Below are 55070 nucleotides of genomic sequence, written 5' to 3'. Positions count from 1 at the left end.
CTTTTTAAAAAGAGGCCGGAACTTTTGTCCCAGCTTCTTTTTTTCTGTCCTAAATTGGGGACTTGTGTATAAAGATGTGGGAAAGTTATACACAGACCTGTGTATAAACAGGTCAAAAACAGTGGAAAACCCTCCATTATGGGGATATACTTGTGAATTGTATTGTGTAGAAAAAATGAAAATATAACAGCTAAAGAGGCTAGGATGATTCAGAATGGGGAGAAATTAGGCTTTTGCCTTGTGGAATTGTTGATAAGCTTGTTGATAAGTTGGTCTGCTCCAAGGAACTGTTATAATAAAAACAAAAACACCTGCAGGAACTGCTTAAGCAGAGACTGCAGGTGTAGAGGATAGTCAAGAAAAGTTTTTAAAGCTTCTCTAAGTAGTCGATTTGTTCGAAGCGGTCGCGATTGACGACAGCGACGACTAAGTCATCGGGACCGAAGTGGTAATCAGGATCGAACTTGGTATTCAGGGTTTCTTTGACCTGTTTACGCAAACCGATGATATTGATATCATAGTGGCGGCGGGGGTCGAGCTCATCGACCGTATGTCCCAACCACTTTTGTGGGACTCGGAATTCAACAATGGCTGTTTCGCTGTCGAGCTTGACCATGTCTTCTAGGGAATTGCGGCTCAAGACATCGGCGATATGCTCGCCGGATTCAATCTCAGGAAGGACCACCCGGTTGACCTTCAGGGCATCGAGGACCTTAGCGGCGGATTGGTTTTTGGCCTTACAGATGATGGTTTCAATGCCGAGTTCACGGGCGTTGATCACACCGAGAACACAGGATTCTAAATCGCTCCCTGTGGCAATGACAATCACATCGCAATTGCCAAAGCCGCTTTCGCGCATAAAGTCTAAGTCGGTAAAGTCGCCAATTGAAGCGATGGCCAGGTCATTTTCCAGGGCATTAACAATTTTTTCATCTCGGTCACAGGCAATAATATCAATGCCATTGTGGGAGAGAGACTTGGCAAGGGCTGAGCCGAAAAGACCCAGGCCTAGGATGCCGACAACACGATTTTTTTTACTCATTCTATTCACCTATCCTATAATAATATTGGTTTTTGCGTACTGAATATCTATTTTCTGACGTTTGCGTCCTAGTAAGACTAAGAAGAGGGTCATCGGGCCAATTCGTCCGATATACATTAAGAGCATGAGGGTGCCCTGGCTGGCCATGGACAGACTGGGGGTCAGGTTACAGGAGACCCCGACTGTCGCTAGGGCCGAAATGGCTTCAAAAAGCAGGTGGAGATAGGGCACTTGGGGGTCAAAAGTTAAGAGTAAGGCGCTTCCTGTAAAGAGGAGGGCCGCATACATTAAGGCAATGGCAAAGGCCTTGCGCACAGTCGAATCTGGAATGGTATGGTGGTCGAAGCTAGCATACTTAGACTGGCGAATTTCTTTCAAAGCGAGCATGAGGGTTAAGGCGAAGGTAGTGACCTTCAAACCACCAGCTGTCCCGCCAGCACCACCCCCGATAAACATGGTCAGGACAAAGATAAGCAAGCTGACCGGATGGGTTTGGCTGTAGTCTACGCTAGCGAAGCCCGCCGTCCGCATGGTTACCGTTTGAAAGCAGGAAACTAAGAGCTTGTCCAAGGGATTTAAGGGGCCCAGGGTATTAGGATTGGACCACTCAACCAGAAGGAAGAGGAGGGTGCCAAGGACGATCAGGAGGACAGTCAGGCCCAGCACTAATTTCGTGTGGGGACGGAGGTGCTTGATGAAGTAGGAGAACTTAATGCGCTTCTTCTCATGGTAGAAGCGTCGGAACTGTTGGCTGATATCGAACCAGACGCTAAAGCCGATGCCACCTAGGATGATTAGAGCCATAATGGTCAGATTCAAGATGGGGGCGGTTTGATAGTCGAGCAGGCTGTTATTCCCCATCAGGTCGAAGCCAGCATTACAGAAGGCCGAAACAGCTGTGAAGAGACTGTGGAAGAGCCCCCTAGCTAGGCCAAAGCGGGGAACGAAGAAGGTCGTGAGCAAAAGAGCTCCGATGCCTTCGATGACGAGGCTGTACTTGAGAATCCGACTCAGGAAGGTGGAAAGATCATCCAGTTCCGAGTGGTTGAGGGCATCACCCGTCGCCATCTGGTTGCGGATGTCTAAGCGTTGGCCGAGGCGGTGGTAGACGATACTGATGAGGGTCATGAGCCCCAGTCCCCCTGTTTGAATGAGACCCATCATGACGATTTGTCCGAGTAGATTGTAGGAATCATGGATGGATTGGGTCCAGAGTCCCGTTACACAAACGGCTGAAACCGAAATAAAGAGGTTGTCCCAATAAGTCGCTTGGGAACTCGCTGTTTGGCAGATCGGCAGGCTCAACAAGACCGAACCAATAAGGATCACCACTAAGAAGCTCAAAGCAATTTTTTGCGAACTGCCGAGCTTATTTAAGAATTGAAGCATAAGATATGTTACTCCTTTTAAGCATTGAGAATAGCCAAAAGCTTGGCGGAAATGATATTATATTAGCGGCTTTAGACAGAAAAATAAAGTAAAGTTTAGCTAAAAGATAAAAATGACCTATTCACTGACTGATTTTGCATAGAATGGATGGATTAGCATGCAAGTAAAATTGATTGTTGTTGGTAAATTAAAGGAAAAATACCTCAAGCAGGGGATTGCGGAATATGCCAAACGTCTCCAAGCTTATTGTAAGTTCGAAGTGATCGAAGTTAAGGATGAAGCGACTCCGGAAGAAGGCTCGGAGGCAGAGCTCGACCTAGTCCGCGATAAGGAAGGAGAGCGCATCCTAGCTAAGATCAAAGCCGATGACTATGTGGTCCACCTGGCTCTCGACGGCGACTTATTGGATTCAGAAGGCTTGGCAAAGAAATTACAGAATGCCATGACCCATGGCAAGAGCAGCTTTGTCTATGTGATTGGAGGCTCAGTTGGGACTAGCCAAGCCGTCCGTCGTCGGGCCGATTTAAACCTCAGCTTCGGCCGTTTAACCCTCCCCCACCAACTCATGCGCTTGGTCTTGGTGGAACAAATTTACCGCAGCTTCCGCATCCAAAACCACCAGCCTTACCATAAATAAAGCTCATTACAAGAAAAGCTCGCCTCTCAAAAAGAGAAACGAGCTTTTAGTGTTTGATTAATTTTGTTGGTCAGCACTTGCTGGGGCTTCTTCCGAATTAGAGAAGAAGCTCTTAACAAAGGCAACAATCTGGTCCCAGATACTTTGAGCATCCTGGGCTAATTGTTCCTTATCCGCATTATCCCAAGCAGACTTGGCATTTTGGATAATTTGGTCCCCGTTCTTCAAGAGGTCCTGGCCAAATTGATTAATGGCATCCTTTTGTTCCTGGGTCAGTTCAATCTGGCTAAATTGTTGCATCAGGTTAATGATGGACTGCTTATTCTCTTCCGAAATGACCTCATTCAAATTATAGTTGTTGATAATGTTGTTGACGATCACTTGGATTTGTTGGCTGTCAATTTGGCCATTGTTTTCATCTTTAGCCTTTTGGATCTCGGTTTTGATTTCGGCAATGGCAGCATTCATAGCCTCGTCAGAGAAGCCTTCCTTGCCTTGGTTTTCTTCGTTGATCTTGGAAGTGGTGGTTAACTCATCTTGGGCGACGCTGACAGCTTGGTCGTTTAATTGGTAACCAGCGTCCTGGAAGGCCTTGTAAACACCAGCTAGGGCACCTGAACCATCAACGGGAACAGCAGAAGCGACCTTAATGTCCACATCAACGGCTCCGGCTGTTAGGGCCGCATTCTCATACTGGAGTGGAGTAATGGCCGTAATGGTTTTTGGGGTGACAATTTCGACGGTAACATCCCCATTGTTCTTGGCTGGAGTGATATAAGCCGAAGAGTAAACCTGGCGATAAGGGTAGTTGTCTTGTAGGAGACCGTTCAATTCATTAATATTCACTTGAATTTCTTTAGCCCCATCTTGGACACCCAGGGCCTGCTTAGTTTCTTGGTATTGGCTCTGGTTTAAGCTCTCTCCATAGGTAAACATGGGATTGATTTGGATCTTATCAGCAAGTACAGTGGGCACCAAGTTCAAGCTAAGCACAGCCAGGCTGGCGCCGAGGGCCACTTTCTTCAATAATGCTTTCATTTGTATAACCTACTTTCACAATTTTGACTACATTATAGCACGTTTAGCGGTGGGGGCTTTTAGCTTTTGCTTAAATTCTTCCTAAAAAAGTCTAAAGGCCTAAGTCCTTCATCTCTTCTGGACGGGCAATCTCATTAGGGTCAACGATTTGATAGCCTTGGTCCTTCAAACCCTGAATGATAGCAGGCAGGGCTTCAGCTGTCCATTGGGTATCGTGCATGAGGATATTAGCGCCCGGCTGTAAGAATTCTGATTCTAAGGTTTGCTTGGTGAGGGCCTCAGCGTCCTGGTAGTCGGCCACCCAGTCATAGCCAAAGGACCAGTTCATCGCTAGCATGCCGAATTCTTCCATAAGGCCGTCTAAAGCTGCGTTAGTGGATCCAAAAGGTGGACGGAAGAAGTAAACTTTGTCCCCGGTGACCCCTTCAACAGCCTCGTTGGTCGCTTGGATCTCTTCACGGGTCTGTTCTGCCGTCAGGTCGTTGAGGTTAGCATGGGTTTGGGTATGGTTACCGATCACATGGCCCTTGTCAGCAATCGCTTTAATTGCGTCCCGGCCTTCCTGATCTTCCAGGTACATGCCGTTAGCGAAGAAGAGACCTTTGACGCCGGCATCTTCCAAGTGCTTAGCAATGGTCGGTGCATTACTGGTCGGAAGGGGGCGGGGCACATCGTCAAAGGTCAAGAGGACGACATTAGGATTAGCATCACCGATCGGCCGCACGCTATAAGTGGCGGGGTCGATATAGTATTTAGGGGCTTGCCTTTCCGTTTGGGCCTCGTTCTTAGCATAGGGTTGGTCCGTTTCCGCTTCGCTTTCCTGCTTGCAGCCAAAGAGGCAGAGGGCTAGGAGAGCCAGCAGGGCCAAAAAGTTTCGTTTTTTCATAAATTTTCTCCTCCAGAGCATATTCCAACTTGATTCGAGTAAAAGCCGGATCAAAGTGTGGTAAAATGTAGGTATCCAATAAGAGATGGCCCAAATGACCATCCAAATTGTAAGTCTATCATACCATAAAGGAGGAAGTCTGCACATGGATCACAAGAAGCAATACCGTCTTCTTCGTTACATTGAAGACGATGCCCATATTTCTCATAAGGCACTCGCCAATGCGTTGGAAGAAGATGTGGAAACTGTATCAGCTACCATTGCGGAATTAGAAGAGTTAGGTATTATTTCTGGCTATAAGACCATGATTAACTGGGATGCCACAGAAAGTGACTATGTTTCAGCGATGATTGAAGTTTCGGTTAATTTACACAAGGGAGCCTCTTATGAAGAAGTGGCGGAAATGATGTACCGCTTCAAGGAAGTGGAAGCCCTCTACTTAACCAGCGGGGCCTACGATTATATGCTCTTAACCAAGCGGGCACCTATGCAACAAATTTCACGCTTTGTTAATAAGTTGGCCTCAATCGATGAGGTTTCCGGTACGGCGACCCATATCGTGATGAACCGCTACAAGGACCATGGCACCATCTTTGAGAGTAAGTTAAAAGATGGGGAACGGTTGGTGATCTCTCAATGACAAAAAGCCTCAACCAAACCGTCCTTGATATGGCACCTTCTGGTATTCGTCGCTTCTTCAATGTCGCGAATGAAGTGCCAGGGGTCATTTCACTAGGTGTTGGGGAGCCAGACTTCGATACGCCTTGGACGGTCCGCCAAGCGGCCATTAAGAGCCTGCGCCAAGGTCGGACCTTCTATACGGCTAATGCAGGTCTGATCGAACTGCGCAAAGAAATTGCCAAATACATTGACCGCCACTACGGCCTCCACTATGATCCAGAAGAGGAACAGATCGTCACGATTGGTGGGAGTGAAGCCATTGACTTGGCCTGCCGGGTTCTGATTAATCCAGGTGACGAGGTTATCGTCATGGATCCTAGCTATGTCTCCTATCTGCCTTCTGTCCAACTGGCTGGTGGGGTGCCTGTGCCTGTTCGCTTGAAGGCAGAGGACAAGTTCGTTATGCAAGCCGAGCAACTTGAAGCAGCCATTACGGATAAGACCAAGGCCATTATCTTAAACTATCCGAACAACCCAACTGGGGCGGTCTGCTTAAGAGAGGACATTGAAGCCCTGGCTCAAGTGATTAAGGATCACGATCTCTATTGCATTACTGATGAAATCTATTCTGAGATTTGGTATGCCGATGAGCCTTATACCTCGATCGCCTCGATTCCGGGTATGAAGGAGCGGACTGTTTATATCAATGGCTTTGCTAAGGCCTTCTCTATGACGGGTTGGCGCTTGGGCTATGTCTGCGCTCCTAAAGAAATCACGGAACAGATGCTCAAGGTCCACCAATACACCATCATGGCAGCACCAACCACTTCGCAATATGCGGGGATTACCGCTCTCAAGGAGTGCGATGATGAGGTTGCCGATATGCGGGATGATTACTTGGAACGGCGTAACTTCCTTATGAGTCGCTATCGTGAAATAGGCCTACCTTGCTTCGTACCAGAAGGGGCCTTCTACACCTTCCCAGACATTCGCGAATTCGGCATGACCAGTGAAGAATTTGCCCTAGAACTCTTGGATCGAGAGAAAGTCGCAGTGGTTCCTGGTTCTGCCTTCGGTGAATCAGGCGACGGCTTCTTACGGATTTCCTATGCTTATTCCATTAAAGAGCTCGAACGGGCGATGGATAAGATTGAAAACTTTGTTAAAGAATTGCGCGCTGAAAAAGCATAATACAACTAGTTTTTTACCACATTGTGCTGACGAGCATCCGTTTCGCTTTTGAATTTGATCGTTAAAGAGCCATGGCACCGGTTCGAGCCAAGGTCTCTCACCTAGCGAGCTTCAAAGGGCTAGTAACGGCTTACGCCGACTATCCCTAATTCACATCGCTTGCTGTTTCATGGCTAACGATCAAATTCAAAGCTCCACTCCTGCTCACAAGTAACTAGTATAAAAAGTGTTTACTAATTACTAGTCACCAACAAAAAAGCATAGAGCCAATAAAAATAATTACCATGCCAAGTGAGGCAAATCCATATCTAGTCGAGATCTGGAGCCTTGTCTTGGCATGTTTTTTTTTAGTTCAGAGGCAAGGGTTAAAGAAAAATTTTAGTTTTGATGGTATCTGAGTGTGAGCGCCTCGTGTCTTGCCCGGCCCGTGCTATAATAGAGCCAAGCTTTAAGGAGGTGTCTGAATGCGTTTAGTGGATTATATTGCGGCCTATAGTGACCAGACTTTCGATGACATGCCCCTCAATGAAGTTGATATTGCAGCTCTAACGGAATTGTCTAACTTAGAGATGGATGACTTGGTGCCAGCTGATCTGACGGGCGAAAGCTGGGTGACCCTAGCCCAGGTTCAAGTTTGGGTCGCTAAGACCTACCAGGCGAATGTGCGAGATATCTGGAGCTATATTAGTCAGGGGCGCCATGACGTCCTCGACGCCTTGGTGGAGACCGAACGCTTTCGCCAAGTCCGCCTCTATGGCTTTCGAAGTCTCTTAGACCAAGAAAAGGGCGTGCAGTTTGCGGCTCTAATGGTTGAGCTTCCGGGCTATAAGAAATTAGTCATCTTTCGTGGGACGGATAATCATATCGTCGGCTGGCAGGAGAATTTCATGCTGGCTTACCGCAAGACCATGCCCTCCCAAAAGGCAGCTGGCCGCTATTTGGCGGAAGTTCTGGACCAGGATGATCAAGATCAGGTCATCATCGCCGGACATTCCAAAGGTGGCAACCTAGCCTTGGCGGCGGCTATCCAACAATCAGCTACAGACCAGGAATTGATTGAAGGAATCTATGTCCTAGACTCGCCTGGTTTCTACGAGGAAACTTTTGAGCAAGTAGGCTTTAGACGGATTCAGTCTAAGGTCTATGAGTACCTGCCGGAAGATTCCTTGATTGGGATTATTCTCCACACAGCGACTGCACCAATGATTATTAAGAGTGGTGGAATCTCTCTCCTCCAACATTTTATCCAACTGTGGGAGATCGAAGGCAAACAGTTTAAACGGGTAGAATCGACCACTGTGACCAGTCAGCTGAGCCAAGAAACCCTTAATATTTGGATGAAATGGCACGGGCCAGAGGAAATTGAATTATTGCTGACGCTTTTATTCGATGCACTCTATAATACGGGGGTCCTCCGCCTCACCGATATTTCGGAACACTTCCGCACCTTTATCAACCGCCTCTATTCAGAGGCTCGAAAGTTAGAGCCCGAGGAACGCCGCTTTATGGTGAAGGCTATCAATGATTTGTTACTCATTTGGGAGGACCTCCACCAGGACCGGCTCTACCAAGTCCAAAGCCGCCACAAACCCCTGTCGCTTTCAGCTGAGGTCTACTTACGGCTCAACCGACTCAATAGGGACCAGTCTTTGGCTAGTGTTTTGATTGGCTGTGTTTTAATAATGATGGGCGTCTTTCTCTTTTTAGAACCGGATAAGGACCTGCATATCTTTGCTGTAGCCTTTCTCTTAGGAACGGCCCTATCAGGCATTTGGGACCTTCGCCATTTCTATCAGGCAGGCCGCAAGCACCTCCACTACGGCAACCTACTGACAGGCTGTTTTTCTATCTTGACCTGTATCTGGGGGATCTATGACTATAGCCAGGGCAGCCAGCAAATCTTTCCCTATGTCCTAGGGGGCTGGATGCTCGGGATGGGCTTGGTTCGTGCCTATCAATTCTTCCGCCTCCGCTACGAAGATTCGCCGGTTCCAATCTGGGGGAGCCTTTTATCTCTGGCGGGAATTCTTTTGGGCGTACTCCTCGTCGGCCACCCTGATTTTAGCCTTTATCTTCCTGACCTCCTCGCTTTGGCCTTTATCGTTCAGGGCATCCAGATGATTGTCAGCTACTTAATCTATCGTAAGGAGAGTGACCTCTACCGCTTCATTGACCAAGCCAAGCATGAGCATATGGATTGAGTCGACCTGGGATTCATGATAGCTTAGAGCTAAAATGATGGGAGGGCTTATGATGTGTACAGGGATTCAGATGACTTATGACCAAGGGGTGGTGGTCGGCCGGACTATGGATGTGGAAGGGCCAGTGCCTTGGAATATTATCTACCAGCCAGCTGACTATCCTGCCGCCGATGACCTCTACCAGGGAGGGACTTACTGTGGTCCTTACCGTCGTTTGGGGATTGGCTTTAGGGACTTGGACCCTCTCAAAGAAGGCGTCAATGACCAGGGGCTCATCGGTATCACCAATGAATTTGTCGGCCCCAAGGCGCGCTTCGCTAAAGCTCCCCAGCCGGGCAAGAAGAACCTGTCGAGCTATCACTTCTTGACTTATGCCCTGGCCAACTATGCCTCCCTTGCGGAAATCCTTGATGACCTGGATCAGCTCTGCCTAGCCAACCATGATCGTGAGGGACAGGCGGTCATCTGCCCCGACTTCCATTATATGTTCACAGATGCCAGCCAGGCTTGCCTGGTCCTAGAGCCTGACCGCGGCCGTTTAATTGCCACTCTCAATCCTTACGGGGTGATGACCAACTCACCCGATATTGATAAGCATTTTAAGTCCTTAGAAAAGACTCTAGCAGGGGATGACTTGCGAGCTTTCAATGCTGCCAAGAACCTACCAGGGGGCTATGATCCCAAGTCACGTTTTATTAAGGCCTATTATCTGAAGGCAATGACGCCTCCAATCCAGGAAGAGGGCCAGGCACAAGCAGCTGCCTTTGACGTCCTGTCTGCCTTGACCCTTCCCCGTGGTTTTATCCGACCGGGTGCTCGGAGCGAGGGAACCTTTACCCGCTATAGTTCTGTCTATGCCAGCCAGAGCCAGACCCTAACCGTTCGTTCCGGGACCAATCCCTTGCCTTACCAGCTGAGTCTCAAGGAGCTCGCCCAAGCAAGCGACCGCCGCGCCTTCTTCCTCCCCGACCACTTCCAGGCTTCTTCTTTAGAAATCTAGAAACTAAAAAAGCCAACTCCTATTTTACGGAGAGTTGGCTTTCGTTTTCTTCAAGCTGTTCAAGGGAAGGATCGGCCAGGCGGTTGAGTTCGTCTTGGAGGGCCTGGGCCATCAATTCCCGCTCCTTGCGAAATTTCATCCGACCAGTGAAGCGTAGGGGGCGGCCAATTTCAAATTCTTGTTTGTGCTTATTGGCGACTAGAGGGATGAATTGGATACGCTGACCATACTTTTTAAAGTAGAGCTGGTCGATGGTTAGGAAACCCTCATAGAGTTCCCCGATGCTTTGGTCGCTATTTTGATAGTCGATGTCGGGGAAGATCGCGATGGGCTGGCCAGCTTGGAGACTGGCCACGGATTCTCTGAAAGTCAGGCGGATCTTCTTACTTTGGCGGTAGACAGGGATGGACCGGGCGCTCTTGAGGAAGAAGACACTGATCCAGGCGGCTGGCCAGGCCACGCATTTGGCTAGGACTTGGGGCAGGCCAAAACGTTTGTAGAAGGTGTAGGAGCTGAAGTGCTTGTAACAGCTTTTGAATTGGGTCAGTTTGGCGAAGACCCAAGGCCGCATGAAAACGGGCGTCCAGATCATCAGACGCAAGGGGCCCTTGAGGTTCTCGTGGTGGGAAACGAAGATGGTCGGCTGATCAAGGTTCGGTAAATCTTCGCCATTAAACTGATACTTAGGCAGGAAGAGGCGGACGACACGCCTCAAAATGCGGAGGCTCCAACCAAAATGTGCTGCCATGAAATCAACTCCTTAACCTAGCTATTGGTCAACTACCAGGAAATCTGGCTATCTCTTAAATAATCGTTAAGACTATTCTATCATAAGCATAGCCTAGAACCACGTATAAGCCCTTATAAGCTGGCGAAAAATCTTGCACCCAGGCTTTTAATATGCTTAACTGGAAGAAAATATGGGTTATTTATTTCAAAATTTTGCTGAGCATACGTTTCGCTTTTTGAATTTGATTCTTAAAAAGCCATGGCACCGGCTCGAGCCAAGGGCTCTCGCCTAGCGAGCTTCAAAGGGCTAGTAAGGCTAAAGCCAACTATCCCTAATTCACATCGCTTGCTTAATCATGGCTAAGAATCAACTTCAAAGCTCCACTCCTGCTCAAGTATACTGATTTTTATAATAAGCCATCCAATTATTTATAAAAAATAAACTATAAATTTAAAATCGCAAAGAAGGTGGTTGTTGATGACTAAGAAAAATTATCCGACTGAACAACTGGAAGTGGAAGTCAAAGCCCTTGATGACAAGGGAATGGGGCTGGCGACTTATCGCTTTCCCGATACAGACCAGGGTAAGGGACGGAAGTTGAAGCTCCGCATCCCTAAGGCCTTACCTGGGGACCGGCTCTTGATTACAGTTCCCAATGCTCGGGGACGGCGCCGGGCTTGCTTAACTTATGACCGGATCCTGGAAGCTGCGCCGAGCCGGATCGGCGGCTATGAACTCGACCAGGCCCAAGTGGGTGGAGCACCGCTCGAATTTATGGCCTATGAGGACCAACTAGCCTTTAAGCAGGCCATGGCCCAGACCTATCTAGCGGACCAAGGCTTTGACCCAGACCTCGTGGGGGAAGTCTGGGGGATGGAGGATCCCTACCATTACCGCAATAAGATTGAACTCAGCTTCTCCAAGGAGGGGGCTTTGGGCTTCTTTGCCCAGGGCGACCAGTATCAGATTGTGGACTGGCAGGACAACCTCCTAGCTCCTGAGATCTTCATGAAGCTTAAAGAAGAAATCCAAGCCTGGCAAGAGCACTGGGGTCTGGCTGGCTATGATAAGAAAACCAAGCAAGGCCTCCTGCGTCAATTGCTCCTCCGTCAAGGCCAGAAGACTGGGGAAGTGATGCTGGCCTTATTCGCCAAGGAAGACAGCAGCCAGTTCCCCGAAGCCGTTGCGGACCTAATCTGGCGGATGGGCGCCTATACCGAGGTGAAGAGCTTGATGTGGATTAAGAACACGGAGATTGCTGATAAGATGGGTGCGGACCAAGTAACCGTCTTAGCGGGCCGTGACTATATCCGCGATGAACTGGCTGGCTTCCACTACCGCCTCTACTTCGATACCTTCTTCCAGCCTAACCCTAGCCAGGCCCAGCGAATGATTGACCTCGTCCTGGACTGGGCGGACCTGACTGACCAGAGCCTGGTCATCGACCTCTTCTGTGGGGTCGGCACCTTCAGCCTGCCCCTAGCCCAGCAGGCCAAGGCCCTTGCTGGGATCGAAATCGTCGACCAGTCCATTGAATCCGCCAAGCGTAACGCCCGGGAGAACGGGCTCGACAATACTCACTTTATGGCCCGTGATGCCCGACGCGGCTTGACTGAGATTGAAGACGACTGGGGTCAAGCAGACCTCTTGCTCCTCGATCCACCCCGCAATGGAGCAGGGGGCAAGGTCATGCGCCGGATCGGACGCTTGGGCACCAATAAGATCATCTATGTCTCCTGCAATCCCAAGACCCTGGCCACTGACATGGCTTGGCTCAGAGACTACGGCTACCAGCTCAGCAAAATCCAACTCGTCGATCAGTTTCCCCATACCCAGCATGTGGAGGCCGTGGCTTTGTTGGAGAAAGAAAGGCTATAAATAAGATAACAGCGAGTTCCCCTGGAGTTGCGGCTTCTAGGGGAGCTCGCTTTTTGGTTATTAGAGGAGAAATGAGCTGGACTCTGCTAGAATGAGGGTAGGCGTATTGGGAAACTGGTCGACGATTTTGGGAAGAATGTACAAACTAGGTTTCAATAAATTTCCACTTTTTTCGTAAGTTGAAAGTGATAATTAACCTAGATTTAAAGCAGGGGAGTAATGACTATGAGAAAAAAGAAGATTGCAATTGTGTCTAATCTTTTATTGCTTATATGGTTTTCACTGGATATGTTTGGGGTGAAAGTCGGTGATAAGTATTTAGTTGAGGGAGCTTTGAAGGAAGATGGCATGTTTATGCTCATTTCTATCATTGTATTCTTTGTATTTTTGTTTACTGATAAGATAGGTAAATATATTCAATTAGGTTGGTTAGCTGGCTGGTTTATATTACAATTCCTTGCCCACGAATGGTATACGATTTTCGGAAAAGGCTTGATGGGTAGTGTTGAAGGTAAAATTGCTTATTTTGAAGATTGTATCCAACTCATAAGCATACCGGGAAGATATGTACCTGACTTATGGCACATTGTTCTGCATGTTTTAATTATTATCGCATTCATCGCTACACTCAGAGTGCCTAATGAAAACGAAAAAATCAATTTGCGAAGGTCATCAGAAAACGAAAAAAGATAGTTTTGCCAATTTAATGGCTAGCGATGATGAGAGGAGCTCCTGAGATGTTTTTTTCTATTAGAGAGGGAAGCAGCATGGTAAAGCTGTAACTATAAAAATATAACAATAAAGTATCATATTCCCTTTACCTTCCAGCTGTTATACAATGGATTTATCCACCTCATCGCTGCAGAGAATTGTGTGGTAAATCTTAAATTGAAAAAGGACTGATGGCATGTTTATTGTTCGAGCATTGATCGAAGGCTTTCTAGTCGCTGTGATTTTTATTGCCTTACTAGGGATCTTGGCTGGGATCGTTTATAAGAAGCTGAAGGCTAAGTCTCCGACTAAAGAAGTGATGACCAAGGAAGTTAGACAAGTGGTAATTGATACACATGATTTGAAAGAAGACCAAGCAAGCTCCCTGATATCCGGGGACGCAGGCGACTTATATTATACTTTCCTAGCTAAATTAGAAGACTTAGTGGATGATCCACAGATCGAGCGGGTATACCTAGACGTTGATCAGATGGATTTAACTTTAGCTCAAATTGAAGAGCTTCTTCCTCTGTTCGAAAAGATGGCGAAGCATAAGGAAGTCATTGCTTATGGCACAGATTTCAACCAACAGAATTATCGTATGGCCTTACTAGCATCCAAGATTTATATGCTAGATACCAATAATGCTAGCTTATGCTTGCGAGGTTATGCTTATTACGATCTCTACCTCAAAGATTTCTTGGCTAAGTTTGGTGTGAAGATGCATGTCTTATCAATTGGAGACTATAAGGTAGCAGGTGAAGCTTACCACCATAATCAGATGAGCCCTGCTAGGCGAGAATCCCTGCAAGTAATGGGGGATGAGGCCTTGGCGTATTTCACCAATTTAGTGAAGCAAAAGCGTGGAGTAGATATTGAGGGGGCAGTCCTGTCAGGAGAACTTGTTTTAGCTGATCGCCAGCAAGCCTTAGACTTAGGCTTGATTGATGGCTGCTTAGGCTATAAGGAATTAGCTATTCATGACTTAGAGCGCACGGTTTCCTTTGATACTTATAAGTGTTTATCGGATAAGGGAGATTCATTTGGCCTAAAGTCGATGAAAAATCCTTTTAGTCGATCAAGCGACCAAGATGAGATCGCACTGGTCTGTCTTTCAGGGACGATTCAATCCAAACCTGGCCAAAAAACGCATATTTCTTATGAGAATGTCAAGAATAAGGTCGAACAGCTCAAGCAGATGGACCATGTGCGTGGTCTAGTTATTCGAATTGATAGCCCGGGTGGGGAAGCCTTTGAAGCAGAGAAGATCTATCAACTATTCAAGCATTTAGACTTACCGATCTATATTTCGATGGGAGATTATTGTGCCAGTGGAGGCTATTATATTGCCTGTGCAGGGGACCGGCTATTCGCTAATCGAAACAGCTTAACGGGATCGATTGGAGTGGTTGCCATGGTTCCAGAATTTACTGGTGCTGTGGAGAAGCTAGATCTCCATCTAGAGAGCGTCAGCAAGGGAGAAGCCACAGATTTCTTGAACCCATTCGAGCCCCTGTCTGATGAATCGAAGGACCGTCTCACCCGTAATATGGAGGCCGTCTACGCTGAGTTTAAGGATCGGGTATCGCTCGCGAGAAAGATAGCGGAAGACGACTTAGAGCCCTTAGCTGGTGGCCGGGTTTATCTGGGGCAAGCTGCCCTCCAAAAAGGTCTAGTCGATAATATCGGGTCTCTGAATGATTGCGTGGAAGCTTTAGCTGATCATCTAGAACTTGAAGATCCAGCCCTTGTCTATATCCAAGAGAAAGTCGATAGCCGTGACTTGCTCAAACAAGTAGGCGGGCCTCTGACTTTAAACACAGTAGAAGACCTCTTGAAGGGACACTTGCTTGAAAAGAATCCCCTTCAGTTCTATGAGGCGGTTCGTCGGAGAATTTAGCAGAGATTGAAAATAGCTAAAACTTTGAACTGTTCTTGTTAAGCTGATAGTTAAATAAATCTTTTACCATGTGTGATTTTGTCATGCATGGTTTTTATTTGGACTTCCAAGGAGCATTTCCTCACAATCTTTCAAGGGATTAAGGATGATTTTTTTGAATTCTGATATTTTCCTGAATATTTCTTTCTATAATCTAATTGTTCTCAAGTTCAAATATTTGAAATCTAAAGAGAATAAAGCATAAGACGAGGTGAATTAGATGCATACTATAGAAATTAGACAAGTGACAAAGACCATTCATAAAACAGCAATTCTTGAAAATATTAGTTTTACAGCTGAAGAAGGTAAAATTACTGCCTTTTTAGGTCCAAATGGCGCCGGTAAGAGCTCAACCTTACGTATTTTGCTAGGATTAGACCAAGCTGATTCAGGAACAGCTCTGATTGGCGGAAAAAGATATAAGAATATACTTTATCCACTTTTAACAGTAGGTGCTTCATTTGATGGTGTAGGCGCTCCCGATAGTAGGACTGTGACTCAACACCTCAAAATTGCTGCAGCTAGCAATGGAATACCTTTTTCTCGCATTGATGAGGTTTTGTCATTGACAGATATTACTGCAAAAGCAAATGCTAAAATTGCTAGTCTATCCTTAGGAGAAGGGCAGCGCTTAGGCATTGCAACAGCTTTGTTAGGGGACCCACAGTACTTAATTCTTGATGAACCTACTAACGGACTTGATCCGAGTGGTATTCGTTGGTTTAGAGAATTTATTCGACAACAGGCGAATAGAGGAAGAACGGTCCTCTTATCTTCTCATATATTATCTGAAGTTGAAGCGGTTACTGATTATGTTGTATTCATTAATAAGGGGCATGTTATAGCTAAGAGCTCTTTACCACTAATTATGAAAGATTGTAGTAGTTTAGAAGATGTCTTCTTCAATCTGATCGGAGACAATCATGAAAAATAGATCATTAATTAACGCAATTCAAGCAGAATTTCTGAAAATTATTTACAGTAAAAGTACTCAGCTAGCGTTAATCACTACGTGTGTATTTCAGCCACTCTTAGCCTATTTTAGCTCTAGACAAATATTGACTGTTGGCCTTGATGGAACACCTGATAGTAATCCAGAATTACTTGAAGCGATTCCACCGATTGAATACATGGGTTTTGATGCTGTTTTATTAGGAATATTAGCTATGATTATCCTAGCAAGTGTTCTAGGCAGTCTAGAATACAAGAATAATAGCCTTCGCACCAGTCTGCTATTGTACCCTAATAAGATTACATTTTTTCATATAAAAATATTAACTCACCTTTGTTTCTTTTTATTAATCTCAACGCTTTCAATCTACCTATCCATTGCAGCGAGTCAGCTTGCTCTAGGCTCTAGTGGACTTAATCCCATCTTTCTTAATGAACGAACTTGGCAATTGATTATGTTTGCTGTGATTTCATGGACTTTGCTAGCTGAATTGTCATATATCCTTGCTTTCTATGCTAAATCAGCCATACCTGTATTACTATTTTTAATCCCCCAGCTCTATAATTTAGGAAGTTTTCTAGCTGAACGATTCTTAATCGCTAGATTGCTCCCCGTTAGCTTAGCGACGAATCTCATTGCTAGCTCTCCGATTCAGCTAGCCCATACCCCAGTAATTACTGTTTTTTTCCTAACTTGTTGGGTATTGGTTATGGGATTACTAACTTATCATCAGTTCGTTAACTCAGATCTTAAGGAGATGAAATAAATGTTGAATAGTTTGCGAAGCGAATATTTGAAATTCTTCTATAATCCTTGGTTAAGTGGCACAGCCGTGACAACTATCTTACTAGTTCCAATGATGATCCTTTACTTGCACGAGAGTCCTAAAATTGTTAACGAGTCCTACGTGTGGGAGCAGTTAGCTGAGAGTTTCTATTTAGGACAAGCAGGCATTATAGTGATAAGTATTTTATATATTGGCCAGGAATATTTAAATGCTAGTCTGAGAAACTCCCTACTGGCAGTACCAAGGAGAATGAATATTCTATATAGTAAAGTTTTTGTTCTATTGTCAATTACATTTGGAATTTGGTTAATGACTGTAGCCCTGTCATTGCTTCTCGTTAGAATATATTACCAACAAGCGTTATCAAGTTCCTTATTGTCTCTCGTATGTTGCAGTGGTTTGCTCTTAGTTAGCCTTATTTTTATCTGCATTAGTTTAGTCATTATATCTAGGTCAATGTTGGTATCAACAGCTCTGCTGCTTTCTCTTTTACTAGGCTTGGGTCAGATTCTACTACAATTTAGCCCTTTCGTTAGTTATTGTCCTCTTATTGCTACTCTAAATTTATTCTTTGCCCAAGAAAATCCCTTATTTCTTCCTGTTTTTGAAGGGGTTATCGTTCAGTTTCTATGGTCTATTTTATTAATAAACGTCGCTGGTTGGATATTTTGTAATCGATCTGTTCAATAAAATACATACTAGCTAGAGAACTTTTGTGATATCATTTTACTATGAAAAATATAAAAAAATATAAAATCCTAGTTGTCGATGATGATGACCGTATTTTACGACTTATCAAAAATACTCTTGAACGTTCGGGGTATAAGGTCGTTACGAAAGCAGACCTTAAGGATATTGAGCTTTCATCTTTTATCGGATATGACCTGATCTTACTTGATATTATGATGCCAATTAACGGTCTTGAAATCTGTCGACGTATTCGAAAACAGATTAAGGTACCAATTATATTTGTTACAGCTAAGCAATTAGATAGCGATTTGCTTGCTGGCATTAATGCTGGAGCAGATGATTATATAAAAAAACCTTTTAGCATTAAAGAATTAGAGGCTCGTGTGCAAATGCACCTTCGACGCGAAGAACGAAGCCAATTTCATCAAATTCAACATGGGGATTTACTTCTTGATATTGACCAACAAGTCCTCTTTGTCAAAAATCAACCATTATCATTGACGAAACGTGAATTTACCTTGGTACACATACTTGCCAGCCAACCCAGAAAAATATTCACTGTTGAAGAGCTATTCGAGAGGCTCTATCCTGCTGAATCTGATACACAGTTTCGGTCAATTGCGGAATATATTTATCAAATTCGAAGTAAATTGAAGGTATATTCAATCAATCCCATTAGGACACAGTGGGGGGGGAGGCTATCAATGGAACGAAAACTCAACTTCCAAGGACATATAGAAAAAACAGTTTGGAGAATTATCTGGCAGTTTGGACTTTCTATTATCCTAGCTTATCTAGTTCCTCTAGTTTTTTTGAGTATAGAAATTCATAGCAATAGCTATTCTTTCAACCGAGAAGTATTGAATATTTTCTTCAATGTTTTTTCATGGATGTATGCTTGTACTATGCTTGTTATAATCATTTCGATTAACCTTACTAAACTATTAAAAATAGTCAAACAAGATATGGATATTGTCTATCATCAAAGTTTATGGTTAAATCATAACCCTCGTTCCTGGGATATTCAGATTGCTGAATTCAGCCAAACAAATCGACATATTGAAGCGATGCAAGAAAGAATTGAGCGTATGGTTCAAGCGGAAAAGAAACAAAAAAAGGATGTTCTATTTAAAGTTTCCGCAATGGCTCACGATCTTAAAACCCCGCTAACAGTGATTCAGGGTAATGCAGAATTGCTGCAGTTTAGCATACAATCAAATCAAAACTATCAATGCCTTAAAGATATCGAAAAAGCCAGCCAACAATTAGATGATTATTTCAATCAATTAATTAGCTATGCTAAAATGTCTTATACAAAGCCTATTTACTTTTCTGACTATTCAGTCGAAAATTTGGCTAAAGTTATAAAAGATGAATGTGCCTATCTTATAGGAAAGACAATTACTTATCATCTTTCAGAAGACTTGAAGGAAGGGTATACAGTTCATGTTGATATGGATTTAATTATTCGTTCGGTGGATAATATTATTAACAATGCAATAAGTTATGGGTCCAAGCCTAACCAAGAAATTAGATTGTACATTGTTGCAGATGCTAGACACTTACGAATTATAATATGGAATCGCGGTGCCGGCTTTTCAGAAGAAGTTTTAGAAAATTTTGGTAGTTTATTTTATAAAGCGGATAGCTCAAGATCTCATAAAAACCAGCATTTTGGAATTGGTCTCGCTTTCGTTAAACAAGTAATGGTACTGCACGCTGGTTATATCCAGCTCCAGAATATCAATCAGGGGGCTCGGGTTGAACTAGCTATACCTGTTTATGAAAAAGGATAGTGTTTATCAAACGCTAAGAATAGATTGTTGCTTTCCATGGCACTTGCTTTATCATAGATTTAGCAGAATCCTAGGAGGTTTAAAATGTCCAAGCAAGTCCAAGCCTGTCAAAAACTTTGGGCGCAAAATAAATATTTGGTACTGAGTAAGTCGCAGAAGCTCTACTTAGAAATTCGGGAGTATTTGAAAACAGAGGAGCCAGAATTAGATGTGGTAGAAGCCTATATCGATCAAGCCAAGGCCATGCCCGAAGACCGCGGCCAGGTTGTCAATGCCTACCAGCATGTCTGGGGCTACTTTAAAAAATTAGCGACCGACCGAGAAAAAGCTGATTTTATGGCCCTCCTGTCGGCATACCGGGAGGGCGAGGCTAATAAAGACAACTTGGCTCAGGCCGTAAGAGATTTATTGGTTCTTTATCCCAATGCTTATTTGGAGCAGTCTACTTTGTTATATGAAGTGTAGAGATGGATATTTAAATAGTTATTAGCTGATAGAAGCTCCTGAGAAGGGGCTTTTTTCTTTACTGAACTATAGGAATGAGCTTATAAGTGATTAATCGTTCTTTTAGAAAAATAAATCAAAGCAATGAAATAAAGTTCATATTATAATTTAATATTTTTTGTAAAGTGAACTATAATTCATTTATGAAACTTTAATGGGAGAGCACAATGGCTAAAGATAATAAAGAAAAGTTAATTAAAGCGACTGATCACTTGCTTAGAGATAGAAGTATTAGCTCGATTACGACTAAGGAGATTACAAAGGAGGCTGGAGTGTCTGTTGGTGTTTTTTACAACTATTTCACTAGCAAAGAAGATGTCTTTACCGAATTGATCAAGAGCTTCTTCAATTATTCACTAGCAGAAATGGAAAAACTTAAGGCAGAAATTACTGGTAACAATCTCCGGTCGGAATTAAAATTTAAAGAATTTTTGGTCAAGGGGATGGATAAGAACTGGGAAAACCGGTTCTTAAATAGTGATATCCTGATGCTGTCACGAAAGGACCAGGCCTTTAAAGAGCTGATGGTGGATTTTAATGAACAGATGGTTGCTATCATTGTTGCTATTTTAACCATTATTCAAGATGGCGGTCAGGATAAAGATCAAGTCACCAAAGCCAAATTAATCATGAACTTGATTCAAAACTCTTACCCTGTCTTTTCTAGTTTTGAAGATGACCAAGAACAAGAAGCTTATATGGAGAAAGTTGTCAAAATAATTTTTGATCTGAGCTTTAATGAATAGAGGACGAGACTATGGAGAATATTTTAACCGTCAAAGACCTATCGAAAACCTATAAAAATGGACGGAAAGCCTTAGATCGCCTGAATTTTCAGGTGGAAAAGGGTGAAATCCTGGGATTCTTAGGCCCCAATGGTGCTGGGAAAAGTACCACCATTAATATTTTATCTACGCTTTTAAAGGCGGATGAAGGCAAGCTGACCTACTTTGGTGATGAAGGACTGTCCTTGAAGAGAATCAAACAAAGCCTCGGTATTGTACCGCAAGAACTCGCTATTTATGAAGAAATTTCGGCCTACCAGAATGTTAAATTCTTTGCCTCCCTCTATGGCGTCAAGAAAGCTGAAATGAAGGACAAGGTTGACAATGCGCTTAGAAAGGTGGGACTAGAAGAGCGAAAACATGATAAAGCTGCCACTTTTTCAGGTGGGATGAAGCGGCGCTTAAACATCGCCTGTGCCATAGCCCATGATCCCCAATTAATTATTTTTGATGAGCCCACGGTGGGAATTGACCCTCAATCTCGAAACCACATCCTCGACTCCATCAAGTCTTTGCGAGCTGAAGGGGCCACGATTATCTACACTACCCATTACATGGAGGAAGTCCAGCAAATTTGTGACCGAGTTATCATCATGGACGGGGGAGTGGTTTTGTTAAATGATCGCTTGGATAATATTTTGGATGATTACAGTGATGCCAGCTATCAAATTAGCCTCAACCAGCCCATGTCCAAAGATTTATTGGACAAGATCCGTCAGCTCCCTCATGTGTTGACGGCTGATCAAGACAGCGATTTGCATTTGAATCTCACTATGAAGAAAACAGGCACTTCCCTAAATGCAGTCTTGTCGCTTTTGTTGCAATCTCATATTGCTATTAGTGGTATCCAAACCAAGAAGAAGAACCTAGAAGATGTCTTCTTAAGCTTAACTGGGAAGAGATTAAGAGACTAAGGGGGATGCTTATGTTAACCATCATGAAACAAGATCTGGTGAATCTCTTTAAAAATAAACCGATTATGACCTATCTTTTACTCTATCCGCTGCTCTTAATTAGAGTGACAGGCTTTGTTTTTTCTCCGCTTTTTAGTGATGATTTACTTACGGCCTATGACTATTATGGCGTCACCATGATGATCTATTTATCCATGGCCACGGTGATTATCTTGCCCGAGCTCTTGTTTGGTCACCAGGTCAAGTATGCCAATTATCGGATTGTCTATTCGCCCATAGCCAGGTATAAGGTTTACCTTTCTAAATTAATCGTGGCTATTGCAGTCTCCTATGTCATCCTCGCCAGCTATATCTTGATTTTTAATACGAGCGGATGGGTTAACTATGGGGGACGGCATGTGTTTGATATCTTATTACTTGATTTAAGTTTGGTGACTTTCTCAGTCACCTATGGGGGAGCCTTTTGCCTCTTACTAAAAAGTGAAGATCTAGCCACAAAAATTCTAAACTTAGTGATTAACCTTTTTGCGATGCTGTCGGGGTTATTCTTTCCCATGTCTATCTTTGGCAAGCGGATTAGTCAAATAGCCAATCTGTCACCGATCGGACAGGTGATGGAGAGCTTTTTTGAAATCATTTATGATAACAATAATCATTCTCTTTCAACGACCATGATGATCTTATTATTAGCGTCACTAATTTTTTTATTCATTATTCATTTAAAGTATCACCCTGAAGATTTTGGAGAGTAAAAATGAAATTTATTATTCTAAATAATAATTTAAAGCGACTATTTCAAGTTCAATCTTATCTCTGGTTGTCAATTTTGATTGTTTTTGTAACGGTTGCCGCTAGTGCCTTTGTCATTACTATGGATCTTCCTAAGCCTATAATAGGAGTCGATTCAAGTGCCAGTGACTTGTTAGCCTTGGATAATGATGCTTTAACTGTTGAAGCACTGTCAGGAGACAAGCAGGACTTTACTCCGTTAATCACTGGTCAATATGACGCCTACATCAGTAAGGGTGAAGGTAAATACCATGTGACCACGGTAAGAAATTCAGCTTTAGGGGGAGGCTTAAGTCAATGGCTCAATGAGGGGAAAATTCCCAGTCAACCGGCATCAAGCGAGGATCATTTCAAAGTGCTGCTCAGTGTTTTAGCCATGACTTCGATGATCCTCTCCTTAATCCTCTATCGTTTTTATTTTGATGACCGACAAGGGATTGTTAAGCGGATTTATTCTAGTGGGCTTTCGACTTTTTCTTATCTTTCCCAGCAAGTACTTTTCACTTTCTTACTTTTATTTATTATTAATGCTTTAGCTTGCGCTACCTTATTGCCTATGTTTGACCTGGCTCTATCTGGACACCTTTTCTTATACCTATTCTTAATCGAATTATTTGCGGCCAATTTTGGTATGTTCTTATCAACCCTAACCAAGAAAAACCAAGGGGCACTCCTAGTCGGTACTATGCTATCTGTTTTGACCATGCTTCTTTCGGGGGCTTTGTTACCTGTAAAAGGAGACACTCTACAAGAGCTTATCCAGCCATTTTTCCCGCAATACTATATCTCAAAATTCGGAGATGATTTGGACGGGCAATCGCTGGCATTAGGTCAATCGTTAGGGCCTATTCTAATATATATTTTAGCCTTTTTCTTGCTAGGATACCTCATTCAAAAGCGAAGAATTGAAGATTGATGGCGTCAAGAACTAATCAGGAAATGAGTGATGCCACAGCTCGTAAGCTATTAAGAGCTGTGGTTGATAAAGAAGTTCTTTGTTGGCACGGAAATTCAAAGCGAGATCCAGACAATATTACACTTTAATAAATGAATAAAAATATTGAAGAGTAGTTCGGAGTAGTTCGGAGCGACTTACAGTAAATTTCAACACTTTCAGCTAATTAGAGTACTTTTTATAGGTTTAGAGTAAGTTGAAAGGGTTCAGAGTAGCATGACTTTATTGAGAGTAGTTTCTTAGTAATAACTCTACTATGTAGCGTTTTTTATCATTTTCTTCCCCATCTATTCACCCATAATTAGGGTGTTATGTATTTCAATGCAAAAGATAATAGCGGTTTTCTGACAAGTTTTAATTGTTTAAGAATTCCGCTTTTTTGTTTTTTTATAAATCGAGAGATTATCTGATAGAATGGGAGTGAAAGAATAAAATGATATGGAAGGATGGCTATCATTTAAGGAGGAGATGAACGATGAATTCACTACTTCTAGTTGAAGATGACCCCGTGATTGGCCAAGAGATTGTCGACTTTTTGACCAAGCATGGCTTTGATGTAGAGCTGGCGAAAAATTTTGCTGAAGGGCAAGCGGCGTCGAACCAAGCTTATGATCTGGCTATTCTGGATTTAAATTTGCCGGATGGGAATGGTTTTGATCTTTTGGCACTCTTTTTAGAGAATCATATCAAAGTGATCATTACTACTGTGGTGGCTGATGTGGATTTTATTGCGGAAGCTCTCGATGCGGGAGCGTCGGACTATCTCACCAAACCCTTTAACCTGAATATCCTGCGGGCTCGGATTGCGGCTTGCTTGAGAGACTTTGGGCCTATGGAAGTGGACAGCGATCTAGTCCTTAAAGAAGACCAGGGAATAATTTGTTACCAGGGGCAGGTGGTTGCTTTGACGGCTTTGGAATATCGTCTTTTGGCCCACTTTATCAGACACCGGGGCCAGCTTCTGACTCGGGACCAATTGCTGGATCGCTTCTGGGATGCTCGGCAGGCCTATGTGAATGACAATACTCTGACCGCCACGATTAAGCGGATCCGCGACAAGACCTCCAAGGATCTGATTGAAACCGTCCGCGGTATCGGCTACCGGTTGAAGCTATGATTTATATATTGTGGCTTCTAAGCATACTTGGTGTATTTTGCTGGTTGAAGTTCCGCCAGCGCCGGCGGATTCAAGAGCTGACAGATCTGATTGACCAACTCTACCAGAAAGATTATCAGATTCCCATGAAGCAGGATGATTTCTCCCAGTTGGAAGACCAGATCTATAAGTTATTTATTGAGCTCGTTGAAGAAAAGGAAAAGGTTCAGCAACTTTCCCAAGATCAGAGTCAGAATATCGAAGACATTGCCCACCAGATTAAGACGCCGATTACGGGCATGCTCTTTGCCTTGGAAAATGATAAGACGGATCCGGCGACTCTCTCCCAGCAATTAAACCGGCTCAACGACTTGTCCAATGCGCTCTTGAAGTTGGCCAGTCTGGATAATAATCTTGAGAGTTTCAAATTGTCGCCAGTTCACTTGAGGGAAGTGGTAGACTATGCTCTGGATATCTTAAGTGACGAGATTGAGGACCATGGAATTGTCGTTGATATTAATATAGGGGAGGCGGTTATGCTCGGGCACTTTAACTGGTTGAGCGAGGCTGTCATTAATATCCTAAAGAATGCCATTAACCAGGAAGGCACACGTCGAATCTGGCTAAGGGCTCGGGAGAACCCCATTTATTTGGAATTGTCTATCCAAGATGATGGGGGAGGAATTGCTGAAGGCAAGCAAAAGAAGATTTTCCAGCGTTTCTATAAAGATCCTGATTCTAAGGGCTTTGGGATTGGCCTCGCTATGGCCAAGCGCATTGTTGAAAAACACCAGGGGCAAATTAGCTGCCGAAATACCGACCAAGGGGCAGAATTTATCCTGCAATTTTATAAGTGAGAGGGAAGATGTTATAAAAATCGATTAGACATAAATCGGCTAAAGTCGTTCTTATTCTTATTTGCTCCAATCATCCAAGCCTAAGCGCCAAGTCTCACGCCCTTAGTCGGGTTCAGTCTGGCAGCTTTCGTGTCACTTCACAAGTCTCCGCCGCAGTCTATGAGACTGCTCTGGCGACTTGCTCCAGTGAACGAAAGCTAACCGCCAGCCTTCACACCCTGTGTAGTCGGGTTCGCAAGAGCAGCTTTGGAGTGCTTTCGCAAGTCGGAAATGTGCAAGCCTAGCTTGCCCTTATCCCGACTTACTCCAAGCATCCAAAGCTAACCGCTCTTACTCACACCCTTTATTTTGTCACCTTCTTGTCACCTTCGTCCGCTATAGTCAAACTAGGAGGAGATCTTATGGAAATACTTCGCGTTGACAATTTGACTAAGATTTATGGCGAGGGAGAAAAGCAAGTCCGGGCTGTCGATGGAGTGAATCTGTCCGTCAACCGGGGAGAGCTTATCGCCATTGTCGGACCGAGTGGGTCGGGGAAGTCTACTCTACTCCATATGCTTGGTGGGGTGGACCGGCCTAATGAGGGGAAGATACTCATTGAAGGGTCCGATATTGCCAGCTATTCGTCTAAGGAAATGGCCTTGTTCCGGCGGCGCAAGGTGGGGCTGATCTACCAGTTCTACAATCTCATCCCCAATCTGACCGTGGCACATAATATTAAACTGCCCTTGAAGTTAGACGGCCGCCAGGTGGATGACGCCTTCTTTAATGACTTGGTGACTAAGCTGGGCTTATCCGATAAGTTGCAGGCCTTTCCGAGTGAGCTATCGGGAGGCCAGGAGCAGCGCGTGGCCGTGGCCCGCAGCCTGATCTACCGGCCTTCGATCATCTTAGCGGATGAACCGACCGGGAACTTGGACAGGAAGAACTCTCAGGAGATCATTGACCTCTTGAAGTACTTCAACCAGACCCTCAAGCAGACGATCCTGATCATCACCCACGATGAAAACCTGGCCCTTCAGACCCAGCGGATTATCACCATGGTCGACGGGGCTATCGTAGGAGATGAGCCCAATGAATAAGAAGAATTTACCGATTTTCATTTCACTTCTGATTGTTAGCCTCTTTTTCACGGTGATTTTTTACTATGGCTATACCAATATTTCGTCAAGTAACCGCCAGCTGAAGGCAACGAATTTCTACGATGCCCACTTGTCAGAAGACCTGTCCCAGGAGGAGATCGCTAAACTCAACCAAGTGGAAGCCATTGAGCTAGCGGGCGGGACTTCTGCCAGAGCCCACAGTGCTAAATACAAGGACCAACTCATTTCTATGGTGGGACAGGATGTTCAGGTTAAGCAGATGCGAGAAGAGTCTTATTTGTTGGCTGGACGCTTTCCTGAGTCGGCGGATGAAATTGTCCTGAATGAATCTCTAGTTAAGCAGGAAGGCCTCTCCCTAGGCGATGAGCTAGCCATCGAGCTTGGGGACCGTCAGGTGGACGGGAAGACGATCGATGCCCGGTCGACCTATACCGCTGAAGAAAGCTTTGAGACCACAGAAAGCCGCCACTATACCCTGGTTGGTGTCTACAAAGATTTCTATAATGAGAACTTAAAAATCAATTACGGCATGCCTCTGGTGGATGATGACGAAGCATTGATCCCTTTGATCAATTTTCATGACTTCAAGACAGCCTATGCCCAGAGCGAGGCTATCCAAGACGAGATTCAAGATCTACTAGGAAAAGAAGTGGAATTGGACTTTAATGACTCCCTGGTCCGCTACTACGGTCTGGATGTCAGTCAGAGTAAAAATTTGATGACTAAGCTGGTTAATGCCCTTTCCCTCCTCTTATGTATGGGAATCTTTGTCTTCTTTATCAAAAATATTTTCTGGGTTTGGGGTCTGCAGAAGATTCGCGAGCTCTCCATGTATAAATCCATCGGGTCGACGGACTTTCAAATTTATCTCTTGCTGGTGAAAGGGGCACTCACAATCTCCGTCCTGCCTGTTTTAATCGGTCATGCCCTGGGCTTCTTCCTTATTCGTTATCTCTTTGAAGTCGCCAATAGTGGCAAAGCCGAAGTGGTCTTCTTTAACCAGGTTCATTTTAACTGGATCTTGTCTCTGGTCATTATCCTGGTGGCCCTAGCGGTTGTCCTAGTCGCGGTCATCTATCCGGCGCGCAAGATCGCGAAGATCGATATTATTGAAGGACTCAAGGGGAATTTTAGCCTGTCTAAGAAGAAGGGCAAGAAGCGGAGTCCCAAGCTTTGGAAAGAACTTCGACTGAACAATATGGCCAGTATCAAGTCCCAACGCTACATCTCAGCTATTGGCATTCTGATTGTGGCCATCTTCTGTATCGTTTATGCCATTGCCGACTACAACCGGGACTTCTATGCCTTTGATGATGGCTATGATCTCACGGTCCACTACTACAATGACACCGGTGAATTACCCCCTATTCTGCCCGAAATTCTTGCTGACTATGAGGGGGAGGGCTATATTTCTAAGGAAAAGAACCTAGCTATTGAACCTAACCTGGAGCTATCCCAAACCGCCCAATCACTGGGCCTGGATGAGCAATTGGAGCAAATGATAGCTGACACCAAGCCCCAATACATCAGGGGAATTCTGGTCGCCCTCGAAAATGACGACCTCCAAAAACTGGGCGGCAGGCCAGGGAAATTTACCCTCTACAACCAGGTCCAAGCAGATCCCAACGAGCCCCTTGCCCAAGCTGAGAAAGTGCCCTACTTTGATCATCCTGATCAATTAGACCTTAGTATTAATGAGAAGCAGCGCAGCCTTCCCATTGCGCAGACCATTGATGATCTTGGCCCCTACCAGACTCGGATCCTGCCCTTTAATGTTATGGTCTATACGGATTTTGAGACTTATCAAGAGCTGATGGAAGAGGTGCAAGACGATAAAAATTACAATTATCCTTTTGAATTGAAGCTGAAACTTCCCGAAGGACAAGCTGGCCGGACCAAGGAGGAAATCACTAGCCGCATCGAAAATACCATAACTTATAATGAAAGTTTCAAGGTCTTCACAGATGAGGAGATCCAGGCCGAACAGTTTACAGATATTCAAAGCTTCAAGCTGATCATCTATGGGATTGCGGCCATCATCTTCCTGATGAATATCACCAACGGCTATTCCTCCATCAACCTCAGCCTGATGAACCGGCGCAAAGAAATCGGGACCCTCTATTCGATTGGTATGGATATCCAGTCCTTGAGAAGCCACTTCAGTCGCGAATTTCTCTTCGAACAAGGGAAGTCCTTCCTCTTGTCTGTCTTGATTACTTTAGGGATTATGCTAGGGATAGCTGGTCTATTCAAGAGTGTTGATATGAAGTCCCTAATCTTATACTTCCCTTATCTGGTCTTCCTAGGATTTGCGGTTCTAGTCTATGGCTTGAACTTGCTCATTTACTGGACAGGTCTCAGTGCTATTCTAAACCATGAGCCGATTGACCTAATCCGAGGCGTATAGAAGTTAAATTGATGGATAAAAACACTTTAAGCGGTCAAAAGTACTCTTACTTTGCCCGCTTATTTTTTCGTGCTATATTAAATATAAATAAGAAAGATTTTGTATCTAGCAGAGGAGATGATCAAGGATGAAGACACTAGAAGAAGTGAAGGAAGCGCGTCAAGCAGCCCAAGAAGTTTTGTCGGGCTTGGATAAAGCCATTAAATCCCTGCAAGATGCCTCTAGCTGGGGTGTAATGGACTTATTAGGTGGGGGATTCGTCTCGTCAATGATGAAACGCGATCATATGAAAAGGTCTAATCAAGAGCTTGAAGACCTCAAACGCGGCCTAGATAAATTAGATCATGAATTGGCTGATCTCGGTCTATCTCTCCCAGATGAACTTAGTGATAGCTGGGGCGATAATTTCGTGGATGTCTGGCTAGATAATATCTTCATTGACGCCAAGGTCCAATACGAAATCAAAGACCAGCTCAAGGCCCTCCAGAAGCTCCGCCAGTCGATTGTTGAACTGGAGGAGGACTTGGCTGAGAAGATGGATCAATTGAAGTAGAATGATCCAATTTTTCTCTTGGGATAAAACTTGCTTAAAGATGGCCTGGCCATTATAATTAGATAATAAATATCTAATAAGGAAAAACCTAGACAAGCAAGTCAAAGCGAGGGCGTGTGAGTGAGAGACGCTTACTTGTACTAGGGGCTGGGCCTTAGGGTGTTTTTTAACACCGGATAGTAGTTCATTTGTTTGAGCTGCCGCGTCAGACGCGTTATCATGGATGGCAAGTTTTTTGAAGGCTTGTTAAAGAGAGTCAGCAGGAAGCTGGCTAATAGAGGTGGCACCGCAGGTTAAGCACTTGTCCTTTATTCACATTGTGGAATAAAGGACAAGTGCTTATTTATTATGGGAGGTAGAGAAATGGTAGATGATTTGTTTACTTTATACACATTAAAAGTTGAGGTTCTGGCAACTGACCGACCCTTTGTCTGTAGTCACCAGGAGGGAGATTATTTTATTGTGGAAGGTGAAAATTTAATTTTTCCACAGTCGCAATCTTTCTCTATGTACGCTTTGGCTGCGCTGCTTCCCTTGTTACCAGCCAAACAAAGACTTTTACAAGAGAATGATTGGATGCGGTCTGATGCTATCATTGCATGTCCAGACCCTAATTGTGGGGCTGTTTTTAAGATAACGAGACAGCAAAAGAAACAGTTTAGCCATGCTGAAACAACTGTAGTTCCGATTAGTCAAGGAGATGATGATCCATGTTAGAGAGAATTGAATTAAGCCCTGGTTACAGTATAGCTCGTGTTCTTAATGGTTTGTGGCAGTTATCGCCGGGCCATACCTTAAGAGGGCAGCTTGATTTAGAAGAAATTAATCAAAGTTTTCATCAATTAGGAGAACTAGGATTTACAACTTTTGATCTGGCTGATATTTATACGGGAGCAGAAGAGGCTTTAGGACGATATCTGAAAGAATTAGGCCATCACTCTCATTTAACTGCCCATGATATCCAAATTCACGAGAAATATGTGCCCGACATTGATGTCTTGGAGACTGTGAGCTTTAAAGATACGGAGGCGATTATTGATCGGTCTTTGAAAAAATTAGGACGTGACTATATCGACCTCATGCAATTCCACTGGTGGGATTATAGTATCGATCGTTACATTGAAGTAGCTGAACACTTGGTTAAGCTACAGAAGAAAGGTAAGATTCGCTATATTGGGGTAACAAATTTCGACACGGCTCATCTTAAAGAATTAGTTGATGCGGGTATTCCTATCATTTCTTGTCAGTCCCAATATTCGCTCTTTGATCGTCGACCAGAGAAGGAGCTGTTAGCATATTCGATTGACCATGGCATCCAACAATTATGTTTTGGAACCTTATCAGGGGGCTTGTTATCGGATAAATATCTCGAGCAGACAAATATTAAATTAGAGACGCGGTCCCAGGTTAAATACCAACAAGTCATTGACCAAAGTCTGGGTCAGATTGGTTACCAGGAACTCTTGCATTTATTGGATGAGATTGCCCATAAACACCAGGTATCTATTTCTAACGTGGCGACTCGCTATATTCTTCAACAAGAAGGGGTAGCAGGAAGTATTATTGGGATTCGAAATCGTCGACATATCCAAGATAACTTAGCTATCTTTGATTTTACTTTGGATCAGGAAGATCTTGACTCTATCCGATCCTTCTTAGATCAATATCCACGTTTACCTGGAGATTGTTATGAACTGGAGAGAGATCCTAACTCAATCTTTTCATCAATTATCCGGCGGCACGAGAATGCGAATGGTTAAGGAGGTTAAGTCAATGAAAGCTAAACAAACGCTAACTTTCAGAGGGGGCTATTTAATGGCCTACCTGCCCTTGGTAATTTTCTTGGTCTTCTGTATTCTTTTCTTTGTGATTTTAAAAGCCTTTGAAATGCATGCCTTAGCCATGGGAGCTATTTTAGGCTTACTGGCTGGCTCAATCTTTGTTAAACCCAAACAGGCATCAGACTATTGGGAGGCTGTCTATGAAGGGGCTAGGGAAGCTGTACCAGTAGTTATTTTACTGATGACGATTGGCATTTTTTCACAGATGATTAAGACAGCGAATCTGTCAGCTGGTTTTGTCTATCTCGCCCAAGTCATGGGAATTAAGGGAGGTCTCTATACAGCAATGACCTTTCTCTTCGTTTCAATCATTGCCACAGCAACAGGCTCTTCGATCGGCTCCTTCTTTACCTGCTTTCCTATTTTTTATCCAGCAGGAATCTTACTAGGGGCTCATCCGGCTGCCTTGGCTGGGGCTATTCTTTCTGGTGGTGTCTTTGGTGATAACTTAGCACCTATTTCAGATACAACTATTATTTCTGCAGGGACCCAGCACTATCGGTATTCCAAGCAGACTTGTGATGTTGGGGGTGTGGTTCGGACTCGCTTACCTTACGCTTTAATTGCGGGTGGACTATCTTTCATTCTTTTCTTCTTATTTGGTGGTGGGGGTCCTGTACAGGCTGGATCAGCAGGTCTGGGTTCGGAAAACCTGAATCCACTATTTATGCTGATTCCAGTATTTTTGATGATAATCATTTCAATTCGCAAACGTAATCTTTATTTAGCTATTTTAGTAGGTTTGCTTTCTGGTTGTGTAGTGGGCTTACTAACGGGAGTACTCCAACTTTCTGATATCCTGTCAAGTGAGGATGGTGGCTTGACTGGTTTTCTAACCGAAGGCATTGAAGGGATGATGGGAACCTGTCTTTTAGTTTTATCTGTTTACGGTATTATGGGTGTCTTAAATGCTTCAGGTGCCTTGCAGCGTTTGACGGATCAGATTAGTCAATCTAAACTCTGCCAGACAGTTCGCGGAACCGAGCTCGCTATGATGCTAGGCATTACCCTAACAACTATTTTATTTGGTGGGGTTTCTTCAGCTTCAATGACAACTTTTGGAAAGGTACAGAATGAGTTGGGCCAAGCCTGTCAGCTCCATCCCTACCGAAGAGCTAACTTATTAGATGGTTTTGCGAATGGTTTAGGTGTGGCTGTCCCCTTCCTTTCTGTATTTATCTTTGTTGGTTCTCAATTGACACAAGGTTATGATTTCGCTGCTCCCTTATCTGTTACTCAAATCGCTCCCTATCTCTTCCACAGTTACAATCTCTTTTTAGTTTTTATAGTTTCAATCTTAACTGGGTGGGGACGACGTTTTGAAGGACCAAAAGGGGAGGAAGTTTTAGCGGCAGACTTAAATAAGGAAGTAAAAGTTCTTGATTAAAATCGATAAAAAGTCATTTTTGTTCTGAAATGACTTTTTTTAATCGTTTTTATTGAATTTCCTGCTAACTTTTGACCGGATTTGATTGTTTTTGATTATGAAAGCGATTTAATTTGCAAAAAGGACTGTGAAAAATTTAATTAGTAGGGTATAATGAACTCGGTAAAAATTTTAGGAGGTATTTTTGATGGCTTTTTTAGTGAATGGTAACGAGATTTTACAACACGCTCGCGACAACCAATATGCAGTGGGTGCATACAACACAAACAACTTGGAATGGACACGTGCATTAATTCGTGGGGCGAAAGAAACTCGTACACCATTATTAATTCAAGTGTCTACTGGTGCTGCTAAATATATGGGTGGCTACAAAGTGGTTCGTGACTTAGTCCTGAATGAAATGGATGCTATGGAAGCTGACATTCCAGTTATCTTAAACTTAGACCACGGGGACTTCGCAGCTGCTAAGGAATGTATCGACTTAGGTTACTCCTCAGTTATGTATGATGGCCATGATCTTCCCCTTGAAGAAAACTTGAAAAACACCAAAGAAATCGTTCGTTTAGCTCATGAACGCGGGATTTCTGTAGAAGCTGAAATCGGTAAAATTGGTGAAAACCAAGGTGTCGGTGAATTAGCTTCTGTAGATGAAGTTGTGATGTTTGCTGAAGCAGGCGTTGACAAATTAGCTTGCGGTATTGGTAACATCCACGGGGTTTACCCAGAAGGCTGGGAAGGCTTAAACTTCGAACGCTTGAAAGAAATCGCTGATGCAGTGGATAATCCATTGGTATTGCACGGTGGTTCAGGTATTCCTCAAGACCAAATTCAAAAAGCGATCTCACTGGGTATTGCTAAGATCAACATCAACACTGAATTCCAATTAGCTTTCCAAAAAGCAACCCGTGAATACATCTTAGCTGACAAAGATATCGACAAAGCGAACAAGGGTTATGACCCACGTAAACTCCTACGTGCTGGGACTGACGCCATTACTGAATCTATGAAAGAAATGATCGGCTGGATGGGTACTCGTCCAATCGACAACAAAGACTCTAAAGTTGTCTTTGATGAAGCTTCATTAAACGAAGAATAATCAAGTCTATCACTCAAAAAAAGCCAGGCTTTTACTGCCTGGCTTTTTAATATTAATGGCTTATTTAAAATGGAAGAAGTAGGTCTTGGCTTTTCCTGATCCGTCTGGGAGGTCGTCGACTTCTTCGCCACCGAGCTTGGATTCAAGGACCATATCTTCGGCATCGCCATCTAGGACGATATCAAATTGGTAAGTCGGCAGGTCTGTGCCTTCTACTTTCTTAGCAATCAAAGTCTTAGCCTCTTCTTCGGAGACTTGTTGGATGAAGTGGTCATCTTGGCTTTCGTCTTCGAAGTAGATCCGGGTATAGAGAGGATAGGAGACCCCACTGGCATGGACAAAGGCGAGAATATGAGGAGATTGGGAGAATTCGGGATAGTCGTTTTCTAGGATAGCTCCAGGTTTAAAGGTTCTGAAGCTATAGGCCCCTCTTTCATCGGTAATGGTTCGCCCAAAGCCTACAAAGCTAGGATCATAGCCTTCCCGGTCCTTGAAGGCAGGGTGGTTGAAGACCCCCTCGGAATTGGCCTGCCAAATTTCAACAAGGACGTTAAATAGAGGCTTACCGTCTGAGCCAAAGAGATTCCCCTGGAGGATAATTTCTTGGCCTTGGCCACCGTCTTCGACGAGATCGTTAGTAATATGGTCATTGGCTTCATCTGCCACCAGTCCTAGACTGGCATAGGGCCCCACTGTTTGTTGGGGCGTTCGAATGGGGTCGAGGTGTTCTTGGTCTAGCTTAGTCATCGATTAAGTCCACTCCTTTATCTTTAAGGTCTTGGCGTTCTTCGTCACTGAGTTGGTGGCGGTTAGGCATGGTTGGGGAAGCACTTGAACCGCGGAGCACCATGTCGAATTGGGAGCCTAGGGCCCAGTCAGGTTCGGTGAAGTCGTGGTTGTAAGTTGCCACAACGCGCTTGCGCTCGTCTTCATCGAGATCGAGGTAAATCCCTTCGTCATAGTCTAGGAGAGGGTCCCCTTCGAAGTAGAGTTGGGTCACTAAACGGTCGGCGAGGGCAGGGCCCATCACAGAGAAGTGGATATGGGCCGGTCGCCATTGGTTGATATCGGGTTTCCAGGCATAGTTACCTGGTTTGATGGTGGTAAATTCGTAGTTGCCCTCTTCATCTGTGTAGGTCCAACCGCTCCCGATGAAGTTTGGATCGAGGGGCGCATCCCAAGAATCGAGCTTATGGATATAGCGGCCCGCTGCATTGGCTTGCCAAATTTCGATAAAGGCTTTAGGGACAGGGTTTCCATTCTCATCGAGGACGCGGCCTTTGACAATAATGCGTTGGCCAATAGCTTCATCGCCAGTGCCGGCATTTTTGGTGAGGTCATCATTTTTACCATACTTATCAACGAGGGCAGGGCCAGGACCCGGCTCAAAGAGGGGGAAGAAGGATTTGAATTCTGTTTCATCCATTTCGTGGCCGTGTTTTTTAATGTGTTCCCAGGCTTGGGCGTTCTTCAGGCTTTTGTTAGTCATCTAAGACGTCCTTTCTTTTGTGGGCTTTAAAATTAAATTAAAGGGTTGCCTGTATCCTAGCACAGCTAAAAATAAACATGCAAATAATAACAATCATGCAAATATCGTTAATTATCTTCTGATGATAGAGGAAAGTTAGTTTTTAAGCAAAAAGTCCTTTAAACTAGGATTTATAGTCTGGACTGATTATCAGTCGAAGCTTGCTTCAACGATTTCTGCAAACAATATTGTATTAGAAGAGATGGCCGGGTGGACAAGGGGGAGGTCATCAGGCATAATGGATCTTGATTGAAGGAGGCGTTTGCTATGAAGATTATCTTATCCCCAGCCAAAGAGCAGGATCTTTCTCATCTTCTAGCCGAGGATTGGGACCTGTCCGCTAAGAGTCAACAAATCGTTGACCAACTGCAAAGCCTGGAAGAAGGCGAGCTCCAAAAAGCGCTTAAACTGTCGGACAAGCAAGTCGGTCCGGTTCAGGAAATGATAGCAGCTTTTGACCAGAAGGCGACTTATCCAGCCATCCAGCTCTATCATGGACTAGCTTTTCGGCAATTTGACTTGGAGGATTTGACCGCCAGCCAGAAGGATTATCTCGCAGACCATGTCGTGATTCTGTCCGCTTTGTATGGTCCTATCAGCGCTTTTACTCCGATCAAGGCCTATCGTTTAGACTTTACCATGCCCTTGCGGATCGATGGTCAGTCCCTACGCCAATATTGGAAGGGAACTTTCGACCAGGTTTTCCATCCAGGCGAAGTGGTGGTTAATCTCGCAAGTCAAGAATATGCCAGCATGCTCCAAACTGATCGCTATGACTGGCTTGAGGTCGAATTCTGCCAATACCGCCAGGGCAAATTGAAGAAGGCCCCCTCAGCTACTGCCAAGAAATTACGGGGCAAGATGGCCAATGCTTTGGTCCACGACCAGGCAGAAAGCATCGAAGCGCTTAAAGCTTTTCAAGCAGAGGGCTTTACTTATGCCCCGTCAGCTTCTAAAGAAGGGTTTTTAGTCTTTATCCATGACGAGGAGGACCAGTCCTGATGAACTACCAGAATCCCTACCGGAAGAAAGTCAAGAACAGCCATCTCTTGCTAGTTTCCTGCCAGGTCTGCAAGGCAGATTTAGCGATTTACTATAAGGTGGGGCGGGGCAACCTGATCAAACTCCAGGTCCACCGCATCCACTCGGCTAACTTCCCCCTCCAGCCTTTAGCTAAGGCCTTGAATTGTCCGGAATGTGGGCAACAAGTCGCTTCCTTAGCAGATTACAAGGGGAAGCCCTGCTACTTTCTCTTCCGGTCTTTAACCACTAGCCGCCGTATCTCCAGCCACGACCTGGCTTAAGTATTCTTAATTACTCAGAATAGATTAAAAAGGACTGAGCAATTTGTCTCAGTCCTTTTTATTTGTGATTGAATTTTCAAATTGTTTTTCTTTTATTAAGTCCTCCACAAAAATACTGACAAATCTAACTTTTCGTCCGTCAAATCTTTCCCAAAAAGTGAAAATAATGGTAGATATGAATAGGGTATCAGGCATAAAATAGTTAAGTGATGAACATGTAACTGAGAATTAGAATCAATGAGAGGCGCTTATGTATTTAGCCATGTTAACAAAAGGAGAGACAGGAACGATCGCTCGTCTAGTCGGTTCCAAGCAAATTGTGAAACGTTTAACGGACCTGGGCTTCGTTCCCGGAGCTGAAATTACGGTACGAAACGAACTAGCGGGGGATTTGATTGTGGACTTGAAAGGGACCCGCCTGGCCTTGAATCGCTCCATGGCCATGCATATCCTGCTTCGCTAAAAGGAGAGAAAGTTAGAGATGAAGACCTTAGACCAAGTGACATTGGGAGAAAGCGTTCGGGTGAAGGGCGTACACGCTGAAGGGATCTTAAGGCGACGCCTACGGGATATGGGGCTGACCAAGGGGGCCCAAGTGACCCTGCGGAAGTTGGCTCCCCTTGGCGACCCTATGGAATTGACCGTTCGAGGTTATGAGTTGAGTTTGCGGAAGAAAGATGCCGCATGTGTTGAAGTGGAATAAGGAGTGAATGATGACGGTTAAATTGGCATTGGCCGGTAATCCGAATACCGGTAAGACAACCCTTTTTAATGCATTGACAGGATCGAATCAGAGAGTGGGCAACTGGCCGGGGGTAACGGTCGAGAAGAAAGGCGGAGCGCTCAAGGCCGATAGCTCGGTCTGGTTAGAGGATTTGCCGGGGATTTACTCCCTGTCTCCCTATACTTCGGAAGAGTTAATTTCTAGAAATTATATCTTGGAGGAAGACCCTGATCTAATCTTAAATATTGTGGATGCCTCCAGTCTGGAACGCAACCTCTACCTCACCACCCAATTGACAGAAGTAGGGATTCCGGTTGTCGTGGCCCTCAACATGATGGATATCGCGGAGAAACGCGGCATCCAAATCGATAGTCAAGGTCTCAGTGAGGCTCTGGGCTGTCCGGTAGCCCCTATTTCGGCCCTTAAATGGACCGGGGTCGCTAAATTGACGGAAGCAGCAATTGTCCGCGCTGAAGAAAACCTTCCTTACCAGCCCCCTAAAAAATACCCCCACCGGGTCGAAAAGGTGATTGGTGAGATTGCTGAGATTATAGACGGACAGGTGCCGGCTGACCGTTTGCGCTGGTATGCGATCAAGACTTTTGAACGCGATACAGAAGTGGTCGAAGGACTTGAACTATCCGAGGACCAAGCTAAGTCAATCGAGGCACTTATCGACCAGTTGGAGAATGCCTATGATGACGATTCAGAAGGGATTATGGCAACGAGCCGCTATGAATGGATTAGCCAGATGATTGCCGACTGTGTCCAGGAAGAAAGCCAAGAGGAGTTGAGCTTGACTGACCGGGTGGATGCCATCGTCACCAACCGCTTCCTGGCCTTGCCTATTTTTGCGGGCGTGATGTACTTAGTTTATTATCTGGCTGTTTCAACGATCGGTAAGCAAGGTACAGACTGGGTCAATGACCAGGTCTTTGGTGAATTTGTTCCTGAACACCTGGGCGGGCTCTTGGCGAATCTAGGCGTGTCGGATTGGTTGCAAGCCTTGATTATGGACGGGATTGTGGCTGGTGTGGGGGCTGTCCTAGGCTTCTTACCGCAAATGATGGTGCTCTTTATCTGCCTAGCCTTCTTGGAAGACTGCGGTTATATGGCCCGGATTGCCTTTGTCCTCGACCGGATCTTCCGTAAGTTCGGCTTATCCGGGAAGTCTTTCATTCCTATTTTAGTTTCGACCGGCTGCGGGGTCCCAGGCATCATGGCGGCGCGGACCATTGAAAATGACAATGACCGCCGCTTGACCATTATGACGACGACCTTTATCCCTTGTGGGGCTAAGTTGCCGATTATTGCTCTGATTACGGGGGCCTTCTTCCCCCATGCCGACTGGGTGGCCCTATCGACTTACTTTATGGGCATTGGCGCCATCGTTCTCTCAGGGATTATGCTCAAAAAGACCCGCTGGTTTGCGGGGGATCCGGCACCCTTTGTCATTGAACTGCCCAGCTACCACCTACCGAGCTTAAGCGGGGTCTTGCGGACAGTTTTTGAACGGACCAAGGCCTTCGTCAAAAAAGCCGGCACTATTGTCCTCTTGTCAACTGTGATGATTTGGGCCCTGCAAAGTTTCGACTGGCAGCTGAACTTGGTGGAAACCGGAGACTCTATCCTGGCGAGCCTGGGACGTGTCTTGGCCCCTCTCTTTGCGCCCTTAGGCTGGGGTGACTGGCGGGCTGCTGTGGCTTCAGTAACTGGTCTTTTAGCCAAAGAAAACTTGGTAGGGACTTTCGGCATCCTCTTTGGTTATGCGGAAGCTGCCGAAGATGGGGCTGAGTTCTGGCCTCAACTGTCCCAGGCCTTTACCCCGATTGCAGGCTATTCCCTGATGACCTTCAACTTGCTCTGCGTGCCTTGTATGGCAGCTGTGGGGGCCCTGCGCCGGGAGATGATGGACGATAAAATGACTCTTTTTGCGGTTATTTACCAGTGCCTCTTAGCCTACGGTGTCTCGTTGATGATCTACCAGTTCGGGACTTGGTGGACAACCGGTCACTTTGACGCTTGGACAGCCATTGCCTGCCTGACTTTAGCAGGTATGGTGTACATGGTCTTCTTCAAGCGCCCATACCAAGCCAAGCCTGCCTTGGCTCATCTAAGGAGGGTTTAAGATGGGGGATATTTTAGTGTTGCTGATCCTTATTCCGATCATATTTTATGCTGGTCGGGCCGTCTATCAAGAATTCCACGGCCAAGGCCCCTGTGCTGCCTGCGCCTTCAAGCAAGAAGGCTGTGCCGGCTCCTGTAAGCCGATCAAAAAGGCCAAAACTAGCGGTCAGACCTCTTACTATTGCAAGTTAAAATAGCTGAAGCTACAGACCCAAAATAAGTGAAGGAAGTACTTATATCCATCTATGAGCTGTATAGTTACAGAAGCATAAAAAATGCCAAGTCATTTAATCGACTTGGCATTTTTGTTTTTTAGATAGTTATCTATAGTTAAGTAGTAGTGGCTAATAATTAAAGTATTTTTTTCATTTAATAGTGAGCAGTAGTGGACTTTGAATTTGATCGTTAGCCATGAATAAGCAAGCAATGTGAATTACGGATAGTCGGCGCAAGCCGTTACTAGCCGTTTGAAGCTCGCTAGGTGAGAGACCTTGGCTCGAGCCGGTGCCATGGCTCTTTAACGATCAAATTCAAAAGCGCAACGGATGCTCACCAATACAATGTAAAAAAACATTTAATTAAGCTGGCTTTGGCGACCTTGCCAATAGGCGTAGAGCGTGCAGGCTGCTGCACAGAGTAGGGAAGGCAAGAACCATTCCAAACCATATTGGCTAAGGGGAAGCTGGCTGATAAAGTTTAAGACTGGCTCTAGCTTCAAGGCTTCGAAGTAACGGCCTAAGATGGCTAGGGCTTGGACTAAACCAATCAAGCCTGCACCGATGACCGCTCCGGTATAAGTGGTATTGTATTTAATATGACGGTCGAAGAGGGAGAAGATGATCAGGACCATCACGATCGGATAGATCAGGGTCAATACAAAGCTGGCGAAGTCAATAATCCGTGTTGTTCCTACTAAGGAAATCACGAATTCAATGGCCACACAGGTCAGTGTCACTGCCTGGTAGGTCCAGCGCCCCTTGGATTGACCCACGAAGAAGCTGGCACAGGCGGAGGTGATCCCTACGGCCGTAGTTAAGCAGGCCAGGGTCACGCAGATCCCCATGATGAGATTGCCATAGGGGCCGAGAATTTGCGCTACAGTGCCGGTGAAGACGACGGTCCGGTCATCCGCTATGGTAAAGAGGCTAGAGACCGTTGATCCCGCATAAGTGAGCGACAAGTAGACGACCGCTAAGAGGGCAAAGGCCACGATCCCAACTAGGACACCGGCCTTCATTTGAGTCTTCTTATCTGTATAGCCCCGTTGCTTCAGTTCAGACATGACCACGCTGGCAAGAATCGAAGCGGCTAGAGCATCCATGGTCTGGTAACCCTCCCTAAAGCCATAAGCGAAGGTATGGTCGATTTGACTAGCTTGGGGGGTACCCACGGGATTAATAATCGCTGAGATGACGAGAACCGTTAGAATGATAATAATAGCTGGTGTCAGGTACTTCCCAATATTGTTGATCACCTTACTTGGATTGAGGGCTAAATAGGCCGTCAAGGAGAAGAAGATCAAGGAAGTGATCCAAATTGGGGCGTCGGGCCAAAGCGATTGGACGAAGACCTCATGCGTTGTGGCCCCGGTCCGCGGTACGGAGAAGAGGGGGCCAATCAGAACGACTGAGATCCCGGCGAGGATAATTCCAAATTTAGGATGGACTCGCCGTCCTAAATCATCCGCCCGCCCCCCCAGGGCTATGGTCACGAGGACCCCGAGGATGGGGAAGAGAGGGTCTGACATCAGAAAACCAAAGGCAGCATTTACCCAATTCTCGCCGCCCAGAACTCCTAGATATGGCGGGAAGATCAAATTTCCAGCGCCAAAGAAGATGGCAAAGAGGGCGAAACCAATAATAATAATGTCTTTTGTTTTTATATTCATTATAACAATCTTTCTATTTTATGATGGTACCTATGATAACACAAAAAATAAACGAATGAGAGAGTTTTACCAAATTTATTTAGAAAATTTCCACAAATGATCAGTTTTGCTTATTTATTGTTTCAATTGTCCTTACAAATCGACAGTGATTGCTTTGGTGTTTGACTGGACGAGCTGTGGAAAAATGCGAACAAAATATGAGCCCTGAAGGCCTAAAGGGATCTGTGATTAGATCTTTCAGGAGTTTCAGGGCTTTAGGATGTTATGAGGGACTTACAAGAGGCTTTCAACATGTCGACGGAGTTTTTTTAGCGAGTGGCTAGGTTCGTAGCGGGCGACAACTTGGCCATTACGGTCAACCAGGAATTTGGTGAAATTCCACTTGATATCAGGATTCTGCTGGTAGTTTTTATCCTGAACTTTGAGCATAGCGGCGAGGGCCAAACCCTTAGCTGACTTACCGAAACCGTGGAAAGCTTGCTGGCTCTTAAGATAGCGATAGAGGTCTAATTGGTCGGGGCCATTGACCTTAGCCTTCTTCATTTGAGGAAATTCGGTTTGGTAGTTTAACTGGCAGAATGCTTGGATATCTTGGTCAGAACCTGGCGCCTGGTCTTTAAATTGATTGCAGGGGATATCAATAATCTCTAGTCCCTGGTCGTGATAGCTGTCGTAGAGCGCTTGAAGGTCCTTATACTGACTAGTAAAGCCACAGCGGGTAGCTGTATTGACGATTAAGAGGACCTTGCCTTTGAGATCTGCTAGGTCTAAGGTGCTCCCATCTGGACGCTCGACAGAATAATCATAAATGGTCATAGCTGTAATTCCTCCTCACTTATATTATAGAGCACTTGCTGGCTTTATAAAATGATCCGCTCATAATTTTAAAAACCGAATTTTTCATCTTCTTTGCGCAGAATTTCTTGGTAGGTCTCAGCAAGGACCATGGTTTCATCCACTAGGTCCTTGATGCGGAAGAGGACGTCATCATTGTGGATCTCGTCGATACCAAAGTCGCGGTCGTTGAGATAGACATAGCGAGGAGTCACATTAGCCTTCATATAATTGAGGATGGGCTTCAATTGAAGCTCTGGAATGAGGTAATGGCGGTTAGAGCCAGAAGAGGCGATGATGCCTACTGTTTTATGTTCCAAGCCTTTTTGGGGGAGGAGGTCAAAGACATTCTTCAGGCTGGCAGGGATGGAGGCTTGGAAGATGGGAGTGCCGATGAAGAGCACATCAGCATCCATGACGGAACGGGCAACCGTTTCGGTATCGCCCTTGTAGTCTAGAAAATTACGGCCATCCGCAAAGACCATGTCCAGGTCCTTGAGATTGAGATAGTTTAAGTCGTGGTCACTGTAATGGTCTTGGAGTTCTTGGTAGAGGGCTTTAGTGGCAATTTCTGTTTTGCGGCCCACATTGGAGCCGGAGAGTACGAGTATATTCATGCTTTATCCTTCCTTTTCACGGGTATATTTCTTGACGGTAGGGATGACTTTCTCACCTAGGAGGTCGATCATGCGGCGGATGTCGTCCATGGGAATGCCGCCAAAGTCGATTTGAGCGGTATAGCGTTGGTTGTTGAAGAGCTCATGCTGGTAGAGGATTTTATCGATGATAAGCTGGGGGTCGCCCACATTGAGGGAATCCCGGTAGTCCTTACCCTGGGCAAAGAGCCGCTTGTCAAAGCCAGTGCCATTAGCCTTGCGCATGCCTTCGTCCAAGTGTTTGTAGTAGTTCTTGAAGGCAGTGTCCTGGTCTTCGTGGATGTACATGAGGCCAGAAGTGGTCACGGGTATGGTTGCTTCGTCAAAGCCTTTCTCATGGAGGACGGACCGGTAAATATCAATGGAATGTTTGAAGTATTCGGAGGATCCGCCTAGGGTCGTAATATACATAGGGACGCCTTTAAGGCCGGCTTTGATAGCAGAATCTGCGGGGCCACCAACTGCCCGCCAGATGGGGAGGCCTTCTTTAGACCGGGGGAGGGCCCGGGCTTTATCCAGGCTAGGGCGGAATTGTCCTGACCAGGTGACCTCTTCTTCTTCGTTAATCTGGAGAAGGAGGTCTAATTTCTCTTCGTAGAGGGCTTCATAATCTTTGAAGTCATAGCCCAAAAGTTCAAACAGCCCGATGCGTGAGGCCCGGCCCGCAACAATTTCCATCCGCCCACCGGACAGTAAATCAATGGTCGCCGCATTCTCGTAGACGCGGACGGGGTCTGAGGTGGAAATAATGGTCGCCGCGGAGGCAATGCCAATCGTATTCGTTGCTTGGGCGATGGCAGAGAGGATGATCATATGAGCTTGGGAGATGAAGTATTCTTGGTGGGATTCTCCTAAGTGGAAGATATCCACCCCAGCATCTTCAGCTAACTGGGCCATCTCGATGAATTGTTGGAGCCGGTCTTCGGGACTGACCCAGTCTCCTGTATGGGGATTGGGCATATAGTCACCTAGGCTGTAGAGGCCGAATTCAAGGCCCTGGCTGCGGTCAATTTGTGGGATGATATGAGGATTGTTTGTCATTTTTATGCTCCTTTTTGTGTGTATTTCTTCACAACGGGTAGGACCTGCTCAGCGAAGAGGTCCAGGGTTTGTTTGATACTGTCCATACTTTGGCCGCCAAAGTCAATTTCACCATTGAAACGTTGCTGGCCAAAGAGCTCGTATTGCATGAGTAATTTATCGATAATGAGCTGGGGCTCACCGACCGTCGTGATGCTCTTAACCGACTGGCCCTGAGCAAAGGCCCGCTTGGAGAAGGGCTGGCCGTTGGTTTTCTTGAAGCCTGCTTTCAGGTGGGGCCAGAAGTCGCGGTAGGCCTGGTCTGTGCTTTCGCGCAGGAAGAGAAAGCCGCCCGTTTGCACGGGGAGTGTGCTCAGGTCATGGCCGTATTCTTCGGCGGCATCACGGAAGACCTGAATCCGCCGCGCATAGGTCTGGGCTGCCCCAGCTAGATGGGCTTGGTAGATGGGCATGCCCAGCTTGCCAGCTTCATAGGCCGAGGCATCCGAATTGCCGATGCCCCGGTAGATGGGTAGGCTGTCCGCTGCGAAAGTTTCCGGCAGGATGGCTTGGTCCTTAAGCTCAGGTCGGAAGTCGCCAGACCAAGTGATCCGATCCTTATGCCTCAATTCCCAGAGCAGGCGGATCTTCTCTTCGAAGAGGGCGTCGTAGTCCTTGTAGTCATAGCCAAAAAGGTCGAATGACCCCACGCGAGAGGCGCGGCCAGCGACAATTTCCATCCGTCCCTTAGAGATTAGGTCAATAGTCGCCGCATCTTCGTAGACCCGGACGGGATCGAGGACCGAGAGGGTAGTGACGGCTGAGCCAATCTTGATGGACTTTGTTTCCCTAGCAATGGCTGATAAGATAATGAGATTGGATTGGGAGACGAAATAATCTTGGTGGGATTCTCCGACCTGGAAGGCATCGAAGCCTGCATCTTCGGCTAATTTGGCGAGTTGAATGATTTCTTCAAGCCGTTCAGCTGCGCTTAGCTTCTTTCCACTATTTGGATGAGGCAGGTGGTCGCCCAGACTATAGAGGCCCAATTCGAGGCCAGCTTGTTTGGTCATCTGTATGCTCCTTTCGCTAAATGTTCACTCCCATTATAGGGGAATTTATTTCGAAAGTGAAACGAATAGTTTTGGCCGGAATGATTAGGGAATTGGCAAAGCTTTTGCTATAATAAAGAAAACGCTTAAAGGAGTGGTAAATAATGGATGCAACAGAAATTCTAAGAATACTCGAGGAGGATATGGGCGTTGGGATCTTCGCCACCGTCGATGCTGAGGGGAAACCGCATGCACGTCCCATCCATATTGGCTTAGCTAATGACAAGGGGATCTTCTTCATGACTAGTCCCAAGACGAAGTTTTACGAGCAGTTATCGGCTAATCCCAACCTAGCCATCGCGGCCTTCCAGACCGATGATTACTTAGTTCAAAGTATCCGCATTGAAGGCAAGGCCCGAGAAATTGGTCGCGATAAATTGGCAGAGATCTTATCTAATAACCCTTTCGTTGACCAGGTTTATCCTGATCAAACCGACCGCGACGATATCCAGGTCTTCCAGGTCTACGAAGGCCAAGGCTTCTATCATAGCCTGAGCCAAGGACACAAGTATGTCTTTGAACTTCCTGGCGATGGACCTGCCAGAGACCTCTAGGAGGTGGGGACGATGACCTCTTCCAACAAAAAGGGCTTGCAGGCCTGGCAGAGCTGGGCCATCATCTTGGCAGTCAGCGCAGGGATTTACTTCTTTCCCTGGCGACCTGGTGATTTAAGGCCGGAAGCCCTGCATATGCTGGCTATCTTTGTAGGGACTATCTTGGGGATCATCCTCAAGCCCCTACCCATGGGGGCAGTAGCTATGATTGGCTTGGCAGCAAGTCTTGTGACAGACACGGTGCCGAGTTCAGAGGCTTTTTCCGGTTTTTCATCTAAGAGTGTCTGGTTGGTGGTGATGGCCTTCTTTATCTCTAAGGCCATCATTAAGTCAGGGCTGGGCCAGCGGATGGCTTACCGCTTTATTCAAGTTTTTGGGAAAACAACCCTGGGCTTGACCTATGCTCTCTTAGGCGTAGACTTAGTGCTCGGTTCAGCCACACCGTCCTCTACGGCGCGAGCAGGAGGTGTCATGGCACCGATTGCCCAAGCATTGGCCCGGTCTTATGACTCTTATCCCCATGAGGCTTCCCGCAAGCGAATTGGGGCCTATCTAATGAATTGCCTCTACCACGGTGATTCGATTGTAGCCATCTTCTTTCTGACGGCAGGCGCGACCAAACCACTGGCCCAGGCCATTGCGGCTGATTTTGGGATTGAAATTACTTGGATGAACTGGTTCTTGGGGGCTCTGGTCCCCGGCGCTATCTCGCTTCTAATAGTTCCCTTAGCTTTTTTGCTCCTATCGCCACCGGAGCTCCGGGCCACTCCCCAGGCTGCACAGATGGCCCAGGAGGAATTGGAAGCCCAGGGGCCCTTATCCAGGGATGAGAAGTGGACAGGAGCGATTTTTGTCCTGGCTTTAGTGCTTTGGATAACGGGATCCTGGCACTTCCTGGATGCGACTTCAACGGCTGTATTAGCTGTGGCCTTCTTACTCCTTACAGGGGTCCTATCCTGGCAGGACATCTTAGGGGAGACGGGAGCTTGGAATACCTTGTCCTGGTTTGCGGTTCTGATGATGATGGCTGAGCAGTTGAACAGTCAAGGCTTTATTCCTTGGTTTAGTGAGCGTGTGGCAGGAGCTCTTGCTGGCTATTCCTGGCAGTGGGTCTTTGTGGCCCTCTGTCTCTTGTACTTCTACAGCCACTACTTCTTTGCCAGTCTGATTGCCCATGTGACCGCCATGTATCCGGCTTTCTTAGCCGTGGCCTTGGCTGCCGGAGCCCCTCCCCTCTATGCTGCCTTGATGCTAGCCTATGTCACGAATATTTGTGCCTCGACCACCCACTATGCCAGTGGGCCGGCTTCGATCATCTTTGCTACCGGTTATGTGACCCAGGGCGAGTGGTGGCGCAACGGAGCCGTGATGGGGGTTATTTACCTCCTCATTTGGCTTGGTATTGGGAGCCTATGCTTTAGCCTGATGGGGTGGCTTTAGTAAGTTGAAGCTTGAATGATTTAATAAGGAGGATACTGATGACACTTGACGACTATAAATTAACGGGGCAAGAGATTCATTTGGCCGATTATCCTTGCCATGTTTTATCAAAAGAAGATGATGAGAAGCTTAAGGACAGTCTTTATGAGGACCTGGTGCCTGATCTTGTGGACTGGCACAACCGGCTGACGGCAGAAGGGACGCGCGGCGTTTTGATCGTCCTCCAAGCCCTGGATGCAGCAGGCAAGGATGAGATAATCCGTTATATCTTCTCCACTTTACAGCCCCAGGCCCTTAAGGTGACTTCCTTTCAGAAGCCATCTGATAACGAGAAAGCCCATGACTATCTCTGGCGGATGCATGAGGGCTTGCCTGCGCGGGGAGAGATTGCCATTCTCAACCGGTCCTATTACGAAGATATTATTGCCCCTCAGATCCACCAGTCCTTAGATTCCGAGGAGCAACCGGAAGAAATTAAGGCTGACCCTGAACTGATCGAGAAGCGCTATGAACAAATCAAGGGCTTTGAGGACTATCTGACAGCTAATGGCTTTCCTGTTCTAAAACTCTTCTTCAATATGTCCAAGGATACCCAACGCGACCGCTTATTGGAGCGAATTGAGAATCCTAAGAAGAATTATGAATTTTCGCTCTCCGATATTGAAGACCGTAAGCAGTGGGACCACTACCAGGAAGTCTTTGAAGGCATGCTCAACCATACAGCAACGGCAACGGCCCCTTGGTATGTGCTGCCGGCTGACAACCCCTGGCTCTCGCGCCAGATAGCCACCCAGGCCCTGATCGAGATCTTAGCCCAATTGGATCCTCAATATCCAGAATTTTCGGAGGAGGAGCGAGCAGAAATCAAGAAAGTGGCGGACCAACTCCGCCGAGGCGAAATCTAATATAAGTACAATCATTGTATTTTTCAGGAAGAAAATTATGGAAACTGTTACATTTACTTTTACTTAGGCATAAGGCCTGGTAAAAGTTAAGAAAATTTAAACGTAATTGATTTTTAAAATCTATGAAAAGCCAATAATAAGGCCCTCATCTTTGAAATGGGGGTCTTATTTTGTTAGGGTGGAATTATGACTGTTACTAGAAAAACCAAAAACAGGGAGGAGAACGAATGAGTTCAGTAAAAATTCGCAATCTCACAAAAATATATGGAACGCGCGGCCAAATCGACCGGGCGAAAAAGATGCTTAATGAAGGAAAAACTAAGGAAGAAATTGTTAAAGCAACCGGTGCAACGGTTGGGGTCGACAATGCTTCCATGGATATCCATGAGGGGGAAACCTTCGTTATCATGGGGCTTTCTGGTTCAGGGAAGTCCACTCTCTTACGGATGATCAACCGTTTGATCGAACCAACTTCAGGTTCCGTTGAAATCGATGGGGACGATTTGACAAAAATTTCAGCAGAAGAATTGCGCGAAGTGCGTCGTAAGAAGGTCAGCATGGTCTTCCAAAACTTCGCCCTCTTCCCTCATATGACCCTCCAAGAAAATACTGAATACGGCTTGGCCGTCCAAGGTGTCGACAAGGAAGAACGTCGTAAGGTTGCTGAAAAAGCCCTTGCCAATGCGGGCTTAGCGGAATACAAGGACCAGTATCCTGACCAATTATCTGGTGGGATGCAGCAGCGGGTTGGTTTAGCTCGGGCCTTGGCCAATGACCCTGAAATTCTCTTGATGGATGAGGCCTTCTCAGCCTTGGACCCGCTCATTCGTCGCGATATGCAAGATGAACTCGTTGATCTCCAAGAACGGGTGAATAAGACCATTATCTTCATCACCCACGACTTGGATGAAGCCCTCCGTATCGGTGACCGGATCGCCTTAATGCGGAATGGTGAAGTCGTTCAAGTCGGAACCGGTGAAGAAATCTTAACGAATCCAGCCAACGACTATGTGGAACGCTTCGTTGAGAGTGTGGATCGTTCCAAGGTTATTACTGCTGAGAATGCCATGAAACGCCCTGAGTTCGTGATTAATATGGACCGCGAAGGCTTGCGTGTGGCCCTCAGACGGATGCAAGAGGAAGATATCTCACAAATTATGGTTCGGGACGATTCCCAACGCTTACGCGGTTACATCCACGATGGGGAAGCCTTAGCTTATATCCGCAAGCAAAACCAAGCAGGCAAAGACCTGAACCTAGAAGACATCCTGCATACCGACGTGCCTGTCATTGCGCCGGATGCCACCATCAATGAAACCTTCGATGCCTTACAAGGGGCGTCGCTACCGGTATCGGTTGTCGATGAGAATGGCCGTTGGTTAGGGATTATTAACCGCCGGATGATTATCGATATTCTCTCATCAAGTGACTATGAAGGAGGTCCAGTAGATGAATAAACTTGCCTTATTTCCCTTAGACCAACTCCCAGTGGCCGATTGGGTGGAAGGAGCGACTGAATGGATTACGAATACCTTTAGTGGTCTCTTCGATGTCCTCCAATCCCTCGGTTCTACTGTGATGGACGGCTTAACCGGCCTTTTGATGATGATTCCACCAGCTATCTTCATCATTGCCCTAGCTGTTCTAGCTTACTTTATTTCCCATAAGAGCTGGTCACTGCCAAGCTTTGTCCTGATTGGCTTAGGTTACATCCTCAACCAAGGACTCTGGTCTGACTTAATGAATACAGTTACCCTGGTCCTTGTATCCAGTCTGGTTTCAGTGGTGATTGGGGTACCTCTGGGGATCCTTGCGTCCAAGTATGATCCTGTACAAAAGGTTCTCAAACCTATCCTTGACTTCATGCAGACCATGCCGGCCTTCGTTTACCTCATCCCAGCTGTTGCCTTCTTCGGGATTGGGACTGTGCCAGGCGTCTTCGCCTCAGTAATCTTCGCCCTCCCACCAACCGTGCGGATGACTAATTTAGGGATCCGTCAAGTCCCTGAAGACCTGGATGAAGCAGCTGAAGCTTTCGGTTCGACCCCATCACAAAAGCTTTTCCAAGTGGAATTACCGATTGCTAAATCAACCATTATGGCAGGGGTTAACCAAACTGTAATGCTAGCCCTCTCCATGGTGGTAACGGGTTCCATGATCGGGGCACCTGGTCTCGGCCGGATCGTCCTATCTTCCTTACAGAGAGCCCAAGTGGGGACAGGCTTCGTGGCCGGTCTCGGGATTGTTATCCTGGCGATCATTATCGACCGCTTGACCCTCTTTGCAACTGAAGACAAGCGTAAATAAGAATAGGAGGCAGATACGATTATGAAGAAAATTATACTTGGCATCGTGGCTGTCCTAGGTCTTGTACTTAGCTTGGGCAGTCCAGGCGCCTTCCGTTCCTCACTCTTCTCTGGGGGCGGCTCTTCCAATGGCGAATCCATTACCCTCTCCTATGTCGAGTGGGATACAGAAGTGGCTTCAACTAATGTGATTGCTGAAGTCCTCCGCCGGGAAGGTTATGATGTGACCATTACCCCCCTAGACAATGCCATTATGTGGAGTGCTGTGGCAACTGGTGAAGCTGATGGGATGGTTGGGGCATGGCTCCCACAAACCCACGGCCCACAGTTCGACCAGTATGGCGACCAAATGGAAGACCTCGGTCCTAACCTTGAAGGGGCTAAGATCGGGATGGTTGTTCCTGAATATATGGATGTTAATAGCATTGAAGACCTTTCAAGCGAAGCTGATTCTGTCATTACCGGGATCGAGCCTGGTGCTGGGGTGGTTGCGGCGACAGAAGATGCTGTGGCCCAATACCCTAACCTATCCGATTGGACTGTTGAGACCTCTTCTTCCGGTGCCATGACCACTGCTTTAGGTCAAGCTATTTCGAACGAAGAAGAAATTGTCGTAACGGGTTGGTCCCCTCACTGGAAATTCCAAGCCTATGACTTGAAATATCTTGAAGATCCTAAGGGCGTCTATGGGGGCGAAGAAACGATCAATACCATGGTTCGCCAAGGTTTCAAGGGAGACCACCCACGGGCCTATCAAATTCTCGACCAATTCAATTGGAGCTTGGATGATATGGAAAGCGTCATGTTAGAAATCTCTAACGGAAAAGACCCACAACAAGCAGCGATTGAGTGGATCGACGCCAATCCAGATAAAGTGGAAGAATGGTTAGCAGAATAGAAAGCTTTAGCTATTCTATTAATTGTTTTTTACCGCTTAAGACTAACTGTCTCAAGACCTCTTAGCCTTTAAGAAGGAGTTAAAAAACAAGTCATGATGAAAAAAATACTATTAGCTTTAACCGCCTTGGTCGGCTTAGTCTTCACTTTGGGGAGTGAGGGGGCCTATGAGTCCTCGCTACTTAATGGTAATTTCTTTTCCGACAAAGAAGAATTAGAATTGGTCTATGTCCAATGGGATACGGAGATTGCTTCGACCCATGTCATCGCCAATGTCTTAGAAGAAGCAGGCTACCAAGTCAAGATGACCTCAGCTGATGTGCCTGTGATGTGGGCCTCTCTAGCTTCGGGTGATGTAGACGGCATGGTAGCTGCCTGGCTGCCGCAAACCCATGGCTCTTACTTTGAGGAGTTTGGCGACCAGATGGAAGATTTGGGCCCCAATCTCAGAGGAGCCAAGATTGGCTTAGTCGTTCCTGCTTATATGCCAGTCTCTAGCATTGCTGACTTAAGTTCTGAAGCTGGTTCAACCATTACCGGGATTGAACCAGGGACAGGAGCCGTAATGGCCGCAGAGCGAGCCTTGGAGACCTATCCTAATCTCAGCCAGTGGCAGATGGAAACGGCCTCAACAGGGGCGATGACGACAGCTCTTGGCCAGGCTATTGACCGGGAAGAGGAAATTGTCGTTACCGGTTGGTCGCCCCACTGGAAGTTCCAAAGCTATGACCTAAAATACTTGGAAGATCCAGAAGGGGTCTTCGGTGGTGAAGAGACCATCAATACTATGGTCCGCTTTGGCTTGGAAGAAGACCACCCGCGTGCCTATCAGATTCTGGATCGTTTCGAATGGGATCTGGAAGATATGGAGACCGTGATGCTGGATATTGCAGATGGGACAGACCCTAAGCAAGCAGCTAAGAAGTGGGTTGACGCTAACCGCGACAAGGTGGATGCTTGGTTAGCTGAATAAAGATGGGATTGTTGAGTATAGCTTATGCTCCTGCTCAGCTAAATTGCTTGACCAGTCTTATGGTGTCAGCAATCTAAAAAAATAAATAGATTAATGCAGCTACTAAAAAAATGCCTCAAGCGAAGGGAGTCCTTCGGCTTGAGGCATTTTTAATTTGATACTAATAAACTGCAATCGGTCCTGCTTCGCTTTCAATGACGCGGATGTTGGCGTCAAATATATCTTGGAGCTTCTGGGTCTGCATGACATCGCGGGGGGAGCCGAAGCTTGCGATCTGCCCCTTCTTCATAGCGCAGATGAAATCAGCGTAGCGAGCGGCGATATTGATGTCATGGAGGACAGTGATGATGGTCCGGTCCAGCTGGTTAACCACCTGGCGGAGGTGCATCATCATCTGGATAGAGCTCGCAATATCCAGGTTATTCAGGGGTTCGTCGAGGAGGACATAGGGGGTCTCTTGGGCTAGAACCATAGCTACATAGGCCCGCTGGCGTTGGCCACCAGACAGTTGGTCGAGATAGCGGTCGGCTAGCTTTTCTAGGCTGAGAAAGTGGATATAGTTATCCACAATTTCTAAGTCTTTCTCAGTGAGCCGTCCCTTGCTGTAGGGGAAGCGGCCAAAAGCCACCAATTGCTTGACTGTTAACCGAGTCATGAAGTGGTTTTCCTGGCGGAGGACGGCAATCTTTTTGGCCAAGTCCTGGCTTTTGCTTTCATCCATGGCTTGGCCTTCCAGGTAGACCCGGCCGCTATCCGCTTGGAGTAAGCGGCCAATCATCATCAGGCAGGTCGATTTGCCTGCACCATTGGGACCAACGAGGGCAGTAAAACTACCTTTAGGAATTTCGAGATCGAGGGGGCCGATTTTGACTTCATCGTTATAGGCTTTAGAGAGCCCTTCGAGTCGGATCATAGGGATTCTCCTTTCTTATTTCTGAGGAGGACGGTGAGGAAGCTGAGACCACCGAAGACCTCAATGATCACACCCACCACGCCCTGGGCATTGAAGACATGGTACATGAAGAAATAGGCACCTGTTAAGACAGCAAAGGCGACAACGATAGCCATCAGGAAGAGATAGCGGTGGTCGTAGGTCGGAACCAGCTGATAGCAGATATTGGCTACCAGGAAGCCAAAGAAGGACAGGGGACCAATCAAGGCAGTAGAAATGGCCATCAGGATAGCGACAAGGCTTAAAACAATGATAGCAATCTGCTTGGGATTGAGGCCGAGGTTCTTGGCAACATCCGTTCCTAGGGACATGATATCGAGCTTGGAGCTGAGAGCCAAAAGACCGGCGATAGCTAAGAGGCAGAGTGGAACGGCCAGGATGAATTGCTCGGCTTCCGCATGGTTAACGGAAGCGAAGAGCCGAGCCTGGAGGATATCGAACTCTGAGGGTGCTAGCATCCGGCGCATGAAAGTTGCCAGGGAGTTGAGCCCTGTGCCCAGCATCATCCCCACTAAGAGCATAATCTGCATATCCGCGTACTTACCTGTCAGCAACCAGCGGTAGAGGAGCAGGCTAGCTGACACCATGAGGACTAATTGGATGCAGAAGGCCGTTAGACCTGAGAATTGGACTAGGGATTGGACCCCGAGGAAGAAGACAATCGCGGTTTGAAGAGCTACATAAAGGGCTTCAAAACCAAGCAGGGAAGGGGTAATGATCCGGTTTTGGGTCAAAGACTGGAAGGCGACAGTCGCTGTGCCCTGGCAGAGGGCCACGATGATCATGGCGATGAGAGCGGTCAGCCGCCTTTGGATGACTGGGAAGAAAGAGGGGGAATCGATAGGAACAGGGTTATTGTAGAAGATGAGCCCCCCGCTGAAAGCGAGGCCCAGGCAGAAGATGACCCCAAAGAGGATCCAATAGCGGCGGCGGTCAGCTTCCTTGGTAAAGGCTGGAAAATAGAGAGGCTTTAATTTCATGCTTGATGCCTCCTTTGGTAGAGTAATAGGCTAATGAAGACGAAAGAACCCAGGGTCCCCAAGATCACAGAGACGGGCAGCTCGAAGGGAGCGATCAGCCAACGGGAGAGGATGTCACAGGCCATGATCAGGGCCATGCCCAAGAGGCTGACCCAGATTAGGTTGGACCGGACATCATCACCGCGAAATAGGGAAATGGTATTGGGAACGATGAGCCCAAGAAAGGGAAGGTAGCCGACGACGCTAGCGACAATGCCGACAGCTAGGGCGACGAGGGCAGTTCCTAGCAGGCTCACCTTTTGGTAGTCGACGCCGAGATTGGTTGCTACGTCGCGACCGAGGCCGGCAATGGTCAAACGGTCAGCAAGGAAGTAGATAGCTAGGGTAACCAGGATAATCAACCAGAGATACTCATAGCGTCCTTGCTGGATCGAGGCAAAAGACCCTGTAAACCAAATTTCTAGGGACTGGGTCATATTGAAGGCTAGACCAATAAAGGTTGAAATAGCGGAAACAACTGCTCCCAGCATGATCCCAATGAGGGGGACCAAAAGACCTGACTTCAAGCGGATGTTGCGCATAAAATAGAAAAAGACAAGAGTTCCTACAAAGGCTGCCATAATGGCAAAGCCCATCCGCAAGAAGAGGCTCGGTGAGGGAAAGAGCAAATAACAAAGGATCAGGCCAAGCCCCGCCCATTCAATGGTTCCAGTCGTCGTGGGTTCAACAAAGCGGTTTTGGCTCAAGAGCTGCATGACCAAACCGGACATGGACATGGCCGTTCCTGAAAGCATTAAGGCCAATGTTCTCGGAAAGCGCGTGATCCAGAGCATCTGCCAGCCCTCTTCATGGGCCTGGATATCATAAGCGCCAGTCCTAAGGGAGAGATAGGCGAGAAAGACGACTAGAAGGCCGAGGCCCAATAAGCCCCAGCGCCCCCTTAAGGCTTGCTGTAATTTCATTTTATAGGATGTTTTTGGCATGGGCTTGTCTCCTTTAGGCGGGGAAATACTAAAATTTGCTGCTTAGGCAATAAAAACTTAAATAACGAAAGAAACCGGCGACCAATTCAACGGAATGATCGTCGGTTTGTCA

At 46.0% G+C, this 55070-nt stretch carries 52 protein-coding genes and 2 pseudogenes; 39 read left to right on the top strand and 15 right to left on the bottom strand.

Translation table 11 applies throughout. The annotated features are described in order from the left end of the window. Positions 1–367 precede the first annotated feature (367 nt). Positions 368–1042, bottom strand: coding sequence for a potassium channel family protein (locus HMPREF3090_RS06930; protein WP_070486217.1), 675 nt, complete (start codon positions 1040–1042; stop codon positions 368–370). A gap of 9 nt (positions 1043–1051) precedes the next feature. Further along, a complete protein-coding gene (locus HMPREF3090_RS06925; RefSeq protein ID WP_083272423.1) occupies positions 1052–2431 on the bottom strand; it encodes a TrkH family potassium uptake protein in 1380 nt (459 codons plus the stop codon). A gap of 157 nt (positions 2432–2588) precedes the next feature. Between HMPREF3090_RS06925 and rlmH the strand changes: the two genes are divergently transcribed. Beyond that, positions 2589–3068 (top strand): 23S rRNA (pseudouridine(1915)-N(3))-methyltransferase RlmH, encoded by a 480-nt coding sequence (gene rlmH, locus HMPREF3090_RS06920; protein WP_067974818.1) that lies wholly within the window; start codon positions 2589–2591, stop codon positions 3066–3068. Between the two features lie 57 nt (positions 3069–3125). Here rlmH and HMPREF3090_RS06915 read toward each other — a convergent pair whose 3' ends face one another. Together HMPREF3090_RS06915 and HMPREF3090_RS06910 are read right to left on the bottom strand one after the other, a co-directional pair. Further along, positions 3126–4106 carry a DUF1002 domain-containing protein gene (locus HMPREF3090_RS06915; protein WP_067974821.1) on the bottom strand — a complete coding sequence of 327 codons (981 nt, stop codon included), beginning with the start codon at positions 4104–4106 and terminating at the stop codon, positions 3126–3128. 91 nt (positions 4107–4197) lie between these two features. Continuing rightward, positions 4198–4992, bottom strand: coding sequence for a polysaccharide deacetylase family protein (locus HMPREF3090_RS06910; protein WP_067974825.1), 795 nt, complete (start codon positions 4990–4992; stop codon positions 4198–4200). A 145-nt stretch (positions 4993–5137) separates the two neighbouring features. Between HMPREF3090_RS06910 and HMPREF3090_RS06905 the strand changes: the two genes are divergently transcribed. From HMPREF3090_RS06905 to HMPREF3090_RS06890, 4 genes are all read left to right on the top strand, one after another. Then, complete coding sequence (locus HMPREF3090_RS06905; protein ID WP_067974828.1) at positions 5138–5632, top strand: Lrp/AsnC family transcriptional regulator; 495 nt, start codon at positions 5138–5140, stop codon at positions 5630–5632. Then, positions 5629–6804 carry an aminotransferase class I/II-fold pyridoxal phosphate-dependent enzyme gene (locus HMPREF3090_RS06900; RefSeq protein ID WP_070486215.1) on the top strand — a complete coding sequence of 392 codons (1176 nt, stop codon included), beginning with the start codon at positions 5629–5631 and terminating at the stop codon, positions 6802–6804. Before HMPREF3090_RS06905 ends, HMPREF3090_RS06900 begins: the two co-directional genes overlap by 4 nt. Before the next feature lie 464 nt (positions 6805–7268). After that, a complete protein-coding gene (locus tag HMPREF3090_RS06895; RefSeq protein ID WP_067974835.1) occupies positions 7269–9005 on the top strand; it encodes an Mbeg1-like protein in 1737 nt (578 codons plus the stop codon). A gap of 52 nt (positions 9006–9057) precedes the next feature. Continuing rightward, the gene (locus tag HMPREF3090_RS06890) at positions 9058–10005 is read left to right on the top strand and encodes a linear amide C-N hydrolase (RefSeq protein ID WP_070486213.1); all 948 of its coding nucleotides are present in this window, start codon (positions 9058–9060) and stop codon (positions 10003–10005) included. Between the two features lie 19 nt (positions 10006–10024). On the opposite strand, the gene HMPREF3090_RS06885 is transcribed toward HMPREF3090_RS06890, so the two are convergent. Continuing rightward, positions 10025–10753 (bottom strand): lysophospholipid acyltransferase family protein, encoded by a 729-nt coding sequence (locus HMPREF3090_RS06885; RefSeq protein WP_067974841.1) that lies wholly within the window; start codon positions 10751–10753, stop codon positions 10025–10027. A 459-nt stretch (positions 10754–11212) separates the two neighbouring features. Between HMPREF3090_RS06885 and rlmD the strand changes: the two genes are divergently transcribed. The 22 genes and pseudogenes from rlmD (at position 11213) to HMPREF3090_RS06775 (ending at position 33775) form a co-directional block, all read left to right on the top strand. Continuing rightward, complete coding sequence (rlmD, locus tag HMPREF3090_RS06880) at positions 11213–12613, top strand: 23S rRNA (uracil(1939)-C(5))-methyltransferase RlmD (protein ID WP_067974843.1); 1401 nt, start codon at positions 11213–11215, stop codon at positions 12611–12613. A 225-nt stretch (positions 12614–12838) separates the two neighbouring features. Next, positions 12839–13306, top strand: coding sequence for a hypothetical protein (locus HMPREF3090_RS06875; protein ID WP_067974846.1), 468 nt, complete (start codon positions 12839–12841; stop codon positions 13304–13306). Between the two features lie 214 nt (positions 13307–13520). Then, entirely contained in the window at positions 13521–15224 is a 1704-nt protein-coding gene (gene sppA / locus HMPREF3090_RS06870; RefSeq protein WP_067974848.1) for a signal peptide peptidase SppA, read from the top strand. 259 nt (positions 15225–15483) lie between these two features. Continuing rightward, positions 15484–16197: an ABC transporter ATP-binding protein gene (locus HMPREF3090_RS06865; RefSeq protein ID WP_067974851.1), complete on the top strand. Its 714-nt coding sequence runs from the start codon at positions 15484–15486 to the stop codon at positions 16195–16197. Next, positions 16187–16981: an ABC transporter permease gene (locus HMPREF3090_RS06860; protein WP_067974855.1), complete on the top strand. Its 795-nt coding sequence runs from the start codon at positions 16187–16189 to the stop codon at positions 16979–16981. The genes HMPREF3090_RS06865 and HMPREF3090_RS06860 overlap by 11 nt, the downstream gene beginning before the upstream one ends. After that, positions 16982–17692 carry an ABC transporter permease gene (locus tag HMPREF3090_RS06855; protein WP_067974858.1) on the top strand — a complete coding sequence of 237 codons (711 nt, stop codon included), beginning with the start codon at positions 16982–16984 and terminating at the stop codon, positions 17690–17692. Positions 17693–17733: 41 nt separating this feature from the next. Continuing rightward, positions 17734–18430: pseudogene (locus tag HMPREF3090_RS10040) on the top strand (response regulator transcription factor). Beyond that, on the top strand, positions 18397–19488 hold the full coding sequence (locus tag HMPREF3090_RS10035) for a sensor histidine kinase (protein WP_067974861.1): 1092 nt from the start codon (positions 18397–18399) through the stop codon (positions 19486–19488). Before HMPREF3090_RS10040 ends, HMPREF3090_RS10035 begins: the two are co-directional and overlap by 34 nt. Before the next feature lie 84 nt (positions 19489–19572). Continuing rightward, on the top strand, positions 19573–19953 hold the full coding sequence (locus HMPREF3090_RS06840) for a YbgA family protein (RefSeq protein ID WP_067974864.1): 381 nt from the start codon (positions 19573–19575) through the stop codon (positions 19951–19953). A 206-nt stretch (positions 19954–20159) separates the two neighbouring features. Further along, entirely contained in the window at positions 20160–20738 is a 579-nt protein-coding gene (locus HMPREF3090_RS06835; RefSeq protein WP_067974869.1) for a TetR/AcrR family transcriptional regulator, read from the top strand. Between the two features lie 11 nt (positions 20739–20749). After that, entirely contained in the window at positions 20750–21691 is a 942-nt protein-coding gene (locus HMPREF3090_RS06830; RefSeq protein ID WP_067974872.1) for an ABC transporter ATP-binding protein, read from the top strand. Positions 21692–21702: 11 nt separating this feature from the next. Further along, positions 21703–22443: an ABC transporter permease gene (locus HMPREF3090_RS06825; protein ID WP_067974875.1), complete on the top strand. Its 741-nt coding sequence runs from the start codon at positions 21703–21705 to the stop codon at positions 22441–22443. A 2-nt stretch (positions 22444–22445) separates the two neighbouring features. After that, positions 22446–23396: an ABC transporter permease gene (locus HMPREF3090_RS06820; protein WP_067974878.1), complete on the top strand. Its 951-nt coding sequence runs from the start codon at positions 22446–22448 to the stop codon at positions 23394–23396. A gap of 514 nt (positions 23397–23910) precedes the next feature. Further along, positions 23911–24552: a response regulator transcription factor gene (locus tag HMPREF3090_RS06815; RefSeq protein WP_067974880.1), complete on the top strand. Its 642-nt coding sequence runs from the start codon at positions 23911–23913 to the stop codon at positions 24550–24552. Between the two features lie 44 nt (positions 24553–24596). Continuing rightward, a complete protein-coding gene (locus HMPREF3090_RS06810) occupies positions 24597–25388 on the top strand; it encodes a sensor histidine kinase (protein ID WP_233419249.1) in 792 nt (263 codons plus the stop codon). A 401-nt stretch (positions 25389–25789) separates the two neighbouring features. Beyond that, positions 25790–26470, top strand: coding sequence for an ABC transporter ATP-binding protein (locus tag HMPREF3090_RS06805; RefSeq protein ID WP_067974887.1), 681 nt, complete (start codon positions 25790–25792; stop codon positions 26468–26470). Next, the gene (locus HMPREF3090_RS06800; RefSeq protein ID WP_067974892.1) at positions 26463–28898 is read left to right on the top strand and encodes an ABC transporter permease; all 2436 of its coding nucleotides are present in this window, start codon (positions 26463–26465) and stop codon (positions 28896–28898) included. The genes HMPREF3090_RS06805 and HMPREF3090_RS06800 overlap by 8 nt, the downstream gene beginning before the upstream one ends. Positions 28899–29025: 127 nt before the next feature. After that, entirely contained in the window at positions 29026–29451 is a 426-nt protein-coding gene (locus tag HMPREF3090_RS06795; RefSeq protein WP_067974893.1) for a hypothetical protein, read from the top strand. Between the two features lie 363 nt (positions 29452–29814). Beyond that, positions 29815–30168 (top strand): TIGR04076 family protein, encoded by a 354-nt coding sequence (locus tag HMPREF3090_RS06790; protein WP_067974895.1) that lies wholly within the window; start codon positions 29815–29817, stop codon positions 30166–30168. Next, positions 30162–31211, top strand: coding sequence for an aldo/keto reductase (locus HMPREF3090_RS06785; RefSeq protein WP_067974899.1), 1050 nt, complete (start codon positions 30162–30164; stop codon positions 31209–31211). Before HMPREF3090_RS06790 ends, HMPREF3090_RS06785 begins: the two co-directional genes overlap by 7 nt. 13 nt (positions 31212–31224) lie before the next feature. Further along, positions 31225–32679 (top strand): Na+/H+ antiporter NhaC family protein, encoded by a 1455-nt coding sequence (locus HMPREF3090_RS06780; protein ID WP_070486211.1) that lies wholly within the window; start codon positions 31225–31227, stop codon positions 32677–32679. 187 nt (positions 32680–32866) lie between these two features. Further along, positions 32867–33775 carry a class II fructose-bisphosphate aldolase gene (locus tag HMPREF3090_RS06775; RefSeq protein WP_067974904.1) on the top strand — a complete coding sequence of 303 codons (909 nt, stop codon included), beginning with the start codon at positions 32867–32869 and terminating at the stop codon, positions 33773–33775. 60 nt (positions 33776–33835) lie between these two features. Here HMPREF3090_RS06775 and pcaG read toward each other — a convergent pair whose 3' ends face one another. Both pcaG and HMPREF3090_RS06765 read right to left on the bottom strand, forming a co-directional pair. Further along, complete coding sequence (gene pcaG / locus HMPREF3090_RS06770; RefSeq protein WP_067974907.1) at positions 33836–34522, bottom strand: protocatechuate 3,4-dioxygenase subunit alpha; 687 nt, start codon at positions 34520–34522, stop codon at positions 33836–33838. Next, on the bottom strand, positions 34515–35264 hold the full coding sequence (locus HMPREF3090_RS06765; RefSeq protein WP_070486210.1) for a dioxygenase family protein: 750 nt from the start codon (positions 35262–35264) through the stop codon (positions 34515–34517). Before HMPREF3090_RS06765 ends, pcaG begins: the two co-directional genes overlap by 8 nt. A gap of 306 nt (positions 35265–35570) precedes the next feature. On the opposite strand from HMPREF3090_RS06765, the gene HMPREF3090_RS06760 reads away from it, so the two are divergent. The 6 genes from HMPREF3090_RS06760 to HMPREF3090_RS06735 all read left to right on the top strand — a co-directional run bounded on the left by HMPREF3090_RS06760 (position 35571) and on the right by HMPREF3090_RS06735 (position 39655). Further along, the gene (locus HMPREF3090_RS06760) at positions 35571–36305 is read left to right on the top strand and encodes a YaaA family protein (protein WP_067974909.1); all 735 of its coding nucleotides are present in this window, start codon (positions 35571–35573) and stop codon (positions 36303–36305) included. Further along, positions 36305–36607, top strand: a complete 303-nt coding sequence (locus HMPREF3090_RS06755; protein WP_067974915.1) for a hypothetical protein — start codon at positions 36305–36307, stop codon at positions 36605–36607. Before HMPREF3090_RS06760 ends, HMPREF3090_RS06755 begins: the two co-directional genes overlap by 1 nt. Before the next feature lie 262 nt (positions 36608–36869). Beyond that, positions 36870–37070 (top strand): FeoA family protein, encoded by a 201-nt coding sequence (locus HMPREF3090_RS06750; RefSeq protein WP_230080798.1) that lies wholly within the window; start codon positions 36870–36872, stop codon positions 37068–37070. An 18-nt stretch (positions 37071–37088) separates the two neighbouring features. Beyond that, positions 37089–37310 (top strand): FeoA family protein, encoded by a 222-nt coding sequence (locus tag HMPREF3090_RS06745; protein ID WP_067974923.1) that lies wholly within the window; start codon positions 37089–37091, stop codon positions 37308–37310. A 10-nt stretch (positions 37311–37320) separates the two neighbouring features. Next, positions 37321–39459, top strand: a complete 2139-nt coding sequence (feoB, locus tag HMPREF3090_RS06740) for a ferrous iron transport protein B (RefSeq protein ID WP_067974925.1) — start codon at positions 37321–37323, stop codon at positions 39457–39459. 1 nt (position 39460) lies between these two features. Beyond that, positions 39461–39655, top strand: coding sequence for a hypothetical protein (locus HMPREF3090_RS06735; protein WP_067974927.1), 195 nt, complete (start codon positions 39461–39463; stop codon positions 39653–39655). Between the two features lie 377 nt (positions 39656–40032). Here the strand turns inward: HMPREF3090_RS06735 and brnQ are convergent, their stop codons facing one another. The 5 genes from brnQ to HMPREF3090_RS06710 form a co-directional block, all read right to left on the bottom strand. Then, on the bottom strand, positions 40033–41346 hold the full coding sequence (gene brnQ / locus HMPREF3090_RS06730) for a branched-chain amino acid transport system II carrier protein (RefSeq protein ID WP_070486208.1): 1314 nt from the start codon (positions 41344–41346) through the stop codon (positions 40033–40035). Positions 41347–41619: 273 nt separating this feature from the next. Next, on the bottom strand, positions 41620–42162 hold the full coding sequence (locus tag HMPREF3090_RS06725; RefSeq protein ID WP_067974933.1) for a glutathione peroxidase: 543 nt from the start codon (positions 42160–42162) through the stop codon (positions 41620–41622). A 68-nt stretch (positions 42163–42230) separates the two neighbouring features. After that, positions 42231–42797, bottom strand: coding sequence for an NADPH-dependent FMN reductase (locus HMPREF3090_RS06720; RefSeq protein WP_067974936.1), 567 nt, complete (start codon positions 42795–42797; stop codon positions 42231–42233). Between the two features lie 3 nt (positions 42798–42800). After that, positions 42801–43877, bottom strand: a complete 1077-nt coding sequence (locus tag HMPREF3090_RS06715) for an LLM class flavin-dependent oxidoreductase (RefSeq protein WP_067974938.1) — start codon at positions 43875–43877, stop codon at positions 42801–42803. Between the two features lie 2 nt (positions 43878–43879). Then, a complete protein-coding gene (locus tag HMPREF3090_RS06710) occupies positions 43880–44929 on the bottom strand; it encodes an LLM class flavin-dependent oxidoreductase (protein WP_067974940.1) in 1050 nt (349 codons plus the stop codon). Positions 44930–45072: 143 nt separating this feature from the next. On the opposite strand from HMPREF3090_RS06710, the gene HMPREF3090_RS06705 reads away from it, so the two are divergent. From HMPREF3090_RS06705 to HMPREF3090_RS06675, 6 genes and pseudogenes are all read left to right on the top strand, one after another. Beyond that, positions 45073–45522 carry a pyridoxamine 5'-phosphate oxidase family protein gene (locus tag HMPREF3090_RS06705; RefSeq protein WP_067974942.1) on the top strand — a complete coding sequence of 150 codons (450 nt, stop codon included), beginning with the start codon at positions 45073–45075 and terminating at the stop codon, positions 45520–45522. A 12-nt stretch (positions 45523–45534) separates the two neighbouring features. Continuing rightward, positions 45535–46962, top strand: coding sequence for a DASS family sodium-coupled anion symporter (locus HMPREF3090_RS06700; RefSeq protein WP_067974945.1), 1428 nt, complete (start codon positions 45535–45537; stop codon positions 46960–46962). Between the two features lie 38 nt (positions 46963–47000). Continuing rightward, a complete protein-coding gene (locus tag HMPREF3090_RS06695; RefSeq protein WP_067974947.1) occupies positions 47001–47867 on the top strand; it encodes a PPK2 family polyphosphate kinase in 867 nt (288 codons plus the stop codon). Positions 47868–48094: 227 nt separating this feature from the next. Beyond that, positions 48095–49324: a quaternary amine ABC transporter ATP-binding protein gene (locus HMPREF3090_RS06690; RefSeq protein WP_067974949.1), complete on the top strand. Its 1230-nt coding sequence runs from the start codon at positions 48095–48097 to the stop codon at positions 49322–49324. Next, positions 49317–51071 (top strand): annotated as a pseudogene (locus HMPREF3090_RS09665) (ABC transporter permease/substrate binding protein). The gene HMPREF3090_RS06690 and the pseudogene HMPREF3090_RS09665 overlap by 8 nt, the downstream one beginning before the upstream one ends. 93 nt (positions 51072–51164) lie before the next feature. After that, the gene (locus HMPREF3090_RS06675; protein ID WP_067974962.1) at positions 51165–52043 is read left to right on the top strand and encodes a glycine betaine ABC transporter substrate-binding protein; all 879 of its coding nucleotides are present in this window, start codon (positions 51165–51167) and stop codon (positions 52041–52043) included. 160 nt (positions 52044–52203) lie between these two features. Here HMPREF3090_RS06675 and HMPREF3090_RS06670 read toward each other — a convergent pair whose 3' ends face one another. The 3 genes from HMPREF3090_RS06670 to HMPREF3090_RS06660 are packed head-to-tail and all read right to left on the bottom strand — an operon-like array spanning position 52204 to position 54958. Continuing rightward, positions 52204–52956 (bottom strand): iron ABC transporter ATP-binding protein, encoded by a 753-nt coding sequence (locus HMPREF3090_RS06670; protein ID WP_067974965.1) that lies wholly within the window; start codon positions 52954–52956, stop codon positions 52204–52206. Next, positions 52953–53975: an iron chelate uptake ABC transporter family permease subunit gene (locus HMPREF3090_RS06665; RefSeq protein ID WP_101603914.1), complete on the bottom strand. Its 1023-nt coding sequence runs from the start codon at positions 53973–53975 to the stop codon at positions 52953–52955. Before HMPREF3090_RS06665 ends, HMPREF3090_RS06670 begins: the two co-directional genes overlap by 4 nt. Then, the gene (locus HMPREF3090_RS06660; RefSeq protein WP_070486205.1) at positions 53972–54958 is read right to left on the bottom strand and encodes an ABC transporter permease; all 987 of its coding nucleotides are present in this window, start codon (positions 54956–54958) and stop codon (positions 53972–53974) included. Before HMPREF3090_RS06660 ends, HMPREF3090_RS06665 begins: the two co-directional genes overlap by 4 nt. Positions 54959–55070: the final 112 nt, after the last annotated feature.

Source organism: Aerococcus sp. HMSC23C02, assembly GCF_001806805.1.
Classification (GTDB): domain Bacteria; phylum Bacillota; class Bacilli; order Lactobacillales; family Aerococcaceae; genus Aerococcus; species Aerococcus sanguinicola.
Note: the sequence above shows the minus strand (reverse complement) of the source record. Positions and strands in the feature narration are given on the sequence as shown.

Bases quoted from the DNA above. Each gene is read 5' to 3' on its own strand.
- rlmH (WP_067974818.1), top strand. From the start codon at position 2,589: ATGCAAGTAAAATTGATTGTTGTTGGTAAATTAAAGGAAAAATACCTC.
- HMPREF3090_RS06860 (WP_067974855.1), top strand. From the start codon at position 16,187: ATGAAAAATAGATCATTAATTAACGCAATTCAAGCAGAATTTCTGAAA.
- rlmD (WP_067974843.1), top strand. From the start codon at position 11,213: ATGACTAAGAAAAATTATCCGACTGAACAACTGGAAGTGGAAGTCAAA.
- HMPREF3090_RS06690 (WP_067974949.1), top strand. From the start codon at position 48,095: ATGAGTTCAGTAAAAATTCGCAATCTCACAAAAATATATGGAACGCGC.
- HMPREF3090_RS06750 (WP_230080798.1), top strand. From the start codon at position 36,870: ATGTTAACAAAAGGAGAGACAGGAACGATCGCTCGTCTAGTCGGTTCC.
- HMPREF3090_RS06675 (WP_067974962.1), top strand. From the start codon at position 51,165: ATGATGAAAAAAATACTATTAGCTTTAACCGCCTTGGTCGGCTTAGTC.
- HMPREF3090_RS06700 (WP_067974945.1), top strand. From the start codon at position 45,535: ATGACCTCTTCCAACAAAAAGGGCTTGCAGGCCTGGCAGAGCTGGGCC.
- HMPREF3090_RS06795 (WP_067974893.1), top strand. From the start codon at position 29,026: ATGAAGACACTAGAAGAAGTGAAGGAAGCGCGTCAAGCAGCCCAAGAA.
- HMPREF3090_RS06840 (WP_067974864.1), top strand. From the start codon at position 19,573: ATGTCCAAGCAAGTCCAAGCCTGTCAAAAACTTTGGGCGCAAAATAAA.
- HMPREF3090_RS06875 (WP_067974846.1), top strand. From the start codon at position 12,839: ATGAGAAAAAAGAAGATTGCAATTGTGTCTAATCTTTTATTGCTTATA.
- HMPREF3090_RS06905 (WP_067974828.1), top strand. From the start codon at position 5,138: ATGGATCACAAGAAGCAATACCGTCTTCTTCGTTACATTGAAGACGAT.
- HMPREF3090_RS06745 (WP_067974923.1), top strand. From the start codon at position 37,089: ATGAAGACCTTAGACCAAGTGACATTGGGAGAAAGCGTTCGGGTGAAG.
- HMPREF3090_RS06915 (WP_067974821.1), bottom strand. From the start codon at position 4,106: ATGAAAGCATTATTGAAGAAAGTGGCCCTCGGCGCCAGCCTGGCTGTG.
- HMPREF3090_RS06710 (WP_067974940.1), bottom strand. From the start codon at position 44,929: ATGACCAAACAAGCTGGCCTCGAATTGGGCCTCTATAGTCTGGGCGAC.
- HMPREF3090_RS06855 (WP_067974858.1), top strand. From the start codon at position 16,982: ATGTTGAATAGTTTGCGAAGCGAATATTTGAAATTCTTCTATAATCCT.
- HMPREF3090_RS06830 (WP_067974872.1), top strand. From the start codon at position 20,750: ATGGAGAATATTTTAACCGTCAAAGACCTATCGAAAACCTATAAAAAT.
- brnQ (WP_070486208.1), bottom strand. From the start codon at position 41,346: ATGAATATAAAAACAAAAGACATTATTATTATTGGTTTCGCCCTCTTT.
- HMPREF3090_RS06930 (WP_070486217.1), bottom strand. From the start codon at position 1,042: ATGAGTAAAAAAAATCGTGTTGTCGGCATCCTAGGCCTGGGTCTTTTC.
- HMPREF3090_RS06715 (WP_067974938.1), bottom strand. From the start codon at position 43,877: ATGACAAACAATCCTCATATCATCCCACAAATTGACCGCAGCCAGGGC.
- HMPREF3090_RS06890 (WP_070486213.1), top strand. From the start codon at position 9,058: ATGTGTACAGGGATTCAGATGACTTATGACCAAGGGGTGGTGGTCGGC.
- HMPREF3090_RS06800 (WP_067974892.1), top strand. From the start codon at position 26,463: ATGAATAAGAAGAATTTACCGATTTTCATTTCACTTCTGATTGTTAGC.
- HMPREF3090_RS06835 (WP_067974869.1), top strand. From the start codon at position 20,160: ATGGCTAAAGATAATAAAGAAAAGTTAATTAAAGCGACTGATCACTTG.
- HMPREF3090_RS06775 (WP_067974904.1), top strand. From the start codon at position 32,867: ATGGCTTTTTTAGTGAATGGTAACGAGATTTTACAACACGCTCGCGAC.
- HMPREF3090_RS06725 (WP_067974933.1), bottom strand. From the start codon at position 42,162: ATGACCATTTATGATTATTCTGTCGAGCGTCCAGATGGGAGCACCTTA.
- HMPREF3090_RS06885 (WP_067974841.1), bottom strand. From the start codon at position 10,753: ATGGCAGCACATTTTGGTTGGAGCCTCCGCATTTTGAGGCGTGTCGTC.
- HMPREF3090_RS06665 (WP_101603914.1), bottom strand. From the start codon at position 53,975: ATGAAATTAAAGCCTCTCTATTTTCCAGCCTTTACCAAGGAAGCTGAC.
- HMPREF3090_RS06670 (WP_067974965.1), bottom strand. From the start codon at position 52,956: ATGATCCGACTCGAAGGGCTCTCTAAAGCCTATAACGATGAAGTCAAA.
- HMPREF3090_RS06820 (WP_067974878.1), top strand. From the start codon at position 22,446: ATGAAATTTATTATTCTAAATAATAATTTAAAGCGACTATTTCAAGTT.
- sppA (WP_067974848.1), top strand. From the start codon at position 13,521: ATGTTTATTGTTCGAGCATTGATCGAAGGCTTTCTAGTCGCTGTGATT.
- feoB (WP_067974925.1), top strand. From the start codon at position 37,321: ATGACGGTTAAATTGGCATTGGCCGGTAATCCGAATACCGGTAAGACA.
- HMPREF3090_RS06865 (WP_067974851.1), top strand. From the start codon at position 15,484: ATGCATACTATAGAAATTAGACAAGTGACAAAGACCATTCATAAAACA.
- HMPREF3090_RS06785 (WP_067974899.1), top strand. From the start codon at position 30,162: ATGTTAGAGAGAATTGAATTAAGCCCTGGTTACAGTATAGCTCGTGTT.
- HMPREF3090_RS06755 (WP_067974915.1), top strand. From the start codon at position 36,305: ATGAACTACCAGAATCCCTACCGGAAGAAAGTCAAGAACAGCCATCTC.
- HMPREF3090_RS06780 (WP_070486211.1), top strand. From the start codon at position 31,225: ATGAAAGCTAAACAAACGCTAACTTTCAGAGGGGGCTATTTAATGGCC.
- HMPREF3090_RS06695 (WP_067974947.1), top strand. From the start codon at position 47,001: ATGACACTTGACGACTATAAATTAACGGGGCAAGAGATTCATTTGGCC.
- HMPREF3090_RS06805 (WP_067974887.1), top strand. From the start codon at position 25,790: ATGGAAATACTTCGCGTTGACAATTTGACTAAGATTTATGGCGAGGGA.
- HMPREF3090_RS06925 (WP_083272423.1), bottom strand. From the start codon at position 2,431: ATGCTTCAATTCTTAAATAAGCTCGGCAGTTCGCAAAAAATTGCTTTG.
- HMPREF3090_RS06790 (WP_067974895.1), top strand. From the start codon at position 29,815: ATGGTAGATGATTTGTTTACTTTATACACATTAAAAGTTGAGGTTCTG.
- HMPREF3090_RS06815 (WP_067974880.1), top strand. From the start codon at position 23,911: ATGAATTCACTACTTCTAGTTGAAGATGACCCCGTGATTGGCCAAGAG.
- HMPREF3090_RS06705 (WP_067974942.1), top strand. From the start codon at position 45,073: ATGGATGCAACAGAAATTCTAAGAATACTCGAGGAGGATATGGGCGTT.
- HMPREF3090_RS06760 (WP_067974909.1), top strand. From the start codon at position 35,571: ATGAAGATTATCTTATCCCCAGCCAAAGAGCAGGATCTTTCTCATCTT.
- HMPREF3090_RS06825 (WP_067974875.1), top strand. From the start codon at position 21,703: ATGTTAACCATCATGAAACAAGATCTGGTGAATCTCTTTAAAAATAAA.
- HMPREF3090_RS06900 (WP_070486215.1), top strand. From the start codon at position 5,629: ATGACAAAAAGCCTCAACCAAACCGTCCTTGATATGGCACCTTCTGGT.
- HMPREF3090_RS06765 (WP_070486210.1), bottom strand. From the start codon at position 35,264: ATGACTAACAAAAGCCTGAAGAACGCCCAAGCCTGGGAACACATTAAA.
- HMPREF3090_RS06735 (WP_067974927.1), top strand. From the start codon at position 39,461: ATGGGGGATATTTTAGTGTTGCTGATCCTTATTCCGATCATATTTTAT.
- HMPREF3090_RS06720 (WP_067974936.1), bottom strand. From the start codon at position 42,797: ATGAATATACTCGTACTCTCCGGCTCCAATGTGGGCCGCAAAACAGAA.
- HMPREF3090_RS06660 (WP_070486205.1), bottom strand. From the start codon at position 54,958: ATGCCAAAAACATCCTATAAAATGAAATTACAGCAAGCCTTAAGGGGG.
- pcaG (WP_067974907.1), bottom strand. From the start codon at position 34,522: ATGACTAAGCTAGACCAAGAACACCTCGACCCCATTCGAACGCCCCAA.
- HMPREF3090_RS06895 (WP_067974835.1), top strand. From the start codon at position 7,269: ATGCGTTTAGTGGATTATATTGCGGCCTATAGTGACCAGACTTTCGAT.
- HMPREF3090_RS10035 (WP_067974861.1), top strand. From the start codon at position 18,397: ATGGAACGAAAACTCAACTTCCAAGGACATATAGAAAAAACAGTTTGG.
- HMPREF3090_RS06910 (WP_067974825.1), bottom strand. From the start codon at position 4,992: ATGAAAAAACGAAACTTTTTGGCCCTGCTGGCTCTCCTAGCCCTCTGC.